The sequence below is a fragment of the Serratia plymuthica genome, from assembly GCF_018336935.1.
GTDB classification, from domain to species: domain Bacteria; phylum Pseudomonadota; class Gammaproteobacteria; order Enterobacterales; family Enterobacteriaceae; genus Serratia; species Serratia plymuthica_B.
This window is the reverse complement of sequence record NZ_CP068771.1, coordinates 2,590,142-2,647,019: the sequence shown is the minus strand read 5'-3', so window position 1 is coordinate 2,647,019 and position 56,878 is coordinate 2,590,142. Positions and strand designations below refer to the sequence as shown.

The 56,878-nt window shown below is 56.2% G+C and carries 53 protein-coding genes (1 of these 53 only partly in view); 29 read left to right on the top strand and 24 right to left on the bottom strand.

Features of this window, described 5'->3' with window-relative positions; translation table 11 throughout:
* Window positions 1-1,023 carry the 3' end of a type I DNA topoisomerase gene (topA, locus tag JK621_RS12225; RefSeq protein ID WP_212560034.1) on the top strand. The gene continues 1,575 nt to the left of window position 1, outside the view, so only the last 1,023 of its 2,598 coding nucleotides appear in the window; its start codon lies beyond the left edge, outside the window; its stop codon occupies window positions 1,021-1,023.
* Between the two features lie 347 nt (window positions 1,024-1,370).
* On the top strand, window positions 1,371-2,345 hold the full coding sequence (gene cysB / locus JK621_RS12220; protein WP_004945202.1) for an HTH-type transcriptional regulator CysB: 975 nt from the start codon (window positions 1,371-1,373) through the stop codon (window positions 2,343-2,345).
* 124 nt (window positions 2,346-2,469) lie between these two features.
* Here the strand turns inward: cysB and JK621_RS12215 are convergent, their stop codons facing one another.
* Window positions 2,470-3,081, bottom strand: a complete 612-nt coding sequence (locus JK621_RS12215; protein WP_212560033.1) for a hypothetical protein — start codon at window positions 3,079-3,081, stop codon at window positions 2,470-2,472.
* A 370-nt stretch (window positions 3,082-3,451) separates the two neighbouring features.
* On the opposite strand from JK621_RS12215, the gene acnA reads away from it, so the two are divergent.
* Window positions 3,452-6,124 carry an aconitate hydratase AcnA gene (gene acnA / locus JK621_RS12210; RefSeq protein WP_212560032.1) on the top strand — a complete coding sequence of 891 codons (2,673 nt, stop codon included), beginning with the start codon at window positions 3,452-3,454 and terminating at the stop codon, window positions 6,122-6,124.
* 56 nt (window positions 6,125-6,180) lie between these two features.
* Here the strand turns inward: acnA and ribA are convergent, their stop codons facing one another.
* Window positions 6,181-6,774, bottom strand: coding sequence for a GTP cyclohydrolase II (gene ribA / locus JK621_RS12205; protein WP_006321116.1), 594 nt, complete (start codon window positions 6,772-6,774; stop codon window positions 6,181-6,183).
* A 277-nt stretch (window positions 6,775-7,051) separates the two neighbouring features.
* Here ribA and pgpB point away from each other — a divergent pair, with 277 nt between their 5' ends.
* The 3 genes from pgpB (at window position 7,052) to lapB (ending at window position 9,644) form a co-directional block, all read left to right on the top strand.
* Complete coding sequence (gene pgpB, locus JK621_RS12200; RefSeq protein ID WP_212560031.1) at window positions 7,052-7,822, top strand: phosphatidylglycerophosphatase B; 771 nt, start codon at window positions 7,052-7,054, stop codon at window positions 7,820-7,822.
* A 343-nt stretch (window positions 7,823-8,165) separates the two neighbouring features.
* A complete protein-coding gene (locus JK621_RS12195; RefSeq protein ID WP_126483052.1) occupies window positions 8,166-8,468 on the top strand; it encodes a LapA family protein in 303 nt (100 codons plus the stop codon).
* 6 nt (window positions 8,469-8,474) lie between these two features.
* Window positions 8,475-9,644 (top strand): lipopolysaccharide assembly protein LapB, encoded by a 1,170-nt coding sequence (lapB, locus tag JK621_RS12190; RefSeq protein WP_126483050.1) that lies wholly within the window; start codon window positions 8,475-8,477, stop codon window positions 9,642-9,644.
* Window positions 9,645-9,688: 44 nt separating this feature from the next.
* Here lapB and JK621_RS12185 read toward each other — a convergent pair whose 3' ends face one another.
* Together JK621_RS12185 and bhsA are read right to left on the bottom strand one after the other, a co-directional pair.
* A complete protein-coding gene (locus tag JK621_RS12185; protein WP_212560030.1) occupies window positions 9,689-9,985 on the bottom strand; it encodes an Arc family DNA-binding protein in 297 nt (98 codons plus the stop codon).
* A 167-nt stretch (window positions 9,986-10,152) separates the two neighbouring features.
* The gene (gene bhsA / locus JK621_RS12180; protein ID WP_212560029.1) at window positions 10,153-10,413 is read right to left on the bottom strand and encodes a multiple stress resistance protein BhsA; all 261 of its coding nucleotides are present in this window, start codon (window positions 10,411-10,413) and stop codon (window positions 10,153-10,155) included.
* 328 nt (window positions 10,414-10,741) lie between these two features.
* Here bhsA and pyrF point away from each other — a divergent pair, with 328 nt between their 5' ends.
* Together pyrF and yciH are read left to right on the top strand one after the other, a co-directional pair.
* Window positions 10,742-11,470, top strand: coding sequence for an orotidine-5'-phosphate decarboxylase (gene pyrF / locus JK621_RS12175; RefSeq protein WP_212560028.1), 729 nt, complete (start codon window positions 10,742-10,744; stop codon window positions 11,468-11,470).
* An 11-nt stretch (window positions 11,471-11,481) separates the two neighbouring features.
* Window positions 11,482-11,808, top strand: a complete 327-nt coding sequence (gene yciH / locus JK621_RS12170) for a stress response translation initiation inhibitor YciH (protein ID WP_006317152.1) — start codon at window positions 11,482-11,484, stop codon at window positions 11,806-11,808.
* 202 nt (window positions 11,809-12,010) lie between these two features.
* Here yciH and osmB read toward each other — a convergent pair whose 3' ends face one another.
* Complete coding sequence (osmB, locus tag JK621_RS12165; protein WP_004945176.1) at window positions 12,011-12,229, bottom strand: osmotically-inducible lipoprotein OsmB; 219 nt, start codon at window positions 12,227-12,229, stop codon at window positions 12,011-12,013.
* A gap of 371 nt (window positions 12,230-12,600) precedes the next feature.
* On the opposite strand from osmB, the gene araD reads away from it, so the two are divergent.
* Window positions 12,601-13,296 carry an L-ribulose-5-phosphate 4-epimerase gene (gene araD, locus JK621_RS12160; protein WP_212560027.1) on the top strand — a complete coding sequence of 232 codons (696 nt, stop codon included), beginning with the start codon at window positions 12,601-12,603 and terminating at the stop codon, window positions 13,294-13,296.
* Between the two features lie 49 nt (window positions 13,297-13,345).
* Here the strand turns inward: araD and JK621_RS12155 are convergent, their stop codons facing one another.
* A complete protein-coding gene (locus tag JK621_RS12155) occupies window positions 13,346-14,092 on the bottom strand; it encodes a DNA-binding transcriptional regulator YciT (RefSeq protein WP_212560026.1) in 747 nt (248 codons plus the stop codon).
* A gap of 343 nt (window positions 14,093-14,435) precedes the next feature.
* Here JK621_RS12155 and fsa point away from each other — a divergent pair, with 343 nt between their 5' ends.
* The gene (fsa, locus tag JK621_RS12150) at window positions 14,436-15,101 is read left to right on the top strand and encodes a fructose-6-phosphate aldolase (protein WP_212560025.1); all 666 of its coding nucleotides are present in this window, start codon (window positions 14,436-14,438) and stop codon (window positions 15,099-15,101) included.
* A 174-nt stretch (window positions 15,102-15,275) separates the two neighbouring features.
* Here the strand turns inward: fsa and JK621_RS12145 are convergent, their stop codons facing one another.
* Entirely contained in the window at window positions 15,276-17,342 is a 2,067-nt protein-coding gene (locus JK621_RS12145) for a carbon starvation CstA family protein (RefSeq protein WP_212560024.1), read from the bottom strand.
* A 391-nt stretch (window positions 17,343-17,733) separates the two neighbouring features.
* On the opposite strand from JK621_RS12145, the gene JK621_RS12140 reads away from it, so the two are divergent.
* Both JK621_RS12140 and JK621_RS12135 read left to right on the top strand, forming a co-directional pair.
* A complete protein-coding gene (locus JK621_RS12140) occupies window positions 17,734-18,894 on the top strand; it encodes a M20 aminoacylase family protein (protein WP_432761927.1) in 1,161 nt (386 codons plus the stop codon).
* A 28-nt stretch (window positions 18,895-18,922) separates the two neighbouring features.
* On the top strand, window positions 18,923-20,233 hold the full coding sequence (locus JK621_RS12135; RefSeq protein WP_212560023.1) for an MFS transporter: 1,311 nt from the start codon (window positions 18,923-18,925) through the stop codon (window positions 20,231-20,233).
* A 69-nt stretch (window positions 20,234-20,302) separates the two neighbouring features.
* Here JK621_RS12135 and JK621_RS12130 read toward each other — a convergent pair whose 3' ends face one another.
* A complete protein-coding gene (locus tag JK621_RS12130; protein ID WP_212560022.1) occupies window positions 20,303-22,237 on the bottom strand; it encodes an exoribonuclease II in 1,935 nt (644 codons plus the stop codon).
* Between the two features lie 185 nt (window positions 22,238-22,422).
* Complete coding sequence (gene gloA / locus JK621_RS12125) at window positions 22,423-22,950, bottom strand: lactoylglutathione lyase (RefSeq protein ID WP_212560021.1); 528 nt, start codon at window positions 22,948-22,950, stop codon at window positions 22,423-22,425.
* A gap of 100 nt (window positions 22,951-23,050) precedes the next feature.
* Between gloA and JK621_RS12120 the strand changes: the two genes are divergently transcribed.
* Window positions 23,051-23,905, top strand: a complete 855-nt coding sequence (locus JK621_RS12120) for a LysR family transcriptional regulator (protein WP_212560020.1) — start codon at window positions 23,051-23,053, stop codon at window positions 23,903-23,905.
* A 15-nt stretch (window positions 23,906-23,920) separates the two neighbouring features.
* Here JK621_RS12120 and JK621_RS12115 read toward each other — a convergent pair whose 3' ends face one another.
* Window positions 23,921-26,227 carry an FdhF/YdeP family oxidoreductase gene (locus JK621_RS12115; protein WP_212560019.1) on the bottom strand — a complete coding sequence of 769 codons (2,307 nt, stop codon included), beginning with the start codon at window positions 26,225-26,227 and terminating at the stop codon, window positions 23,921-23,923.
* Window positions 26,228-26,503: 276 nt separating this feature from the next.
* Here JK621_RS12115 and dacD point away from each other — a divergent pair, with 276 nt between their 5' ends.
* Window positions 26,504-27,673, top strand: coding sequence for a serine-type D-Ala-D-Ala carboxypeptidase DacD (dacD, locus tag JK621_RS12110; protein ID WP_212560018.1), 1,170 nt, complete (start codon window positions 26,504-26,506; stop codon window positions 27,671-27,673).
* A 72-nt stretch (window positions 27,674-27,745) separates the two neighbouring features.
* Window positions 27,746-28,645 (top strand): LysR family transcriptional regulator, encoded by a 900-nt coding sequence (locus JK621_RS12105; protein WP_212560017.1) that lies wholly within the window; start codon window positions 27,746-27,748, stop codon window positions 28,643-28,645.
* Here the strand turns inward: JK621_RS12105 and JK621_RS12100 are convergent, their stop codons facing one another.
* The 6 genes from JK621_RS12100 to sapA form a co-directional block, all read right to left on the bottom strand.
* On the bottom strand, window positions 28,646-29,836 hold the full coding sequence (locus JK621_RS12100; RefSeq protein ID WP_212560016.1) for a CMD domain-containing protein: 1,191 nt from the start codon (window positions 29,834-29,836) through the stop codon (window positions 28,646-28,648). It lies immediately after the preceding gene.
* A 403-nt stretch (window positions 29,837-30,239) separates the two neighbouring features.
* Entirely contained in the window at window positions 30,240-31,052 is an 813-nt protein-coding gene (gene sapF / locus JK621_RS12095; protein ID WP_212560015.1) for a putrescine export ABC transporter ATP-binding protein SapF, read from the bottom strand.
* 1 nt (window position 31,053) lies between these two features.
* On the bottom strand, window positions 31,054-32,046 hold the full coding sequence (gene sapD, locus JK621_RS12090; protein WP_212560014.1) for a putrescine export ABC transporter ATP-binding protein SapD: 993 nt from the start codon (window positions 32,044-32,046) through the stop codon (window positions 31,054-31,056).
* Window positions 32,046-32,936 (bottom strand): putrescine export ABC transporter permease SapC, encoded by an 891-nt coding sequence (gene sapC, locus JK621_RS12085; RefSeq protein ID WP_212560013.1) that lies wholly within the window; start codon window positions 32,934-32,936, stop codon window positions 32,046-32,048. The genes sapD and sapC overlap by 1 nt, the downstream gene beginning before the upstream one ends.
* Window positions 32,923-33,888, bottom strand: a complete 966-nt coding sequence (sapB, locus tag JK621_RS12080) for a putrescine export ABC transporter permease SapB (RefSeq protein ID WP_212560012.1) — start codon at window positions 33,886-33,888, stop codon at window positions 32,923-32,925. Before sapB ends, sapC begins: the two co-directional genes overlap by 14 nt.
* Window positions 33,885-35,537, bottom strand: a complete 1,653-nt coding sequence (gene sapA / locus JK621_RS12075) for an ABC transporter substrate-binding protein SapA (RefSeq protein ID WP_212560011.1) — start codon at window positions 35,535-35,537, stop codon at window positions 33,885-33,887. Before sapA ends, sapB begins: the two co-directional genes overlap by 4 nt.
* A gap of 206 nt (window positions 35,538-35,743) precedes the next feature.
* Between sapA and folE2 the strand changes: the two genes are divergently transcribed.
* From folE2 to zigA, 3 genes are read left to right on the top strand one after another with little or no spacing between them, the layout of a single operon-like run.
* Window positions 35,744-36,673, top strand: coding sequence for a GTP cyclohydrolase FolE2 (gene folE2, locus JK621_RS12070; RefSeq protein ID WP_212560010.1), 930 nt, complete (start codon window positions 35,744-35,746; stop codon window positions 36,671-36,673).
* A complete protein-coding gene (locus tag JK621_RS12065) occupies window positions 36,663-37,223 on the top strand; it encodes a carbonate dehydratase (RefSeq protein WP_212560009.1) in 561 nt (186 codons plus the stop codon). The genes folE2 and JK621_RS12065 overlap by 11 nt, the downstream gene beginning before the upstream one ends.
* 12 nt (window positions 37,224-37,235) lie before the next feature.
* Window positions 37,236-38,423 carry a zinc metallochaperone GTPase ZigA gene (zigA, locus tag JK621_RS12060; protein ID WP_212560008.1) on the top strand — a complete coding sequence of 396 codons (1,188 nt, stop codon included), beginning with the start codon at window positions 37,236-37,238 and terminating at the stop codon, window positions 38,421-38,423.
* Window positions 38,424-38,470: 47 nt separating this feature from the next.
* On the opposite strand, the gene JK621_RS12055 is transcribed toward zigA, so the two are convergent.
* Together JK621_RS12055 and pspF are read right to left on the bottom strand one after the other, a co-directional pair.
* Complete coding sequence (locus tag JK621_RS12055; RefSeq protein ID WP_212560007.1) at window positions 38,471-38,617, bottom strand: hypothetical protein; 147 nt, start codon at window positions 38,615-38,617, stop codon at window positions 38,471-38,473.
* Window positions 38,617-39,624, bottom strand: coding sequence for a phage shock protein operon transcriptional activator (gene pspF / locus JK621_RS12050; RefSeq protein WP_212560006.1), 1,008 nt, complete (start codon window positions 39,622-39,624; stop codon window positions 38,617-38,619). Before pspF ends, JK621_RS12055 begins: the two co-directional genes overlap by 1 nt.
* Before the next feature lie 184 nt (window positions 39,625-39,808).
* Here pspF and pspA point away from each other — a divergent pair, with 184 nt between their 5' ends.
* The 4 genes from pspA to pspD all read left to right on the top strand — a co-directional run bounded on the left by pspA (window position 39,809) and on the right by pspD (window position 41,479).
* Window positions 39,809-40,474, top strand: a complete 666-nt coding sequence (gene pspA / locus JK621_RS12045; protein ID WP_212560005.1) for a phage shock protein PspA — start codon at window positions 39,809-39,811, stop codon at window positions 40,472-40,474.
* Between the two features lie 59 nt (window positions 40,475-40,533).
* Window positions 40,534-40,761, top strand: a complete 228-nt coding sequence (pspB, locus tag JK621_RS12040; RefSeq protein ID WP_006319541.1) for an envelope stress response membrane protein PspB — start codon at window positions 40,534-40,536, stop codon at window positions 40,759-40,761.
* A complete protein-coding gene (gene pspC / locus JK621_RS12035; protein WP_212560004.1) occupies window positions 40,761-41,120 on the top strand; it encodes an envelope stress response membrane protein PspC in 360 nt (119 codons plus the stop codon). Before pspB ends, pspC begins: the two co-directional genes overlap by 1 nt.
* Before the next feature lie 95 nt (window positions 41,121-41,215).
* Complete coding sequence (gene pspD / locus JK621_RS12030) at window positions 41,216-41,479, top strand: phage shock protein PspD (RefSeq protein WP_212560003.1); 264 nt, start codon at window positions 41,216-41,218, stop codon at window positions 41,477-41,479.
* 13 nt (window positions 41,480-41,492) lie between these two features.
* Here the strand turns inward: pspD and JK621_RS12025 are convergent, their stop codons facing one another.
* A complete protein-coding gene (locus tag JK621_RS12025; RefSeq protein ID WP_212560002.1) occupies window positions 41,493-43,337 on the bottom strand; it encodes a hypothetical protein in 1,845 nt (614 codons plus the stop codon).
* 316 nt (window positions 43,338-43,653) lie between these two features.
* Here JK621_RS12025 and JK621_RS12020 point away from each other — a divergent pair, with 316 nt between their 5' ends.
* The 3 genes from JK621_RS12020 to tyrR all read left to right on the top strand — a co-directional run bounded on the left by JK621_RS12020 (window position 43,654) and on the right by tyrR (window position 48,009).
* Window positions 43,654-45,051 (top strand): YcjX family protein, encoded by a 1,398-nt coding sequence (locus tag JK621_RS12020; protein WP_212560001.1) that lies wholly within the window; start codon window positions 43,654-43,656, stop codon window positions 45,049-45,051.
* Window positions 45,048-46,109: a YcjF family protein gene (locus JK621_RS12015; RefSeq protein WP_212560000.1), complete on the top strand. Its 1,062-nt coding sequence runs from the start codon at window positions 45,048-45,050 to the stop codon at window positions 46,107-46,109. Before JK621_RS12020 ends, JK621_RS12015 begins: the two co-directional genes overlap by 4 nt.
* 328 nt (window positions 46,110-46,437) lie before the next feature.
* Entirely contained in the window at window positions 46,438-48,009 is a 1,572-nt protein-coding gene (tyrR, locus tag JK621_RS12010) for a transcriptional regulator TyrR (protein WP_212559999.1), read from the top strand.
* Between the two features lie 63 nt (window positions 48,010-48,072).
* Here the strand turns inward: tyrR and tpx are convergent, their stop codons facing one another.
* Complete coding sequence (gene tpx / locus JK621_RS12005) at window positions 48,073-48,576, bottom strand: thiol peroxidase (RefSeq protein ID WP_006319550.1); 504 nt, start codon at window positions 48,574-48,576, stop codon at window positions 48,073-48,075.
* Window positions 48,577-48,799: 223 nt separating this feature from the next.
* Here tpx and ycjG point away from each other — a divergent pair, with 223 nt between their 5' ends.
* Window positions 48,800-49,780 (top strand): L-Ala-D/L-Glu epimerase, encoded by a 981-nt coding sequence (gene ycjG, locus JK621_RS12000; protein ID WP_212559998.1) that lies wholly within the window; start codon window positions 48,800-48,802, stop codon window positions 49,778-49,780.
* Here ycjG and mpaA read toward each other — a convergent pair.
* Window positions 49,777-50,484: a murein tripeptide amidase MpaA gene (gene mpaA, locus JK621_RS11995; RefSeq protein WP_212559997.1), complete on the bottom strand. Its 708-nt coding sequence runs from the start codon at window positions 50,482-50,484 to the stop codon at window positions 49,777-49,779. The genes ycjG and mpaA overlap by 4 nt on opposite strands.
* 207 nt (window positions 50,485-50,691) lie before the next feature.
* Here mpaA and JK621_RS11990 point away from each other — a divergent pair, with 207 nt between their 5' ends.
* Together JK621_RS11990 and JK621_RS11985 are read left to right on the top strand one after the other, a co-directional pair.
* The gene (locus JK621_RS11990) at window positions 50,692-51,042 is read left to right on the top strand and encodes a hypothetical protein (RefSeq protein WP_212559996.1); all 351 of its coding nucleotides are present in this window, start codon (window positions 50,692-50,694) and stop codon (window positions 51,040-51,042) included.
* A 158-nt stretch (window positions 51,043-51,200) separates the two neighbouring features.
* Entirely contained in the window at window positions 51,201-52,835 is a 1,635-nt protein-coding gene (locus JK621_RS11985) for a peptide ABC transporter substrate-binding protein (protein WP_212559995.1), read from the top strand.
* A gap of 79 nt (window positions 52,836-52,914) precedes the next feature.
* On the opposite strand, the gene JK621_RS11980 is transcribed toward JK621_RS11985, so the two are convergent.
* The gene (locus JK621_RS11980) at window positions 52,915-53,976 is read right to left on the bottom strand and encodes a hypothetical protein (RefSeq protein ID WP_212559994.1); all 1,062 of its coding nucleotides are present in this window, start codon (window positions 53,974-53,976) and stop codon (window positions 52,915-52,917) included.
* 144 nt (window positions 53,977-54,120) lie between these two features.
* Here JK621_RS11980 and zntB point away from each other — a divergent pair, with 144 nt between their 5' ends.
* Window positions 54,121-55,104 carry a zinc transporter ZntB gene (gene zntB / locus JK621_RS11975; RefSeq protein WP_212559993.1) on the top strand — a complete coding sequence of 328 codons (984 nt, stop codon included), beginning with the start codon at window positions 54,121-54,123 and terminating at the stop codon, window positions 55,102-55,104.
* A 219-nt stretch (window positions 55,105-55,323) separates the two neighbouring features.
* On the opposite strand, the gene JK621_RS11970 is transcribed toward zntB, so the two are convergent.
* Entirely contained in the window at window positions 55,324-55,722 is a 399-nt protein-coding gene (locus JK621_RS11970) for a VOC family protein (protein WP_212559992.1), read from the bottom strand.
* A 142-nt stretch (window positions 55,723-55,864) separates the two neighbouring features.
* The gene (ttcA, locus tag JK621_RS11965; RefSeq protein WP_212559991.1) at window positions 55,865-56,803 is read right to left on the bottom strand and encodes a tRNA 2-thiocytidine(32) synthetase TtcA; all 939 of its coding nucleotides are present in this window, start codon (window positions 56,801-56,803) and stop codon (window positions 55,865-55,867) included.
* Between the last annotated feature and the right edge of the window lie 75 nt (window positions 56,804-56,878).

Genomic DNA, 56,878 nt, shown 5'->3' with positions numbered 1-56,878 from the left:
GTTACTGACCGTCTGGAAGAAAACTTCCGTGAGCTGATGAACTATGACTTTACCGCTCGCATGGAAGACGGCCTTGACCAGGTAGCCAATAACCACGCCGAGTGGAAAGCGGTGCTGGATGAGTTTTTTGCCGAGTTCAGCGAACAGCTGGAAACGGCGGAGAAAGATCCTGAAGACGGCGGTATGCGCCCGAATCAGATGGTCATGACCAGCATTGATTGCCCGACCTGCGGCCGTAAAATGGGTATCCGAACCGCCAGTACCGGCGTGTTCCTCGGTTGTTCCGGCTATGCGCTGCCGCCGAAGGAGCGCTGCAAAACCACCATTAACCTGGTGCCGGAAACGGAAGTGTTGAACATCCTCGAAGGGGATGATGCAGAAACCAACGCGTTGCGTGCTCGTCATCGTTGCCAGAAATGCGGCACGGCGATGGACAGCTACCTGATCGATAACCAGCGCAAGCTGCACGTCTGCGGTAACAACCCGGCGTGTGACGGCTATGAAATCGAAGAGGGCGAATTCCGTCTGAAAGGGTATGACGGCCCGGTGGTTGAGTGCGACAAATGTGGTTCCGAAATGCACCTGAAAATGGGGCGCTTCGGTAAGTACATGGGTTGTACCAACGAGACGTGCAAAAACACCCGTAAGATCCTGCGTAACGGCGATGTTGCGCCGCCGAAGGAAGATCCGGTTCCGTTGCCGGAATTGCCATGCGAAAAGTCAGACGCTTACTTTGTGCTGCGCGACGGTGCTGCCGGCGTGTTCCTGGCGGCCAATACCTTCCCTAAATCGCGCGAAACTCGTGCGCCGCTGGTAGAAGAGCTGGCCCGCTTCAAGGATCGTCTGCCGGAAAAACTGCGTTACCTGGCGGATGCGCCGGTCGCGGATGGCGAAGGCAACAAAACGATGGTGCGCTTCAGCCGTAAAACCAAACAGCAGTATGTCTCTTCGGAGAAAGACGGTAAGGCCACAGGTTGGTCCGCTTTCTACGTTGACGGCAAATGGGTTGAAGGCAAAAAGTAAATCTGCAGCCTGAATGCAATAATAAAAACCAGCCCTTGTGGCTGGTTTTTTGTTGCCTAAAACGGGCGCGGGACTCTTTTCCCTGCCCCGGAGCCAGGGTTTCACATTGATAGCAATGCAAAATAATCGTTATCATGATGTGACGTGGATCTATACTTGAAGCGGCTACGTGATATAGTGGTTATATAAAAAGTTTTTTTATGATTAAAGCTTATTAATAACGGCGTTTTCTTCAGCATCTGGGTGAGACACTGTGTTTAGGCTTGTCAGTTTTCAGCATACCGGGGCGACACCGATATACCTGGCTGCGGGTAAGCCGCAGTGTTTAACCTAGGATGGTATAAGATATGAAATTGCAGCAGCTTCGTTACATTGTGGAAGTGGTTAACCACAACCTGAATGTTTCCTCGACGGCGGAAGGGCTTTACACTTCACAACCCGGTATCAGCAAGCAAGTGCGCATGCTGGAGGATGAGTTGGGTATCCAGATTTTCGCTCGCAGCGGAAAGCACCTTACTCAGGTTACCCCAGCAGGCCAGGAAATCATCCGCATCGCGCGTGAAGTTCTGTCTAAAGTGGACGCGATCAAAGCCGTTGCCGGCGAGCACACCTATCCAGATAAAGGTTCGCTGTACGTCGCTACTACTCATACTCAGGCGCGTTACGCGCTGCCCAATGTCATCAAAGGCTTTATCGAGCGCTACCCGCGCGTTTCGTTGCACATGCACCAGGGGTCGCCGACGCAAATTGCAGAAGCGGTATCCAAAGGCAATGCAGACTTTGCCATTGCCACCGAAGCGCTGCATCTTTACGACGATTTGATTATGTTGCCTTGTTACCATTGGAACCGTGCGGTGGTAGTGAAGCCCGATCACCCATTAGCCGGTAAAAGCCATATCACTATTGAAGAATTGGCGGCTTACCCGATTGTCACCTATACCTTCGGTTTTACCGGGCGTTCTGAGCTGGATACGGCGTTTAACCGTGCCGGCCTGACGCCACGCATCGTATTTACCGCAACGGATGCCGATGTGATTAAAACCTACGTGCGCCTGGGATTAGGGGTCGGGGTTATCGCCAGTATGGCGGTGGATCCGGTGCAGGATCCGGATCTGGTGACCGTGGATGCGCGCGATATCTTCACCTACAGCACCACCAAAATCGGCTTCCGCCGCAGCACTTTCCTGCGCAGTTACATGTACGATTTCATTCAGCGCTTTGCACCGCACCTGACTCGCGACGTGGTCGACAACGCCGTAGCACTGCGATCCAACGAAGAAATCGAAGCGATGTTCAAAGACATCAAGCTGCCGATTAAGTAAACCGTTAGACGGGGAATGGATCCCGAGATGAGTTTGGCGCAGAAGGAGGGGATTATCCCTCCTTTTCCCTATTTGAAGAACGGCCTTCCCCGTAGTTGAAAGCATTTCCCCACCCATTATCTCTTTAGGGTTCAGTTGCGGTGACTGCCAACTTGCGTTGCACTGAGAGCAGCGTGCGTCGCCTTATCCAGCCGCTGGCAGGCCGAATGGCTGCCCAGTAGCAGGCTAAGCGGGCTTTAACCTGTGGTGTTGGGCACCAGATGAAGGTTTCCGTACAAAGCGTTGCCAAGCCGGCCGCATCCTGGGTGACGATAAAGCGCAGTACCAGTTTGGCTGCAGCGGGATCGGCGAATTGGTGAAAAGCTGCCGCGTTTTCCAGTCTGTGGACACCCAGCATGGGTTTCCAAAATTGCCCGGCCAACCCAAGAGAAACCTCGTTGCTGTCCTGATGGAGCTGGGTAAAACTCTCGAAACCAAAGGCCTCGGGCGGCGACGTACGTTTTGTTTCGGCACCCCATTGGAGCAATTTTTTTGGCAGTTGGCGCAGCATCAGCAGCCGACGGATAATCGGATCTTCCTCCATATTCAACGTAAGCACCGCCTGAATAATCGCCTCAGGGCGCGCATTAATGGGTTCTGACTGATGCCTTTCATAAAAGCTGAAAGCGGGAAGATAAGGGGTGGCGCCTTCCCAGCGCCGACACTCCCGTTCACTAACGAATCCCAAAAACGCCACTGTCCGCTCCTTATATTTAGTGTATTACGATGCCATCGTCGGCAGGACAAGCGCTATGCCGAATCCGTACAGGATAACCTTTTTTGCCTGCGGGATACCGTTATCGCAACCGATATTTTGCGGTAGCGCATTGATAGTCGTCGGGATCTTATTTATTTTCGCCGTGCCGCCCGTACGCAGTATGTATACAGTTACGGCCCTTCAGTACATGATTTAGCCGCAGGCGTGAGCGCTTTCCGCCGTTGATTACTTCTGCCTATCGTTCTGATCAAAACGTGTTGTTATCAAAACGTTAATTGTTCTATGTGGTATCTTTAAACAAGACCTCAGTGATTACCCTGTTTTAGTCATAATAAGAAATGGAGGAGCTATGTCGTCCGATCTTAGAGAAACGAGTCTGGATAAGCTGGTTGCGCTGAATAGCGAGTACTACTATTACAGCCTGCCGCTGGCGGCGAAACAGTTGGGTGATATCGACCGGCTGCCAAAATCAATGAAAGTGCTGTTGGAAAACCTGCTGCGCCATGTGGATGGCGACACCGTGCAGGTTGATGACCTGAAGGCCATCGTCGATTGGTTGCAAACCGGCCATGCCGATCGCGAAATTGCCTATCGCCCGGCGCGCGTGTTGATGCAGGACTTTACCGGCGTGCCTGCGGTGGTGGATCTGGCCGCCATGCGTGAAGCGGTGCAGCGGTTGGGGGGCAATGTTGACCAGGTTAACCCGCTGTCGCCGGTTGATCTGGTGATTGACCACTCGGTCACCGTAGATGAATTCGGTGACGACGATGCGTTTGAAGAAAACGTGCGTATCGAAATGGAGCGCAATCACGAACGCTACACTTTCCTGCGTTGGGGGCAGAAAGCCTTCAACCGCTTCCGCGTAGTGCCGCCCGGCACCGGCATCTGTCACCAGGTTAACCTGGAATATCTCGGCCAGACGGTGTGGCATACCGACGAAAGCGGCAGGCACGTTGCCTACCCGGACACCCTGGTCGGCACCGACTCTCACACTACCATGATTAACGGCCTGGGCATTCTCGGTTGGGGCGTTGGCGGTATCGAAGCCGAAGCGGCGATGCTTGGTCAGCCGGTCTCCATGCTGATCCCAGACGTGGTGGGGTTCAAGCTGACGGGCAAACTCAGCGAAGGCATCACCGCCACTGACCTGGTGTTGACGGTGACCCAAATGCTGCGCAAGCACGGCGTGGTCGGTAAATTCGTTGAATTCTACGGCGACGGGCTGGCCAGTTTGCCGTTGGCCGATCGGGCGACCATCGCCAACATGTCGCCGGAGTTTGGCGCCACCTGCGGTTTCTTCCCGGTAGATGAAGTTACACTCGGCTACATGAAACTGAGCGGCCGTAGCGATGAGCAAATTGCGCTGGTGGAAGCCTATGCCAAAGCGCAGGGCATGTGGCGCCATCCTGGCGATGAACCGGTGTTTACCAGCACGCTGGCGCTGGATATGTCGAGGGTAGTGGCCAGCCTCGCCGGGCCGAAACGCCCGCAGGATCGCGTGGCGCTGCCGGACGTGCCGAGGGCGTTTAATGCCGCGACCGAGTTGGACATCGGCAGCCAAAAGAGCAAATCGGAATTCAAATCCTTTACCCTCAGTGGCCAGGAACACGAACTGCACAATGGCGCGGTGGTGATTGCGGCGATCACCTCATGCACCAACACCTCTAACCCCAGCGTGATGATGGCCGCCGGCCTGTTGGCGAAGAATGCGGTGAACAAAGGGCTGCGGACCAAGCCGTGGGTGAAGACCTCTCTGGCGCCTGGCTCCAAGGTGGTCACCGACTATTTCGACAGCGCCAAGCTGACGCCGTACCTTGAAGAGCTGGGTTTTAATCTGGTGGGCTATGGGTGTACCACCTGTATCGGCAACTCCGGGCCATTGCCTGAGGCCATCGAGCAAGCGATCAAAGAAGGCGATCTGACCGTCGGTGCGGTGTTGTCGGGCAACCGCAACTTTGAAGGGCGCATCCACCCGCTGGTGAAAACCAACTGGCTGGCCTCGCCGCCGCTGGTGGTGGCCTATGCACTGGCAGGCAGCATGAAGATCGATCTGACCAAAGAGCCGCTGGGTGACGGGCGTGACGGCAAGCCGGTTTATCTGAAGGATATCTGGCCAAGTAGCCAGGACATCGCCCTGGCGGTGGAGCAGGTTCGTACCGAAATGTTCCACAAGGAATATGGCGCGGTGTTCGACGGTGACGCCAATTGGCAATCGATCCAGGTAACCGGATCGGCCACTTATCAGTGGCAGGCTGATTCCACCTATATCCGCCACCCGCCGTTCTTCAGCACCATGCAGGTGAAACCGGACCCGGTACAGGATATCAAGAATGCGCGAATTCTTGCCATTCTGGCGGATTCCGTGACCACCGACCATATCTCCCCGGCGGGGAATATCAAGCGCGATAGCCCAGCGGGGCGCTACCTGAGCGATCGCGGTGTCGCGGCCCAGGATTTCAACTCATACGGCTCGCGCCGCGGTAACCATGAAGTGATGATGCGCGGCACCTTTGCCAATATCCGCATTCGCAACGAAATGGTGCCGGGGGTCGAAGGGGGCTACACCCGCCATATTCCTTCGCAAAATCAGCTGTCGATCTACGATGCCGCAATGCAGTATCAGCAGGAGCAGGTGCCACTGGCGGTCATTGCCGGGAAAGAGTACGGCTCCGGCTCCAGCCGCGATTGGGCAGCGAAGGGGCCACGCCTGTTGGGGGTTAGGGTGGTGATTGCCGAGTCCTTTGAACGTATCCATCGCTCCAACCTGATCGGTATGGGCATTCTGCCACTGGAGTTCCCGGCTGGCGTCGACCGCAAAACGCTGGGGCTGAGCGGGGATGAGCAGATCAGCGTCGGTGGTTTGCAAACGCTGAAACCGGGGCAGACGGTGCCGGTGCATATCACCTATGCGGACGGTCGTCAGGAAGTGGTTAATACCCGCTGCCGTATCGATACCGGCAATGAGCTGACCTACTACGAGAACGACGGTATCCTGCACTATGTGATCAGGAAAATGTTGTAAGCATGCGGTAATAAAAAGGGCGCCATGGATGGCGCCCAGATTTTTTCGAGAGGAAATTACTTCTGGTCCAGCAAATGGCCCATTTTGGCGGCCTTGGTCGCCAGGTAACGTTCATTTTTTGGATTGCGGCCGACGATCAACGGTACGCGCTCGGTGATGTTGATTCCCGCCTCAGTCAAGATCTCAACCTTTTTCGGGTTGTTGGTCAACAAACGCACCGCGTCCACACCCAGCAATTTGAACATGTCCGCACACAGAGTGAAATCGCGTTCATCAGCGGCAAAGCCGAGTTGATGGTTAGCCTCCACGGTATCGGCACCCTTGTCTTGCAAGGCATAAGCGCGGATCTTGTTCAGCAAACCGATATTGCGACCTTCCTGGCGGTGGTAGAGCAGGATGCCGCGGCCTTCTTCTGCAATATGTTCCAGCGCGGCTTCAAGCTGAAAACCGCAGTCGCAGCGCAGGCTGAACAACGCATCGCCGGTCAGACATTCAGAATGTACGCGTGAGAGTACCGGCGTCGCGCCGGCAATATCACCGAAGACCAGCGCCAGATGATCGTGCCCGGTGGCCAGTTCTTCGAATCCTACCATCAGGAAATCGCCCCAAGGTGTTGGCAGTTTTGCCTCTGCCACCCGTTTAAGCTGCATGTTGCTCTCCACAAACACATCCGATTCAATCGTTGTTGCGCATCCTACGTCCGACTCGGTGACCTGACCAGTATAAAATGTGCAACGGCGATCTCTATTTCGTTAATTATCGGCTATTTTGCCATAACTTCTTGCTCTGCGGTGCTCAGCAAACCAGCATCCGGCGTTTTCAGGCCATTATTATTGCGACAGGTTTTTTATCTGTTTAATTTTTCGAGTGTTATCGATATTGCAAGATTGTTACACTGACCCTTGGCTTAAACAAAGGAAACGTGGAATGTTTGAGATAGCAAAACGCACGGCAGCGGGGGCGATCGTGCTGTTGCTGATGCCGCTGGCAGTGTGGTTATCCGGCTGGCAATGGCAGCCGGGCGGTAACGAACCCTTGCTGAAAGGCCTTTATTGGGTGACCGAAACCGTGACCTCGCCGTGGGGGATTATCACCAGCGCCATTCTCTCCGCCTGGTTTCTGTGGTGTCTGCGATTTCGGCTCAAAGCGGCCATCGGCCTGGTCATTTTGCTCTCTGCCGCGGTATTGATCGGCCAGGGGGTAAAATCACTGATTAAGGATCGGGTACAGGAGCCGCGGCCGTTTGTCGTCTGGCTGGAACAAAACCATGGCGTGGACGAAAAATACTTTTACTCGTTGCCTCGCAAAGAGCGCAGCGCGCTGGTAGCGGAACAGTTGCAGGATCAGCCGCTGGTGCCCGTCTGGCTGAGTAAGCATTGGCAGTTTGAAACCGGCTTCGCCTTTCCTTCAGGGCATACCCTGTTCGCCGCCTCCTGGGCATTGCTGGGGGTGGGGCTGTTGTGGCCGCGTCGCCATTACAAAACCGTCGCATTGCTGATGCTGTGGGCGAGCGGCGTGATGGGCAGCCGTTTGCTGCTGGGCATGCACTGGCCGCGCGATCTGGCGATGGCGACATTGATCAGTTGGCTGCTGGTGACGATTGCCTGCTGGCTGGCGCAACGCTGGTTTGGTCCGCTGGCGTTGCCTCCTCAGGAGCAGCAGGAAGTGGTAGAAAGAACCTCCGGAAGGAAACATTAGGTGACATGGTCACTTATCGCGGCGCCGGGCAGGCGCCGTATTAATCTCTTACATTCGTCAATCATTGCAATTGCCAGGGTTGCCCCCATATCTTTATAAATTCATTATTTTGAGAAGCTTTCTCATTAATTTCCCTGGGCGTGCCATTTACTGCCGAATATGCCGGCAGATATCTGGTTTTATCGTGCGGCAGGGTTTCCCTGGCACGATGGGAAATGCTAACTTAATGGGAGGGACGCCACGTATTGGCATATACCTTTCGTCTTTCGAGTCGCTGCCAGGCGGCAACTTGAAATACATCGGGTATAATTCATCCGATTAACTCGGCATCGCGGGAAAGAATGTGAAATATTTGCTGATTTTTTTGTTGGTTCTGGTGGTTTTCGTGATTTCTGTCACGTTGGGCGCGCATAACGATCAGGTCGTGAGTTTTAATTACCTGGTTGCACAGGGTGATTATCGTATATCGACCCTGTTGGCTGCGTTGTTTGGCGCCGGTTTTGTTCTCGGTTGGGTCATTTGTGGCCTGTTCTATCTGCGCACCCGCATTGCGTTGGGGCGAGCCGAACGCAAAATCAAGAGGCTGGAACTGCAGCTTGAACAGCCTGTTGAGCCGGCAACTCAGCCCGTTGTCAGCAAGGAATAACCTTTTATGTTAGAGCTGCTGTTTCTGTTGCTGCCCGTGGCTGCCGCGTACGGTTGGTACATGGGGCGCAGAAGTGCTCAACAGGATAAACAACAGGAAGCCAACCGTCTGTCGCGTGAATATGTGGCCGGGGTGAACTTCCTGCTTTCCAATCAGCAGGATAAAGCGGTCGATCTGTTCCTCGATATGTTGAAAGAGGATAGCACCACCGTTGAAGCCCACCTGACGCTGGGTAACCTGTTCCGCTCGCGCGGCGAGGTCGACCGCGCAATACGCATCCATCAGGCGCTGATGGAAAGCGCCTCCCTGACCTTCGAACAACGCCTGCTGGCAGTGCAACAGCTCGGGCGCGACTATATGGCCGCGGGCATGTACGATCGCGCGGAAGACATGTTTGGCCAATTGGTCGGCGAAGAGGATTTCCGCATCTCGGCGTTGCAGCAATTGCTGGTGATCCACCAGGCAACCAGCGACTGGCTGAAAGCGATCGACGTGGCGGAAAAACTGGTCAAGCTGGGTAAAGACAAACAACGTATCGAGATCGCGCATTTCTACTGTGAGCTGGCGCTACAGGCTATGGGCAGCGACGATCTTGATAAGGCGATGAGCCTGCTGAAACGTGCGGCCTCGGCGGATAAACAGTGCGCCCGTGTGTCGATTATGCTCGGTCGCATTTATATGGCCCAGGCTGAATACGCCAAAGCGGTCGAGTCCCTGCAGCGGGTGCTGAACCAGGATAAAGAGCTGGTTAGCGAAACCTTGCCTATGCTGCATGAATGTTATCAACATTTGGAAAATCAGCAGGACTGGGCGGAGTTCCTCAAGCGTTGCGTAGAGGAAAATACGGGCGCCACCGCCGAGCTGATGTTGGCGGAGATCATTGAACAGCACGAAGGGCGCGACGTCGTTCAGGTGTATATCAACCGTCAATTACAGCGTCATCCGACCATGCGCGTGTTTTACCGTCTGATGGATTACCACCTGGCGGACGCCGAAGATGGGCGTGCCAAAGAGAGCCTGCTGCTGCTGCGCGACATGGTGGGTGAGCAAATCCGTACCAAACCGCGCTATCGTTGCCACAAATGCGGTTTTACCGCGCATTCACTGTATTGGCATTGCCCGTCATGTCGGGCCTGGGCATCGGTTAAGCCGATTCGCGGGCTGGATGGGCAATAAAAAACGGGGCGATAATATCGCCCCGTTTTTCGTAGTATAGGGTATTACTTTTTCTTGCCGGCTTTCACGCCGCCTTTCAGCAACTGACGCAGCTTTTTCAATTCTTTCTGGTTCAGAGGCTGTTCGATTTCTTCTTCAATCCCCTGATTATCGATTTCGCCGTGGTGCAGCTCATCCGATTTTTTAGCGGTTTTTTCCGCTTTAACCGGCGCTTCGAAGCTGCTTTCAAGGCGCTGACACACCTCAGCACTCAGAGAGAGTTGGTTCTCAGCGGCAATAGTACGAATTTTCTCTTTGAGTTCCAGAGGGATTTTGATGGTTAGTGTAGATATCTCGCTCATTTTGAAGCCTTTCTGCGGGAAGATACCTTCAAGCTAAGCCAGTAATGAGTAAGAGTCTAGGGTGTAATAAAAATTTAATATTTATGTAACATTGGGCGCGGGAATTATGAACGTAATGGCGGGGAAATAGGCAGAGCCCGGCGTGCCGGGCCCTATAGCGAAGAGACTTATTTGTAGATGATGGCAGTACCGCTCAGCAGGTTGTTACCACCGGCGGAGATAATGCGGTAGCTGCTGGCGCCCTGAGCTTCTGCTTTGGCTGCCAGTTTGGCTTCCAGGCCGCTCAGGGTCGTTGCGTGGCCTGCGGAGACGACACCGGCAGGCGCCAGGTCATTGGCCTGTTGCAAATTGACAGGTTCAGCGGCGAAGGTTGCGAAAGAGGTCAGGGCGATGGCGGTAGCGGCTGCAAAATATTTGATGGTTTTCATGGGTGACTCCGGTCAGTTTGTTTAGGTTGGAAGCAGTTCGCTTCCGATGTGTTGAATAATAAAGTATCCGTACGGATTTAAAATCTGATAATGCTGAGCATCTTGTTCAAAATATCTGATTGATAATTTACGCATCTTTACGGCGCTTTACGCAGCCTGCGCTATTGGTTTTGGGGGCTTATTGACGCTTGATGACGAACGATGGATTAACATTACTTAACGGCAGAGGGCGCTGTGGCTGGGATTTCTGCCGGCCGGCATGTAGAATGCGGCGGTCAGTTTGGTGGGTTATTACCTGGTCATGTCCATTTTAAAGAAGGTAGAAGAAATGAAGTCTGAAAAAAACATTAATAACAATGACTTAAAATCATCTCCGATCATCGTTGCGCTGGATTATGCCGATAAAGGCGCCGCGTTGGCGTTTGCCGATCGCATTAATCCGCAGGACTGTCGATTAAAAGTGGGCAAAGAAATGTTCACCCTGTTTGGGCCGCAGCTGGTGCGCGATTTGCACGAGCGCGGCTTCGACGTATTCCTGGATTTAAAATTCCACGATATCCCCAATACCACGGCCCATGCGGTAGCGGCAGCGGCCGAACTGGGCGTATGGATGGTCAACGTCCACGCCAGCGGCGGCGCACGCATGATGACTGCGGCTAAAGAGGCGCTGCTGCCCTATGGCGCAGAGGCGCCGTTATTGATCGCCGTAACCGTGCTCACCAGCATGGAAGCGGAGGATCTGCAGGCTATCGGCATCAACATTTCTCCGGCCGAGCAGGCTGAGCGGCTGGCGCGTTTGGCCCGTGATTGCGGGCTGGACGGTGTTGTCTGTTCGGCGCATGAGGCCGAACGGCTGAAAGCAGCCTGCGGGCGTCAGTTCCAGCTGGTCACGCCGGGCATTCGTCCAGAGGGCAGCGCAGCCGGCGATCAACGCCGCATCATGACGCCGGTGCAGGCGCAGGCCGCCGGGGTCGATTATATGGTGATTGGGCGCCCGATCACCCAATCCGCCGATCCTGCCGCCACGCTGAGCGCTATTCGCGCCTCGCTGGCTTAAGGGGGCTTGAAATGAATGACGACAATAGCCGGTTGGTTTACTCCACCGACAGCGGGCGCATCAAGCAAGAAGAGGTCAAACCGCAGCGAGCCAAGGGAGACGGCATCGTGCGCATTCAGCGCCAGACCAGTGGGCGCAAGGGGAAGGGCGTTTGCCTGATCACCGGAATTGATTTGGACGATGCGGCGCTTGAAAAGCTGGCGGCAGAGCTGAAGAAGAAATGCGGGTGCGGTGGCTCGGTCAAAGATGCGGTGATCGAGATCCAGGGCGATAAACGTGATCTCCTCAAGCAGTTGCTGGAAGCCAAGGGGATGAAGGTCAAGCTGGCGGGCGGTTAACGGCTGCAGGCGGAGTGCCATGCCGCAGTGCAATGTTGCGGCATGGCTTAGGTCGTGCTGTCGGGCCGGAGCCCATCGATGGCGAAAATGCCATGGATTAAAGGTAATACAGACCTGAAATAATCTTTATTATGCTTAATACGTCAAAGCGAAAACGCTTTTGCCAGCCTGTCGGCAGAGGTATCTACAGCGGCCGTGCTGGTTATTTGCCAACCTGATGCCCAATGATGCCCCCAACGGCGGCCCCACCAAGCGTACCCAATGCGCTACCATCGGTCAGTACTGCACCGCCTACGGCCCCTGCGCCGGCACCAATTGCGGTGTTGCGGTCACGTTTGGACATGTTGGAACAAGCACTGAGTGAAAACGCCAGAGTCAGTGCCAGAGCAGCGGTGGCGAAACGTTTATTGATAATCATCATAATGACTTCTCCTTAGCATTGGCTATATGGAAGTGCCCTTTAAGTATAGGCGTGAACCATAAATTCGGCCTGCTATCGGCTCCCATACAGTATCGATATAAAAAATGGCATTATTTGTTAAAGGCAGAACATTAAAAAATTGAAAGCGGTTTTTCTGCCCAAATTCACTATAAGCGACTGTTGAGCAATAAACAGGTAAATAGTCCTAAATTCCTGATGCCTCTCTTTCTTTCCGATAAGCGAATCACCGTTTAACCCCGCAGAACTCCGCATCCAGCAGAAGCCTACGCGGTCTTTAGCGATTTATGCCATACCGCCCCGTCGCCGGCCTACCGACAATATTCGCAGACAGGCTTAACCGGGAAAGACAAATGCTCGACGATCTTAAACAGCAGGTATTGGCAGCAAATCTGGCATTGCCGCGCCACCATCTGGTGACCTTCACCTGGGGCAACGTCAGCGCCCTCGATCGCCAGGCAGGGCTGATGGTGATCAAACCTTCCGGGGTGGAGTATGAGGTAATGACCTGTGACGATATGGTGGTAGTGGAACTGGAAAGCGGCAATGTGGTGGAGGGCAATAAAAAACCCTCTTCAGACAGTGATACTCACCGGGCATTGTATCTCGAGTTCGATGCGGTCGGCGGTATTGTGCACACCCATTCGCGGCACGCCACCATCTGGGCGCAGGCCGGCCAGGATATCCCCGCCTGGGGCACCACTCATGCCGATTATTTCTACGGTGACATTCCCTGTACTCGAACCATGCGGGATGAGGAAATTGCCGGGCGTTATGAATGGGAGACCGGCAGGGTGATTGTCGAAACCTTCCACGAAAGGCGATTGGATCCGGCCAGCATGCCGGCGGTGCTGGTGCATTCTCACGGCCCGTTTACCTGGGGTAAAGACGCGGATAACGCGGTGCACAATGCCGTCGTGCTGGAGGAAATTGCCTATATGGGGATTTTTTCACGCCAACTGACGCCTGGGCTTGAGAACATGCAGCAAACGTTGCTGGATAAACACTACCTGCGCAAGCACGGCAAAAACGCCTATTACGGGCAGTGAACATCAGGTGGGCAGCCGCAGGGTGCCCGCCTGTCGTTCCAAAAGTCGTTTAATCGCCGACCCTATCCAGCCGTATTCCCTGGCGTTCCAACTGGTGCTGATACTCCGGTTCCAGGCGCGAATCGGTGATCACCCGATCAATCTTTCCTTGCTGTGCCAACGGATTGGGTTGGATCTGACCAAACTTGGACGAATCTGTCAGCACGATATTTTCCATACCCTTCGCCAGCACGGCGTTGACCACGTCGGCGCGCATCATATCGCGGCCGGTAAAGCCGGTTTCCGCATGGTAACCGTCAATGCCGATGAACGCCTTGCTGAAATGAACCTGCTGGATGCACATGCGCGTCAGCGGCCCGACCAGGGTCTCACTCTTTTTCTGATACATGCCACCCAGCACTATCACCTCACAATCGCTCTCTTTCAGCAGAGTGGCGATATAGTGGCTGACGGTAATCAGCGTGATGCTTTTGCGTTCGGCGATATAGCGCGCCAACAGCGCGTTGGTACTGCCATTTTCTATAAAGATGGTTTCGCCGTCGTTAACCTGCGAAGCGGCAAACCGCGCCAGCTTCTGCTTGAGAACAAAATTGGACATCATGCGCGCATCGACGTCGTCGCTTTCCAGCGCCAATGCGGAACCGTGCACCCGTTTCAGATAGCTGCGCTTTTCCAGCAGATTCAAGTCCTGACGGATAGTCACCTCTGAAACCCCGGTGGCGCGCGACAGATCGCTGACGCTGATCCTTCGACGTTCGTTCACCAACTGCAAAATTGTTTGTTGTCTTGAATTCATATCGACCTGATGTGCGGCTACCAATGTGTGGCCGCTAATATTTGTTGTTTAAATAGTATGTTCTGTTCGCGCCATAATACCATCCTGCGCGTCAGAAGATGATGAGGTAAAGAACGCGGATTATCCAGCGTCGCGAGCAACTCTGCCGCGAATGCCCGGGCCGGAAGGGGTGAAGAGCGCGGCGGAACGAAGCCCGCGGGCCACCTGCCATTCAGTGACTCTACTTTTGCCCTTGGCGTTGTTTTGAATGGAAATTGATTTGATAGCGATCAAAAATCATGAGTTCTTTTGCTCTACTATGATGAAAGGTTGAATTCGCCTACAGAAGATTCAGGAGTCCGTAATGGAGCTTTATCTCGATACCGCCGATGTGAATGCTGTAAAACGCCTGGCACGCATTCTGCCGTTGCACGGCGTCACCACCAATCCGAGCATTGTTGCCAAAGAGGGGAAGCCCATTTGGGAGGTCTTGCCGGCGCTGCGTGATGCACTGGGCGGAACCGGCAAGCTGTTTGCCCAGGTGATGGCCAACGACGCAGAGCGCATGGTGGCGGAGGCGGCGCTGCTTCATCAGCGAGTGCCTGGTTTGGTCGTCAAGATCCCGGCGACCGCCGAGGGGCTGGCGGCGATTAAAAAGCTGAAATCGATGTCTATCCCCACATTGGGTACGGCGGTTTATGGCGCCGGACAGGGGCTATTGGCGGCGCTGGCCGGCGCGGAGTACGTCGCCCCCTATGTTAACCGGCTGGACGCACAGGGCGGTGACGGCATCGAAACGGTGCGCGAACTGCAGCAATTGTTGACGCTGCACGTGCCGGGCACCCGGGTGCTGGCCGCCAGCTTCAAGACGCCACGGCAGGCGCTGGAGTGCCTGTTGGCGGGCTGCCAGGCGATTACCTTGCCGGTCGATGTGGCCGAGCAGTTCCTTGTCGCTCCGGCGGTGCAGGCGGCGGTCGAGAAGTTCGAACAGGATTGGCAGGGTGCATTTGGCACCAACCTGCTTAACTGATCCCGTTTACCAGGATGAGAGGCGGCCTTGAGCCGTCTCGATTCTGGTGCCGATCATAACTGTGGTCTGGTCGAAACGAGCCAAGGCGAGAGCCGCCATGCGAGAACAAATGGCGGTGGTGAAATAAGCAAAAAAAAGGGCGCCGCAGCGCCCTTGCGAGAGTTCACTCAATGTTTAGATCTTGCCGGTCTCCTCGCGAAGGGTGACTGGCGATTCATTCGCCGTAGGTTGGTTGGCGTTCAACGCACGGCGGATCACAAAGAATGCAGAAACCAGCATGGTCACCGCCACCAGCATAAAGAAAGCGCAGAGCGCGGCGTTAATCTGATTGCTGAACACTATGGTTTCCATATCTTTCAGCGTCTTGGCCGGGGCAATCAGAGTGCCTTGTTCAATACCGGTGGAGAATTTCTTCGCCTGCGCCAGGAAGCCGATGCTGGGTTTCTCGTGGAAGATTTTTTGCCAGCCGGCGGTCATCGAGGTAATGAACAACCAGACGGTTGGCAGAATGGTCACCCAGGCGTAGCGCTGTTTTTTCATTTTAAACAGCACAACGGTACCGAGGATCAATGCCATTGAAGCCAGCATCTGGTTGCCGATACCAAACAGCGGCCACAGGGTGTTGATGCCGCCAAGCGGATCGACCACGCCCTGATAAACGAAGAACCCCCAACCGGCGACGGCCACCGTCGTCCCTGCCAGATTACCGAACCATGAACGGTTGTTGGCCAGCCGGGGGATCGCCACGCCAACCAGATCCTGCACCATAAAGCGGCAGGCGCGGGTGCCGGCATCGACGGCGGTCAGAATGAACAGCGCCTCGAACAGAATGGCGAAGTGATACCAGAACGCCATCATCGCGCGGCTGTTAAACACTTCGGTGATGATGTGCGCCATCCCCACGGCAAAGGTCGGTGCGCCACCGGCGCGCGACAGGATCGAATGCTCGCCCACGTCTTTGGCGATCATCGTCAGGGTTTCCGGCGTGATGATAAAGCCCCAGCTGTTGATGACCTGCGAGGCATTTTCCACCGTGGTGCCAATCAGCGCCGCCGGAGAGTTCATGGCGAAATAAACGCCGGGGTCGATCACCGAAGCGCAAATCAGCGCCATGATGGCCACGAAGGATTCCATCAGCATGGCGCCATAACCGATAAAACGAATATGGCTTTCGCGCTCCACCAGTTTCGGCGTAGTGCCGCTGGATACCAGCGCATGGAAGCCGGAAATCGAACCGCAGGCGATGGTGATAAACAGGAACGGGAACAGTGAACCGGCGAATACCGGGCCGCTGCCGTCGATAAAGCGCGATACCGCAGGCATCTTCATTTCCGGCATGGCAAAGACGATGCCTATCGCCAGCCCGATAATGACGCCAATCTTCATAAAGGTGGAAAGGTAGTCACGTGGCGCCAACAATAGCCATACCGGCAGCACCGAAGCGACGAAACCGTAGATCACCAGCACCCAGGTCAGGGTAGTGCCATGCAGCGTAAAGAAGGGCCCCCAGTAGGGGTGTTGCGCCACGTTGCCGCCATAAATGATCGCCAGCAGCATCAGTACGAAGCCGACCACCGAGATTTCGGCGATTTTCCCCGGCCGAATAAAGCGCATGTATATCCCCATAAACAGCGCGATAGGAATGGTGGCGGCGATGGTGAACAGGCCCCATGGGCTGTCGGCCAGCGCTTTTACCACCACCAGCGCCAGGGCGGACAGAATGATGATCATCACGCCCAGAGCGCCAAGCATGGTGATCACCCCGGCGAAGGCGCCGAGTTCCTGTTTGGCCATTTCACCCAGCGAGCGGCCGTCGCGGCGGGTAGAAATGAACAGGATCAGGAAGTCCTGCACCGCCCCGGCCAGCATGACGCCGACCAGGATCCAGATGGTGCCCGGCAAAAAGCCCATCTGCGCGGCCAGAATCGGCCCGACCAGCGGCCCGGCACCGGCGATGGCGGCAAAGTGGTGACCGAACAGCACCCACTTGTTGGTGGGGACATAGTCCAGGCCGTCGTTGCGACGCTCCGCCGGTGTCATGCGGCGATCGTCAAGCTCAAACACTTTCTTGGCGATAAACAGGCTATAGAAACGGTAAGCGATGCTGTAACAGGCCACGGCAGCCACCACCAGCCAGACCGCGTTAACATGCTCCCCGCGGCTGAGCGCCAGCATGGCGAAGGCAAATGCGCCGACTAACGCCACCACCAGCCAGATGATCCCGGACTTGACGTTTTTCATGATCAACAACTCCTTGGTGTGCAGAGATAAAAACCGACGTTGTTATAAAGTGGGATAACGTCTTAAAAATAGGAGGTTTGGCGCTGAACAGAAGCAGGTTGGATGAGAAATGTGAACCAAGTGGGGTTTTATTGTAAAAACAAAGTGATGAGCATCGGTGGTGCAGGATGCCGGGGAAACCGTCTGATGCAGTTTTTCATTCTGTAGTTTTAATTTTCCCGCAGCGAATAATCGTCGTTTTATTGTCTAAAACCTCGGCCAGCGGATTATTAATTGCCATGTCGTCAACCGCACAAAAAAATAATTAATACCGTGATATATCTTTCCTTTCAAAAGAGCATTCAATTATTCACGTCGTAAATAATAAAGTAAAAAAAGGAGTTTAATTATTATGGATAAAATTATCGGCGGTTATTTATCTCAATTGACGGCAATTCGGCACGATATTCATCAACACCCGGAGCTGGGTTTTGAAGAGTTTCGCACCAGCGATCTGGTGGCGGACTATTTGAACGCATGGGGTTATGAGGTGCATCGTGGGTTGGCGGGCACCGGGGTGGTGGGCACCCTGCGACAGGGGCGCGGCGAAAAACGCCTCGGGCTGCGTGCCGACATGGACGCCTTGCCGATTACGGAGAACAACGGTAAACCCTGGAGCAGCAGCGTAGCGAATCGCATGCATGCCTGCGGTCATGACGGCCACACGACCATGCTGCTCGGCGCTGCCCGCTACCTGGCGCAGACGCGCAATTTCAACGGTACGCTGCATCTGATATTTCAACCGGCGGAGGAGTTGCTCAACGGCGGCGCCCGCATGCTGGAACAGGGGTTGTTTGAGTTGTTCCCCTGTGACGCCATCTTCGCCATGCATAACATGCCGGGCATGCCGGTCGGCGAGTTTTTCTTCCAGCATGGGCCTTTTATGGCCTCGATGGATCAGTTCAATATCAGCGTGCAGGGGCGCGGCGGTCACGGTGCTATCCCGCATCTGGCGGTCGATCCGGTGCTGGTGGCTTCGCATATCACCGTGGCGCTGCAAAGCATCGTCTCGCGCAATATAAACCCGCTGGAGGCCGCGGTGATCACCGTCGGTAGCATCAAAGCCGGTGAAGCGGCCAACGTGATCCCTGAGAGTGCAGAGATGAAACTCAGCGTACGCTCGCTGGATCCTCAGGTGCGCGCCACATTGCTGGCGCGTATTCCGGCACTGGTGCAGGCGCAGGCGGAAAGCTTTGGTGCCTGCGCCCGGGTGGAACACGTCAACGGCACGCCGGTGCTGATGAATGACGAAGCGATGACGCGCTTCGCCCACAGGGTAGCGGAGCAGCAGTTTGGCGCCGCGCGCGCTCATTACGGCACCCAACCGCTGATGGGGAGTGAAGACTTTGCTTTTATGCTCGATGCGCATCCACAAGGCTGTTATTTGATTATCGGCAACGGTATGGGTGAGGGCAGCTGCATGGTGCATAACCCCGGATACGATTTTAACGACGATTGCCTGGCTGCCGGCAGCCATTATTGGGGAGCGTTGGCTGAAGCCTATCTCAAATAAATCAGCTTGATGATTTCAGGGAAAGACCATGAGTGAAAATACGCATTCCAACGATCAGGAAATAGTATCGGTGCGGAAGGTGGGCGGCAAGCGGGTTATTTTCGCCGCCTCCTTCGGCAATGCGCTGGAGTTTTTTGATTTCGGTATTTACAACTTCTTTGTTATTTATATCAGCGTGCTGTTTTTCCCGCCTTCGAGCGATCCGAATCTGGCGCTGTTGCTGGCGTTCGCCACCTTTGGCGTCAGTTTTATTATGCGGCCGCTGGGCGGTGTTCTGATCGGCGCCTATGCCGATCGCTGCGGGCGAAAAGCGGCGATGGTTCTGACGATTTCGCTGATGACTCTGGGGACGGCGATGATCGGTTTTGCACCGACCTACGCTACCGCCGGCTATTGGGGAACGATAACGCTGGTGGCCGCGCGGTTGATTCAGGGCGTGGCGGCGGGTGGAGAGGTCGGGGCGTCGATGTCGCTGCTGGTGGAATCTGCACCGCCCAACCGGCGCGGATTTTATTCCAGCTGGACACTGGCAACGCAGGGGATTGCCAGCGTCGTTGGCGGCGTGACGGCGCTGGGATTGAGCGCCGCACTGCCGGTGATGTCGGGCGATCCCGAGGCCATGGCCAACTGGGGTTGGCGCATCCCGTTCTTTATCGGCGTGGCGTTGGCGCCAATCGGCTGCTGGCTGCGGCTCAGTCTGGAGAACGATCGGCCGCATGTGGCGAAAGAACCGAAGGCGCCACCGCACTTGCGTCAACATTCACGGGCGGTTGTACTCGGCGTGATGTTGACTATCGGCGCGACCGTGGCTACCTACATCTCAATGTATTATCTCGGCACCTATGCGGTGAAGTACCTCGGCATGACGCAATCCTACGGCTATGCCGCCATGTTGTTGGCGGGCGCGGTGACCTTCGGCGGCAGTTTGCTGGTGGGCCACTGGTGCGATCGCTACGCCAGACTGCCGCTGATTCTCTGGGCACGCATCGCCATCTTGCTGCTGTCGTTGCCGGTTTTCTGGCTGTTAAATGAGGTGCCGCATCCGGCGGTGTTGCTGAGCGTAGTGGCGCTGATGGTCAGCCTGACCACTCTGAGCTCGGTACCGACCTTGCTGATAATTTCCGAACTCTTCCCCCAGCGCATCCGCGCATTGGGATTTGCGCTGGTGTATAGCCTGGGCGTAGCGATCTTCGGCGGATTTGCCCAGTACATCGCCTCGCAGTCGATCGCCCTGAGCGGTTCGCTGCTGGCGCCTGCCGGCTATCTGATGCTGGCTACCGTGATTTCGTTGCTGGTACTGCCGCTGCTGCGGGAAACCGGTGGCGACAGGCTGCAATAACCTGAAGAGGAGGCAAAAAAACGCCGGCGATTTTCATCGCCGGCGTCGACTGTCGGGCAAAAAGAAACGTCAGGCCGCAGGGCGGGCGATTACGCTGCGGGTTTCCATGCGCACTTCGGCGATGTTGACCTCCAGGGTATCGCTCTGGCGATAGACGACTTCGCCTTTCACCTGGACCGTGCCGGTATCCTGGCTGCAGACCATTTCATCACGCACCGCGTGAATAAACGGCGCAGGGATAAAGGCGACGGCGCCGTTGTCCAGCAGGCGCACGCGCAAGCCGCCGCGGGTCACGTCGATGATTTCCGCATTGAAACGCTCATCGGTGCCGGCCTTGTCTTTCAGGTAACGCGCATACAGCCAGTCACCGACGTCACGCTCCGCCATGCGGTTAAGACGACGGCGTTCCGCCAATTGGACCGTCACGTCGTCCTGCGGTTTTTCGGCAGACTGTTCGGCGATGATGGCTTTCAGTAAACGGTGGTTGACCATATCGCCGTATTTACGGATCGGCGAGGTCCAGGTCGCGTAGGCTTCCAGCCCCAGTCCGAAATGCGGGCCCGGAGTGGTGCTGATCTCGGCATAGGTCTGGAAACGACGGATACGGCTGTCGAGGAACTGGGTCGGCTGAGAGTCGAGATGACGGCGCAGTTCGCAGAACCCTTCGAGCGTCAGCAGTTTCTCGGCATCGGCTTCCACGCCGTTGGCTTGCAGCACGGTAACCGCCTGCTCAACCAACGCCGGATCGAAACCGGTATGCACGTTGTAAATCCCGAAGCCCAGACGATCGCGCAGCATGATGGCGGCGCATACGTTGGAGGCAATCATGCACTCTTCAACGATGCGGTTGGCGCTGCGGCGTTGCTCAGTGATGATTTCCAGCACTTCGCCTTTTTCGCCGAGGACGAAGCGGTAATCAGGACGATCCTTGAACACCAGCGCATGCTGGTGGCGCCAGGCGTTACGGGCATCACAGACGCGTTTCAACAGGGTGATTTGCTGTGCAATCTCGTCGCTTGGCGGCTGCCAGCCGGCAATGCCTTCCAGCCAGTCGGACACTTCGTCATAAACCAGTTTGGCTTTTGACTCGATCTCGGCGGCGAAGAAACGAATGTCGTCAGCCAAGGCGCCATCGGCGCCGATGGTGACGCGGCAAGCCAGTACCGGGCGGCGTTCGTTCGGGCGCAGAGAACACAGGTTATCGGAGAGGTCGCGCGGCAACATCGGAATGTTGAAACCCGGCAGGTAGTTGGTGAAGGCACGCTTGCGGGCGATATCATCCAGCGGGCTGCCTTGCGCTACGTAAGCGGTAGGATCGGCGATGGCGATGGTCAGTTGCAGTGAGCCGTCGTCGTTGTCCTGAACGAACAACGCATCGTCCATATCCTCGGTGCTGGCGCTGTCAATGGTGACAAAATTCAGCGCGGTCAGATCTTCACGCTGCAGCGCGGCGTCCGGCTCGCTGATGGCAACCATCTCCGGCGCTTCTTTTTCCAGGTTATGGCGAGCCAAAGTGACCCACCAAGGGGCCAGGTGGTCTTCGCCGTCGGCGATGAAGTGGGTCAGATCGGCGTTGAAACCGCGATCGCCTTTCAACGGGTGGCGGCGCATTTCTGCTACCGCCCAGTCGCCGGCCTGGAAGTTATGGGTCAGTTCACGCACCGGGCGACACTGAATCGCGTCCTTCAGCAACGGATGGTCGGGCACAATGGACAGGCGGTCATCACGCTTCTGCACGCGGCCGACAAAGCGCGACAGGAACGGCTCGACCAGGGTTTCCGGTTCGGCGATTTCACGCTCTTTCTCGGTGTGCAGGGTGGCGATCACGCGATCCCCATGCATGACTTTCTTCATGTACGGCGGTGGGATGAAATAGCTCTTTTGACCGTCGACCTCAAGAAAGCCAAAGCCTTTCTCAGTCCCTTTTACTACGCCTTCAACGCGTGGGGTCTGAGAGTGAAGTTGCTGTTTAAGCTGCGCCAGCAGCGGGTTATCTTGAAACATATCGTCCAGTGAATGGGTTGTGAGTGGCAAGATTTGCGGCAGACAGTTTTACGCGAATCACCCGCTGCGGGCAAGCCTAACGTCACGGTTTTCCTGCGTTGGCGCGCGATTTTGCCCAATAGCGGCCAATCAGGGGACGTACAGTAAAACCCCGGCGCAGAGGACCGGGGTGAAGGGGGGGCGAATCAGTCCAGCAGCGGCGTTGGCTGCAGGATCTCAATCCAGTAATCATCCGGATCGCGAATGAATGCCACATAGTTCATTCGTCCCTCATGCAGGCGCTTCTGGAAGGCCACGCCAAGGCACTCAAAACGCTCGCAGGCGGCACGCACGTCCGGCACCGTCACACACAGATGGCCAAAGCCGCGCGGCTCGCTATTGCCATTGTGATAGCGGAAATCGGCCTGCTGCTCGGTGCCGTGGTTGTAGGTCAGTTCCAGAATGCCCGGTTGGCTCAGGGCCCAGCGCTTGCGTTCTTCGTCATCCTGCGGGATCTGCGCGCGCGGGCTGCGTGTCAGGTAGCAGATGGTAAAGGCCGCTTCCCGGAACTCTTCCAGGTAAACCGGGGTAAAGCCCAGTACGCGGGTATAGAAATCCAGCGCTTTGGTCAGGTCTTTCACGCGGATCATGGTGTGGTTGAACACGTAGCCGTCGGTGACCGTATCCGGTTGAGCGGCAACGCCCGGCAGCGTCAGTAGGTCGTTCAGTGGCATTAGGGTTTCTCCTCAGGTTGTCGACAGGACTGTAGGGCAAATCGATGCTAATCTAAAGTGATTGTTTTTAACTAAAACCATTACTAAAAGTAAACATGCAATGAAACTGAGTCAGCTCAAATTTTTCTGCGCCCTGGTTGAGCATAAGACCATTGCCGCCGCCGCGCGGGAGCTGCACTGCGTGCCCTCCAACGTTACCCTGCGCATCCGGGAACTGGAAGCTACGCTGGGCGGAGATCTGTTTTTTCGCGACAAGAACCGGCTGTACGTAAACCCGCGAGGCAGGCTGTTTTACCAGCAGGCGCGCGATATCGTGGCGCAAGCCGAACGCAGCCGGCAACTGTTCGTCGGCGAACTGCCGCAGGGGTTGCTGAATATTGGCGCGCTGGATTTCTCGTTGGTCAGCCATTTGCCGGCGCGTATCGCTCAACTGCGCCGCCTGCAACCGCAGTTGCAGATCAACGTGCTGAGCCGCGATTCGCTGGTATTGGAGCGAATGCTGATTGACAGCGAGCTCGATCTGGCTATCACCGACGGGCCGATTGAGCATCCCCTGTTAGCCAGCCAAAAGGCATTCGACGAGCGGCTGGTGCTGCTGATGCCGGCCGCGCTGGCGCAGCCTGATGCCGCCACGCTGGCCGAACTGGAGTTTTATACCTTCAGCCGCGAGTGTTCGTTTCGCCTCAAGGTCGATCACTGGCTGGCTTCGCGTAACCTGAAACCGCGCATGACGTTGGAAATGGAGTCTTATACCGCGATGGCGGCCTGCGTCATGGCCGGCTGTGGGGTAGCCTGCATCCCCGGCTCACTGCTGCCACTGATCCTGCCTGCTCCGGAATTGAAGGTGATGGAAATGGGGGAGGAAGGGGTGAGCGATTTATACTTCGTCTGGCGCCGTCATCAGCTTTCGGCCGAATTGCAGACTACCCTGGAAATATTGGCGCGCCCGGCATAAACCGGGCGCATCAGGTCAGGCGATACGCAGCGTTGGTTGCGCAGTGCAGCGGCGGATCTCCACCGGGATGGATTTGGAGGTCGGCGTGCCGGTACCGTCGCCAAAACTGGCCAGTGGCACCAGCGGGTTGGTTTCCGGATAGTAGGCCGCCAGGTTGCCGCGCGGAATATCGTAGCTCACCAGTTTGAAACCGCTCACCTTGCGAATGACGCCGTCATTCCACAGGGTTTCGATCTCCACCAATTCACCGTCCTGCATCTCCAATGCCGCCAGATCTTCAGGGTGGATGAACAGCACTTCACGCTGGCCATACACGCCGCGATAGCGATCGTCCAATCCGTAGATGGTGGTGTTGTACTGATCGTGGGAACGCAGGGTTTGCAGCGTAAAGGGCGCTTTTTTGCCGTCGAACTCCGGGAGCACACTCTTTGGCAGCGAGGCTGCGCTGAATTCCGCTTTACCGCTAGGCGTGGCGAAACGCAATTCGGCGGCGGCATTGCCCAAATAGAAACCGCCGGGTTGATCGCAGCGACGGTTGAAATCCTCGAAACCGGGAACGGTGGCGGCGATATGGTCGCGGATCAGCGAATAGTCATCCGCCAGCGCCAGCCAGTCCAACGGCTTGTTGCCCAACACCGCATCGGCGATGCCGCAAACAATGGCGGTTTCCGACCTTTGGGTATCCGCCAGCGGTTTACCGACACCTTCAGAGGCGTGCACCATACTGAATGAATCCTCCACCGTGATGTACTGCGGGCCACTGGCCTGCAGATCCTGCTCGGTACGCCCCAGCGTAGGCAGGATCAGCGCGTCTTTACCGGTGATCAGATGGCTGCGGTTGAGCTTGGTGCTGATATGCACCGTCAGATCGCAGCAGCGCAGGGCGCGGGCGGTGCGTTCGGTATCCGGTGCGGCCGCCGCCAGGTTGCCGCCCAGCGCCAGCAGCACCTTCACTTCACCGCGCAGCATCGCTTCGATGGCCTCTACCGTGTTATGGCCCGGCTCGCGCCGTGGGGAGAAGTTGAAATGTTTTTCCAGGCTATCGAGCAGCGCCTTGGGTGATTTCTCGTCAATGCCCATGGTGCGGTTGCCCTGAACGTTGCTGTGGCCGCGAACCGGGCACAGGCCGGCGCCCGGTTTACCCAACTGACCGAACAGCAGTTGCAGGTTGGTTATCTCGCGCACCGTCGGCACCGAATGCTTATGCTGCGTGATGCCCATCGCCCAGGTGCAAATCACCCGTTCGGCACCCTGATAAATCGCCGCCGCCTGCCGCAACTGCGCTTCGCTGAGGCCAGATTGTTGAATGATGTGATCCCAGGAGGTGGCATCCACCTGCGCCAGGTAGCTTTCCACGCCGACGCTGTGCTGCTCAATGAACGCCAAATCGAACAGGCCTGGCTCACCGGCCGCCAAACGCCGGCGATGGTTTTCCAGCAGCGCTTTCACCATGCCGCGCACTGCCGCCATATCCCCGCCGAGGTTGGGCTGAAAATAAGCTGAACTTATTGGCGAAGATACGGGGGTCAACATCTGAAGAGGGTTTTGCGGATCGGCGAAGCGCTCCAGACCGCGTTCGCGCAGGGTGTTAAAACTGACGATGCGCGCCCCACGAGCGGCGGCGTTTTTCAGGCTGTGCAGCATGCGTGGATGGTTGGTGCCGGGATTTTGGCCGAACACAAAGATGGCGTCGGCCTTTTCGAAGTCATCCATGCGAATGGTGCCTTTGCCCACGCCGATACTTTGTTTCAACCCGACGCCGCTGGCCTCATGGCACATGTTCGAGCAGTCGGGGAAATTGCTGGTGCCGAGCATGCGGCCGAACAGCTGATACAGATAAGAGGCTTCGTTGCTGGCGCGGCCGGAGGTATAGAGTTCGATCTGGTTCGGGTTATCCATCTGTTTGATGTGCCGGGCGATCAGTGCCAGCGCATCCGGCCAACCGATCGGCTGATAATGGTCAGTTTCGGCGTTATAGCGCATCGGATGGGTAATGCGGCCCTGATACTCGAGGAAATAGTCGCTTTGCTGTTGCAGGGCAGTGACGCTGTGGGTGGCGAAAAATGCCGGTTCAACCGCATTGCGCGTGGCTTCCCAACTGACTGCCTTGGCACCGTTTTCGCAGAAACTGAAGGTACTGTGATTGTCGTCGCCCCAGGCACAGCCCGGGCAGTCAAAGCCGCGGGCCTTATTCACGCGCATCAGATTGCGCAGGTTTTTCAGCGTCTGTTTGCTGTCGAGCACGTAGCGGGTGGTGGCTTCGAGTGAACCCCAGCCGCCTGCCGGGCCGGTATACGGCTTTATTGACGGTTTGAATTTCATGATTGTCTTCGCATGTTTTGTAGCTAAAAAGTAAAGGATTTTTTAATCGTTCTGGGTATTTATGTCGCAAGTTTAGGTGGGTACGGCATGAGCGTCTAATAGAATTGGGTAATCGCGGCATAGAGCGGACTTATCGCTCGCTGGCCCAGACCTCGGCCGGACATACAAATGGTTTCACTATGTTATCCCCTGCAAAAGACTAACGATTCCGCTTCGCATCGCTTTAGGGCAGTCTATCTCGCGGATTATATTAGAATTTTATTTAAGGATGGGTGAGTGAAGCGTTCAGTATTGTCTGTGATAACCGGAATTCTGCTGCCGTTGGCGGTACAGGCGGCGGATGCGCCACTCAGTTTTCCTCTCAATACGCCGCCGGCGATAGATGCGGCTTCTTACGTATTGATGGATTACACCACCGGTCAGGTACTGGCGGAGAACAATGCGGACGAGCGGCGCAATCCGGCCAGCCTGACCAAACTGATGACCGGATTGGTGATTGATCATGCGCTCGATCAGCACAAAATTGGCCTGGACGACGTGGTGACCGTGGGCAAAGACGCCTGGGCGCAGGGCAATCCGGTGTTCAAAGGGTCCTCGCTGATGTTCCTGAAACCTGGTGACAGGGTCACGGTGCGCGATCTCAGTCGCGGCATTATTATCGACTCCGGCAACGATGCCTGCGTGGCGATGGCGGACTACGTGGCGGGCAGCCAGGCCGCATTCGTCAAACTGATGAATGAAAAAGCCACTCAGCTTGGCCTGCAAAATACCCATTTTGAAACCGTCCACGGGCTGGACGCGCCAGGCCAGTTCACGACGGCCGGCGATCTGGCGGTGATTTCACGCGCCATCATCATGAGCGAACCGGCGGAATATCATATGTACAGCGAAAAATCGCTGTCCTGGAACGGGATCACCCAACAGAACCGCAATGGGCTGCTGTGGGATAAAAACCTGCGGGTGGACGGCCTGAAAACGGGCCATACCGCATCGGCCGGCTTTAACATTATCGCCTCCGCAACCGAAGGCGATCGGCGTTTGATTGCCGTCGTAATGGGCGGTAAAAGCGCAAAAGGGCGAGAAGATCAGGCCCGTAAGCTGCTGACCTGGGGTCTGCGAGATTTCGCCACCGTGCATCTGTTTAGCGCCGGGCAACCGCTGGGGCAGGAAAAAGTGTGGTATGGCGATCGCCATCTGGTGCCGGTAGGCAGTGAGCAGGATCAATACATTAGCCTGCCAAAGCGCGAGGCGGACAAGTTGAAAGCCCAGTATGTGATAAAACCTTCGCGTCTTGACGCCCCGTTGGCGCAGGGACAATCGATTGGGGAGATTCGCATCAGCGATAACGGCAAACTATTGAAAACGCTGCCGCTGGTGGCGCTGCAACCGATAAACAACGGCGGTATGCTCTCGCGCCTGATGGATTACGTGAAGCTGAAACTCTGATCCACCGGGCACCGCGCTCAAAAGCCCCCACGATGATATACTAAGGGGAGTCATTATTTTCCGAGCCGCTTTATGGATATCAAACAACTGATTTACCTGTGTAATCTGGAAAGAGAGCGCCATTTTGGCCGGGCGGCGGAAGCCAGCTTCGTTAGCCAGCCGACGTTATCCATGCGGTTGAAAAATCTGGAAAAAGAATTGGGCGTTTCGTTGATCAACCGCGGTAATAACTTTGAGGGTTTTACTGCGGAAGGTGAGCGCGTATTGGCGTGGGCGCGCGAGATTGTGTCGGTTTATCAGGGGTTGAAACTGGAGGTGGAATCGCTCAAGCACGGCTTTAACGGTACTCTGCGTATCGGTGCCGTGCCGCAGTGCAGCATTTCGCTGGCGCAGATGCTGAAGGCGGTCAGCGAACGTTTTCCCCAGTTGGACTACCGGGTTGCGGTGCTGAGCGCCGATCAGTTGCTGGAAGCCTTGACGGCGCATACCGTGGATATCGGTATCGGTTTCTTTGAGTTGGCGACGTTAAAAGAGCTGCACTTCCAGTCGCAACCTTTGGCGGACTCGGGTATCGAACTGGTATTCCATCCGCAGCACTTCCCGCAATTGGTGGGGGACAAACCGCTGACGCTGGCGGAGGTGACCGCGTTGCCGCTGTGCCTGGCGGAACCCACACGTTATTTTCGTCGTTACCTCGATCAACACTTCCGCGAAGCCGGGTTGACGTTGCATGCGCGCATGGAAACCACGTCGATATTCCAACTGCTGGAAGGCATTTTTGTTGGCCTGGGCTGCGGTTTGTTTCCGCAAGGTAACCTGCTGCCGGCTATGACGCCGGACCTGCAGCGGCGGCCAATCGCCATTCCCGCCATGTCACGACATGCGGCAGTGGTGATTGCCGAGCCGGGGCGGGCAACGCCGCTGGCTCAGCACTTTTTTGACGCTGCCGGCAATTGGCTGCTGCAGCAGTAATTATGCCGTTTGGCTCTCGTCGATCGCCTGCGTATCGCCGAGGGTCTGCCGTAAACGGTTCTCCCAGGCATAGAGCGCGGCGGTGAGGATCACGTCCAGTGCCTGGGCCTGATTCAGGCCGCTGTTAAACAGCGGCTGCACGCTGCGCGGAGTGAATTTTTCCGGCGCGCGGGTCAGGTCTGCGGCAACGCGGATCACCGCCTGGGTCACAGGATTATCGCTGCTTTCCAGCCCACGGTTAATGTCGGTGAAGATGGCGCCTGCCAATGCGCCGTCCTGAATATCCTGCGCCACGGTCGATGCGCAGTAGCGGCTGCCGTTAATGCGCGCAACCGCCAGCGTCGCCAGCGCTTTCAGCCGCGCCGAGAGCCCGTAACCGTCCGCGTTGATGCTGTTAAAGACGCCGTTGCGTTCGCGCAGCGCGGGGGCATCGTGGGCCAGCAGCAGAAAATAAGGCTCGCTGCGGGCGTCCGGGTGACTTTGGTCGAGCACGTCGAGTTGTTCAGCCCGGGCGTCTTCCAGCGTTATCTGCGGTAACCGGGATTGCCATGCCAGCTCCTCTTCGGTGAACTCCACCCCTTCGGCATCCTCTATGTTCGGGAAACCCGGCACCACTCCCGTTGGCCGCCCGGCCAGCGCAGCCACGCCGGCGACGACGCGCGCCTGGTAACTGACAAAACCGATAATCTGCGAAAAGGTGACGATATCTGCCGGGCTTAAACCGACATCGGTGAGCTGTTGCAGCGCTTTGCTGCAAATCAGGGTCGGTTGGCTGGCCAGTTGGCGGGCGTATTGGGTGATCTGGGCAAGACGGATGTTGCTTTCGCGTGAGGCGTCGGGGCTGTGCAGCGGGGCGAGGCGGGCAGCGTAATGGCTACAAAGAGATTGTACGCCGGTCACCTGAGCCACGGTCAGCGCGGTGCTGAGGCGATCGTAAGGTGACAATGTCACTAGTCTTGTCAGTTCTACCTGATCCGGGAACAGCACATGATAACTGGCATGCGAGGCGTTAAACACCCCGGCGCGGGCGGACAGTGCGGTGTTCAGCGCTTCGTCGGCAAATGCGCCCAACCCCAGCAGAAATCTGTCGCGGAGGGTGGCCGCCTGCGGCTCAAGCGGCTGGTCTCCGCGAACGCTGCTTTGGGTTTCGTGATACCACTGGGCATTATGTTGTCGACGTAGTAGTTCCATAGGGCGGTAATCCTTAATCATGAGCAACAGCCACCGGTGCGACAGGCAGCGGCGGCGATACAAAAGAGGCACGGAATTGCAGGATCAGCGGCGATCATCGCAACACAGTGCGTGACCATAAACAGAGAAACCTGCGGCTAAAGCGAGCATAAACTGCGCGAGTCGGCGATTGCGTAGGTTGTTCATCAGTGCGATATCCTGTCGTTTAATAAGCTCAACGTAGGGGATATCCTCACCGATTAGATTGGCGAGATAAAATAATGTTAAGTGCTAATCAATAACTGAATGGAATAAAATATAATTATATATAACAAAATTGTAATTTGTATTTGAGGATATTGGATAAGCGCAGTGGGCTGTTCGGCAATAAAAAACCCGCTCGAAAGCGGGTTTCCTGCAAGCGTCAGAATCGGCCGCCGTCGCGCCGCCAGGCATCTGCGGTGAGCGCTTCGCCGAAGTGGCTGGCGATCAGCCGTTTGGTCAGATCGTGCAATGGCGCAGCCAGCACTTCGGCGGTGCTGCCACGCTCAACGATTTCCCCTTCGTGCATCACCATGACCTGATCGCTGATGTGTTTCATCATGCCCAGATGCTGAGTCACATAGATGTACGAAATGCCGTGTTTCTCCTGCAGTTCCAGCATCAGGTTGATGATCTGCGAACGCATCGACATATCCAGCGAAGCCAGCGCCTCATCGGCGACGATGACCTTGGGCTGCAGGATCAGCGCACGGGCCAGCGCCACCCGTTGTTTCTGGCCGGAGGCCAGCATATGCGGATAATAATACGCGTGGTCCGGCAGCATCCCCACCTGGCGCAGCGTCTGATAGATGCGCTGTTCGCGCTGCGGGCCTTCCAGATCGGTATTCAGCCGCAATGGAGCGTCAAGCAGTTGGCCGATGCGTTGGCGCGGATTAAGCGACGTGCTCGGATCCTGAAATATCATGCGGATGCGTTGGCTGCGGTAGCGATAATCGCCGTAGCCGAGCCGGTGATCGTCGATCAGCAGTTCGCCGGACGAAGGCTCAACCATGCCGGACAACATCTTGGCCAGCGTCGATTTGCCGGAACCGTTTTCACCGATGATCGCCAGCGTCTGGCGCTCACGAAGGGTAAAGCTGACCGATTTCACTGCCTCGACGTGCTGGCGACGAAACAGCCCGGTACGGTAACGGTAGGTTTTGGTCAGGTTGCGCACTTCCAACAGCGTTTCCATGTTATTGCTCCTCCATGTTCAACGGGAAGTGGCAGGCGAATAAGTGGTTTTTCACCGGGCGCAGGCGCGGCGTCTCGATGCACTTTTTCTGCGCGTAGGGGCAGCGCGGCCCCAGACGGCAACCGATCGGCAGATGTTCCAGTGACGGAATGGCGCCCGGCAACGTATTGAGCCGGCTTTTATGCGGCAACGAGCGGCCAAAATCCGGCATCGAGCGGATCAGCGCCTGAGTGTACGGATGATGGGGTGCCGCCAGCAGATCTTCACACTGCGCGCTTTCTACCGTTTGGCCGCAATACAGCACGTTCACCCGGTCGGCCCATTTGCTCATCATCTGCAGATCGTGGCTGATCAGCAAAATGGTGGTGTTGTTGTTTTGGTTCAGCCGGGCCAGCAGGCGAAAAATTTGCGCCTGGGTGGTGGGCTCCATGGCGTTGGTCGGCTCGTCGGCAATCAGCAGGCGCGGCTGGTTGGCCAGGGCGATGGCGATCATCACTTTCTGGCATTCGCCTTCGGTCAGTTCGTAAGGGAAGCTGCCCATGATGTCGACATGATCTTTGATGCCGACGCGGTGCAGCAGCTCAATGGCGCGACGTTTGCGCCAGTTGAAACGCTGCCACCAGTGGCCTTTGTAGGTCCAGCCAGGGATTGCCTGCGCCAGTTGGCGGCCGATGCTTTCCGAAGGATCCAGGCACGACTGCGGCTCCTGGAAAATCATCGAGACGTTATGCCCGACCAGCTTGCGTCGCTCGCGCGGCGTCAACTGCAACAGATCGATATCGTTAAAGCGGAAACGGTCGGCGGTGACGCGCCAGTTGTCTTTGGTTACGCCGCAAATCGCTTTGGCGATCAGGCTTTTGCCCGAGCCGGATTCACCCACCAGACCCCGTACTTCACCTTCGGTCAGCGTCATGCTGACGCGATCGACCGCCTTGACCGGCCCGTCGGCGGTCATAAATTCAATCGTCAGGTTGCGGATATCAAGTAACGGCATTATTCCACTCCTGCGTTGATTGCGCGGCGCATGCCGTCGCCCAACAGGTTAACCAGCAGCACGCTGAACAGGATCGCCGCACCGGGCAACATTACCGTCCAGGGCGCGACGTACACCAACTCCAGCGAATCGCCGAGCATGGCGCCCCATTCAGGCGAAGGTAATTGCGCGCCGAGATCGAGGAAGCCGAGTGCGGCGATGTCCAGGATCGCCATCGACAGCGCGCGAGTAAATTCGGTCACCAGCACCGCAGCGATATTCGGCATCACCGCGTACCACAATATTTGCGGCGTAGAGGCACCGTCAAGGCGCACCGCCACCACGTATTCCTTTTCCAGCTCATCGTGCACCGCGCTGTAAATGGTGCGCACCATGCGCGGCAACAGCGCCAGCCAGACTGCCAGCATTGCGTGCTCGAGCTTTGGCCCAAGGAACGCCACCACCACAATCGCCAGCAGCAGCGAAGGAATGGAGAGCAGGGTGTCGAGAATGTGGTTCAGTACCGCCGAGCGCAGGCCGTGGGTAACGCCGGCAAACACGCCGAGGATCACCCCGAAAAAGGCGGCGGCAACGGTCACCAACAGCGCCGAGCCATAGGTGGCGGCGGTACCGGTCAGCAGGCGGCTAAGAATATCGCGGCCGAGATCGTCAGTGCCGAGAAAGAAGGAAACGTTGCCGTAGCGCGACCAGGAAGGCGGCAGCAACTGATAACCCAGGAACTGTTGATCGAGCGCATAAGGCGCCAGCAGGCTGCCGAATACGCACAGCAGCAGCAGCGCGATCACGCCGTAAAAGCCGATCATGGCCAGGGCATCGCCGTAAAAAATCCGCCAGGTGTAAAGCAGCGGGCTGGGCATTTTCTTTTCGCGGTATACGTTATCTAAGGGCATACCATTCCTTATGTTTCAATGGGTTGGTTGCTGCACCCAAAATGTCGGCCAGCACGTTAATGGTGATCACCAGCGTGCCGACCACCATGATGCCGGCGGAGATCGCCGCATAATCCTGCTGGCGGATGGCGTTAATCATCCAGCGGCCGAGGCCCGGCCAATTGAAGACCACTTCGGTGATCATCGCCAGCGTCAGCATGGTGGAGAATTGCAGCCCCAGCTTGGGCACGATAGGCGGTAACGCATTATGCAGCACGTGGCGACGGATAATGGTAAAGCGGGACAAACCCCGGGTTGCGGCGGCTTTGATGTAGTTTTGGCTGAGCACGTCGTCGGTGCTGATCCGCATCAGGCGCACCACTTCGGTGGTGGGCGCTACCGCCAGCGCGGTAATAGGCAAAATCATATGGCGCAACGCGCTGCCGATCATCTCGGAACGGTACGGCGAATCCGACAGCCAGGCATCAATCAGCGCAAAACCGGTGATGGGCTTGACCTGATACAGCAGATCGAAACGGCCGGAAACCGGCAACCAGCCAAGGTGCAGCGAGAAAAACAGCATCAGCAGCAACGCCAACCAGAAAACCGGCATCGAGAATCCGAGCAGAGCAAAAGTGCTGATGGCGGTGTCCTGCCATTTGCCGCGCATTACACCGGCGATAATCCCCAACGGAATGCCGATAAACAACGCCAGAGTGAAAGCAAGGATGCACAGTTCCATGGTGGCGGGGAACACTTCGCGCAGTTGCTCGCTGATCGCCTGGCCGTTAATGCTGGAAACGCCAAAATCCCAGTGCAGCAGGCTGACAAAGTAAAAGTGGTAGGCATCGAGCAGGGCGGCGCCGTTCAGCGGCGCGCGCGGCGTGAAATAGCTCAGGCTAAAGCTGACCAGCGTCAGGAGGAACAGCGTGATCAGCAGCAACAAGATGCGGCGCAAGGTAAAGATAATCACTTTTTCGGCCCCTCCGCGGATTCACGGTACACCCCGGCAAATGACGCATTGCCGAACGGGCTCAATACCAGTCCTTTGATGTCGTAGCGGTAAGCCTGCAGGCGCAATGAGGACGCCAGCGGCAACACCGGCAGTTGCTGCTCAAGAATTTTCTGCGCCTTCTGGTAGTTTTCGATGCGTTGCGCCAACTGTTGTGACAGCAGGGCATTTTGCAGCACCTCGTCAAACTCCGGTTCACACCAGTGAGCATAGTTGGTTTGCGAGCGGATTGCCGCGCAGCTCAACAGCGGCCGGAAGAAACTGTCCGGGTCGTTGCTGTCGGTGGCCCAGCCGGTGAGGGTCAGATCGTGATTCATCTCCATCAGTCGCGCTTCCTGGAAGCGGCCTTCGACCGGCACGATAGTGACGTTAATGCCAACCTGGCCCAAATCGGCCTGGATCAGTTCGGCGGTCTTCAGTGGGCTGGGGTTATAGGACTGTGAGGCGGTAGGTACCCACAGCTTCAGATTCAACGATTCAATACCCGCTTGCTTGAGCATTGCGCGCGATTTTGCCGGGTCAAATTCGGTGACGTGGGCTTCATTGTCGTAGGCCCAGGAGGCGCGCGGCAGAATGGAGGCCGCGGTCTCCGCGGTGCCGTAATAAATCGACTGCATCAGGCGCTGGTTGTTGATTGCCAGCGAGATGGCCTGACGCACTTTCAAATTGTTCAGCGGCGGTTTGCGGGTGTTAAAGGCCAGATAGGCGATGTTCATGCCCGGCCGCAGCGTAAGGCGCAGGCGCGGGTCGTCGCGCAGAATCGAGAGCTGGCTGGCTGCGGGATAGGCGAGCACGTCGCACTCGCCGGTCAACAATTTCGACAACCGGCCGGTGCCGCCGGCGCCCAGATCGATAACCACCTGTTGCATGCGCGGCCGGCCTTTCCAGTAGACGTCATTGCGCGCCAGACGGATATATTGCCCCGAACGATATTCATTCAACAGGAAAGGGCCGGTGCCGACCGGCTCACGATCGATCATTTCCTGATGGCCTTCGCGCGTCAGGCCTTGCGCATATTCTGCCGACATCACCGGGGCGTAGTGGGTCGCGATATGCCATAAAAACGAGGCGTCCGGTGCCTGCAGACGGATCTCGACGGTATAGTCGTCGAGCTTCTTCACGCTTTGCACCGAGTCGCCAAACTGCAGACTGTCGAAGTAAGGGTACTCGCCGCCGTTGACGTCATGATACGGATGCTTCTGATTAAACATGCGTTCAAAGCTGAACACCACGTCGTCGGCGTTCAATTTGCGCGTCGGCGTAAACCAGGCGGTGGTCTGGAACGGCACGTCCTTGCGCAGGTGGAAGCGGTAGGTTGCGCCGTTGTCCAGCACTTCCCAGCTTTGCGCCAGTTCGGGGATCAGCCGGTAGGTATAAGGGTCGACATCCAGCAGGCGATCGTATAGCTGTGCGGCCAGGGTATCGACAGTCAGCCCGCTGCTGGCCATCTGCGGATTAAAGGTGTTCAGTATGCCGCTGACGCAATAGACAAAGCCGCTCTGGCGGATGTCCGGCAACGGCGTCGCCGCGATGGGCGCGGGCGGTGTTGAGGCCAGGGCGGAACTCGCCAGGCAGCTCAATGACAGAATCCAAAGGGGTAAACCACGCATAGAGGCTTCATGGGTTAATAAGCAATAGCGTTAGTGTATCGCACTCTGGCGAACTGCCCAATCCATTGAGCAAAATGGCTGAGTTTTCTGCGACTTGATTGAACAGTTTGTCGTCACAGGAAAAAAATAACGCAAATGTTATGTTATAACATAACTTTTTTGTGTTACCGTCCCCCGGCACGATATCAATAACCGCAAGGGGACGTATGAACAAGATTGCACCTCCACCACCCCAGCCGTTGCCGGATGCTCAGGCATGGCAGGGTGAGATGAGTGACGTCGGGCTCGACTGGGTCGGGATGCAAGAGATAGCGCTGCCGCTGGAATTGGCGGGTAAGCCGTTGATGACGAAGGTCAACGTTGGCATCAATCTTCTCGCCAACCGTCAAGGTTCGCGGGGAATACACATGTCGCGGCTGTATCTGGCGCTGGATGAGTTGACGCAGGGCGAACTGACGCCGCAGCGCATCGGGCAGACGCTAAATGCCATTTTGGCTTCTCAACCAGAACACAGCGATCGTGCCGGCTTGAGCATCAGCGGTGAGCTGCTGCTGTCGCGGCCAGCCTTGTTGTCGCCACACCGCGGCTGGAAAGCCTACCCGTTGCGTATAGACGCTACCTTGACCCAGGCTCTGGCGCTGTCGCTGACTGTCGGCGTGCCTTATTCCTCCACCTGTCCCAGCTCGGCGGCGCTCAGCCGTCAACTGGCGCAACAGCAGTTTCAGTTTGATTTTGAACAGGAGTTGGACAGGGTCGATCGGCAGCAGGTGATCGATTGGCTGGGCGAGCAGGGAATGCCCGCGACCCCGCACAGCCAGCGCAGTTGGGCCTGGGTGACGCTGACGCTCAGCGGCACTGAACCGGCGTTACCGGCAGTCAATTTAATCGATCGCATTGAGCATGCGTTGGGCACGCCATCGCAAACGTTGGTAAAGCGTCAGGATGAGCAGGCTTTCGCCCTGGCTAACGGTCAGAACCTGATGTTTTGCGAGGACGCCGCGCGTCGTCTGTACCGGATGCTGCGCAGCCAATGCGGCCAGCGAGGGTTCTCGCTGCGGGTGGAGCATCAGGAAAGCCTGCATGCCCACAATGCGGTGGCCGAACTGAGCTGGCGGGAGGAAGAAGATGCTGCGTAAAAACCCCAGTGGCCACCTGCCGCAGGTATCGCCAAAGGCCTATATCGATCCTACCGCCATTATCTGCGGCCGGGTGATTGTCGACGATTTTGTCTACGTCGGTCCCTACGCGGTGATCCGTGCCGATGAACTGAATGCGGTCGGCGACATGGAACCGATCGTTATCGGCTCTCACTCGAATATTCAGGACGGCGTAGTGATCCACTCGAAAAGCGGAGCGGCGGTGACCATCGGCAGTTACAGCTCCATCGCTCATCGCGCGATTGTTCACGGCCCGTGCCGCATCGATGATCGGGTGTTTATCGGTTTCAACAGCGTGCTGTTCAATTGCCATATCCGTTCCGGTTGTGTGGTGCGCTACAACGCGGTGGTGGATGGTGTCACGCTGCCGGAGAACCTGTATATCCCATCGACCGAGCGCGTCGGCGCCGACAGCGATCTGTCGTTGTATCGCCAGGTCGATCGCCGCGCGCTGCAATTTTCTGAAGAGGTGGCCGCGACCAACGTCGAACTGGTTCGCGGTTACCAGGCATTACGTAATGAGTTTTAAGTGAGGAAGCTGATGAATCCGTTACCCGTTACCGTACTTTCCGGTTTTCTCGGCGCCGGTAAAACCACGGTGCTGAACCATATTCTGAATAACCGCCAGGGCATGCGCGTGGCGGTTATTGTCAACGACATGAGCGAGGTGAACATCGATGCCGCGCTGATCGAAAATCAGGTCCAGCTCGATCGCCGGCAGGAAAAACTGGTGGAAATGAGCAATGGCTGCATCTGCTGCACGCTGCGCGAAGATCTGTTGATCTCGGTGCGTGAACTGGCGCAGGCCGGTCGTTTCGATTATCTGCTGATTGAATCCAGTGGTATTTCAGAGCCGTTGCCGGTGGCGGAAACCTTCACCTTTGAAGATGAACAGGGGGAAAGCCTGTCGCAGTTCGCCCGGCTGGATACGCTGGTGACGGTAGTGGATGGCGTGAATTTTATCCAGCAATACCAGCAGGCTCAGACCTTGCAGGAGGCCGGGCAAAGCCTGGGTGAGGACGATCTGCGCAGCGTGGCAGACCTGTTGATCGAGCAAATCGAATTTTGCGATGTGATGCTGGTGAGTAAAACCGACTTGCTGACGCCAGAACAGCAGGGGGAAATCATGGCGCTGCTCGCCAGCCTTAACCCGGATGCCAATATTGTCCCCATCTCCCCCGGTAAATTACCGCTGGAAGCGGTATTGAACACCGGCAGTTTCAGCTTCGAAAAGGCCCAACAGGCGCCGGGCTGGTTGAAGGAGTTGCGGGGTGAACATGTTCCGGAGACGGAAAACTACGGCATCAGCAGCTTTGTCTATCAGGCGCGGCGGCCGTTTGCGCCGGATAAGTTTTATCGGATGATCAACGGCGATTGGGGGGGCGGCAAGCTGTTGCGTTCAAAGGGGTTCTTCTGGCTGGCTACGCGTCCGAGACAAGCTGGACAGTGGAGCCAGGCCGGTGGCATCGCGCATTATGGGCTGGCGGGCACCTTCTGGCGCGCGCTGGCGCAGGAGAACTGGCCACAAGATGAAGAAACCCGGGCGCAGATCCGGGCGAAATGGGTGGAGCCGTTTGGCGATATGCGCCAGGAGCTGGTGTTTATCGGCCAGAATTTGCCGCAGGCGGAAATCACCCGTTTGCTGGATGCCTGCCTGCTGAACGATGACCAAATGGCGGCGGGGGTGGACTATTGGCTGGATATGGCCGATCCCTTCCCGGAATGGTAAGTGCGCAACATGAGTGGGGTAATGAGAAAAATTATCAACAATGCGCTTTACAGATGATACTGATAACCATTATCATCATCTGGCAGTTCACGGAAAGCCACCTTTAGTGGTTTTGCCGTGAAAGGCACGACATTGCTCACATTGCTTCCAGTGTTTTTTAAGCCAGCTCGGGTGCTGGCTTTTTTTTTGCCCATTAATCTTCTTCCGCATCCCCATTGTGCAAGAGTGCATGTTTTTTCAGCATCCCCCGCAGCTGATGATAGGTTAGCCCCAACAGGCCCGCCGCCTTGCGTTGGTTGAATTTCCCTTGTTGCAGCGCCGCTTCGATCAACGACTTTTCCTGTGCCAACTGCCAGGTTTTTAAATCCAGCGGCAGCGCCGGTCGGTCATTGCGCGTTTCGCGCTCCGGCAGCGGGAGGGGGCTTTCCCGTTGGGCAAAGGGATTGATAATGATGTCATCCAGCGCGCTGGCGCTGGTGCCGTGCCGGTACACGGAACGTTCCACCACGTTTTTCAGTTCCCGCACGTTGCCCGGCCAGCTATAGGCGAGCAGCGTATCCCTGGCGCGTTCGGTAAAGCCGGGGAACAGCTGCAGCGACAGTTCGCGGCACATCTGAATCGCAAAATGTTCCGCCAGCAGCATGATGTCTTGCTGCCGCTGGCGCAGCGGCGGCAGTTGAACGACGTCGAACGCCAGCCGGTCCAGCAGGTCGGCGCGGAATTTTCCCGCCGCCGCCAGCGCAGGCAAGTCATCGTTGGTGGCGCACACCAATCGTACATCCACCTGCAGCGGCTGGCTGCCGCCTACGCGTTCCAGGTGGCCGTATTCAATCACCCGCAGCAGTTTTTCCTGCACCAGCATGGGGGCGGTAGCCAGTTCGTCGAGAAACAGCGTGCCACCGTCGGCGCGTTCAAAGCGGCCCAGGTGGCGTTTCTGCGCGCCGGTAAAAGCCCCCGCTTCATGGCCGAACAGCTCGGAATCCAGTAAGTTTTCATTCAAAGCCGCGCAGTTAAGCGAGATAAACGGCCCTTGCCATCGGTTGGAAAGGTAGTGCAGACGGTGGGCGATAAGCTCCTTGCCGGTGCCGCGTTCGCCGATCACCAACACCGGCTTGTTCAACTTTGCCAGTTGCGAGACTTGCTCCAATACTTCGACAAAGGCGTTCGCTTCGCCCAGCAGGTTTTCTAACTGTTCGCTCATGATGAAATTCGCCAATGTTTGGTGAAAATAATCACTCTACAGCATGCTGGTGGAGAGTCAAAAATAAATAATCGTTATTATTCAATAAAATAAAAGTTGGCACGGGTTTTGATTAAGTCTTTGGGCAAGATGTATTACTTAACGCGGCGCTTCAGACGCCATCAGAACCAAGAGGAAGTGAATTATGGGTATTTTTTCTCGTTTTGCCGACATCGTGAACGCCAACATCAATACGTTGCTGGATAAGGCGGAAGATCCGCAAAAACTGGTGCGCCTGATGATCCAGGAGATGGAGGACACGCTGGTTGAAGTGCGCTCCACCTCGGCGCGTGCGCTGGCGGAGAAAAAGCAACTGCTGCGCCGCATTGAGCAGGGTGAAAATCAGCTCAACGATTGGCAGGACAAGGCCGAACTGGCATTGCGCAAAGATAAAGAAGACCTGGCTCGTGCGGCGCTGATCGAAAAACAGAAGGTGGCAGACCTGATCTCTACGCTGACCCACGAAGTGTCTTCCGTGGAAGAGACATTGTCCCGGATGAAAAGCGAAATCGGCGAGCTGGAAAACAAGCTGACCGAAACCCGTGCGCGCCAGCAGGCGTTAACGCTGCGCCATCAGGCGGCATCTTCTTCCCGCGACGTGCGCCGCCAGCTCGACAGCGGCAAACTGGACGAGGCGATGGCGCGTTTCGAACAGTTTGAGCGCCGTATCGATCATATGGAAGCCGAAGCGGAAAGCGTCATCATCGGTAAAAAGAAGTCTCTGGACCAGGAATTTGCCGAACTGAAAGCCGACGATGCCATCAGCGAACAGCTGGCGGCGCTGAAAGCCAAAATGAACCGCACTGAGTAAGGCGACAGCGGCCACGGCGATGTGGCCGCCTATTAAAGACGCAATAAGAAGGAAAAGAAATGAGTGCTCTACTACTTGCCATTCCGTTGACAATCTTTGTGTTGTTTGTCGCACCGATTTGGCTTTGGCTGCATTACAGCAATCGGCAACAAAACGGCATTCAACTGAGCCATCAGGAAATGCAGCGTTTGGCGCAGTTGGCCGACGATGCCAAGCGCATGCGTGAACGCATTCAGGCGCTGGAAGAAATCCTCGATGCAGAACACCCGAACTGGAGACAGTCTTGATGAGCAATACTCTGGGCAGTAAAAAGCTTTACCGCGTACCTGAGGAAGGCATGGTGAAGGGCGTTTGCGCCGGGCTGGCCCATTATTTCGATGTGCCGGTGCGCCTGATCCGCGTAATAGTGGTGCTGTCGATGATTTTCGGCCTGTTTTTCTTCACGCTGGTGGCCTATTTCGCGCTGGTTTTCGTGCTGGATGAAGCGCCGTCCAGCCGTTTCGCGGCAGAGAACGACAAGACGCCGCGCCAGTTGCTCGATCAACTGGAGTACGAGTTGGGCAGTGGCGAACAGCAACTGCGTCAGGTTGAGCGTTATGTCACGTCGGACACTTTCGGCGTACAGAGCCGTTTCCGCAAGTTATAACCCTGCCTCGCGTGCAATGGCCTGCGCGTGGCGCAGGTCAGGCATTGTGCCTGTAACATTCTTTTTAAAGCAAAGCCTGCCGGAGGGCATTGAGAATGAATAAAACCTATGCCGCCAACGCCGTTAAATCCGCTGGAATCAAACAAGGTGCAGGTACGGTGTTGAAGACGTTGTCTAAAGTGATCATCATGGCGTTACTGAATTATGGCCCCGCCGGCGCGGCCGGCTGGTTGTTGCGGGCCGTTGGCCGCAAACCGATTCGCTTTGTGCTGGCGCTGGTGCTGGAACCCCTGTTCCGCAAAGGCCTGAACAAGGTATTTGGGCGTTACGCGGCGGGTGGAAAAATGCCACCCAGATAGGGTGGCATAAACGTTACTTGATGGCGGTCACTTTCGTCCCCGGCGTTGCCAGATAGACCCAGTCTGCGCCGTCGCTGATAATGGCCTGAGCCGAGGGAGAGGCTGCCGTATTGGTACAGAAAATAACGGTGCCTTTGCAGGAGGTCGCCGCAGGAAGCTGAGAAAACGTCATTGACGATAAATTGGTACCAAAGCGACTGATACGGCTATTGGGCCGCCAGCCGGCAGCGGTTTTCACCCAACTGTAAATCGCGCCTTCCTGGTCCCCGGTTACCGCTGTATTGAACCATTCGGAACCGACAGGGCGCATGACACTCCCTAGCTCTTTGGGAACATCGGCGACACGCGCCACGCTGTAGCTGCTTTTGCCGGGTTGATATGAACTGCCATAGTTAGTACTGATCGTTGTCGCGCCTTCGACATCGACATCGATGACCGAACCTGCGCCGGACAGTGAGGCATAGCGAAAGTCACCCAGGCAGCGGCCGCCAAAGAAGCGCAGATTACTGGTGTCACAGCTTACGCTGCCGTACTGACAGTCGACCAGATCGATTCGGGTATTTGCGCCATCTCCGGTAAGGGCAACGTTGCTGGAGAAATGGGTGTCAGAAATCGTACCCGGATAAGAAGGGTGGCTCCACGTCAGATTCGCCAACCAACAGTTGCTGATCATGGCCTTTACGCTGGAGGAAAAGTTCATGTCTTGTAACCAGCATCCACTCATGAAAACATTGAACCGTTTCCCGGATGCAGCATGCGTAATATTTCCCGCACGGTTAATATTGGTTGCATACAAAACACCATACCCCGTACTGTAAACCAAATCATTTACTTCCGATGCCTGAATTTCATTAAGATAAACTTCCCCAGAGTTCATGTGCAATAATCGGCTGGCATTGGTGTTTTCTCCAATTAATGTTTTCAATGGGCCGCTACGATGTTCCATATGCAATTTCGTGAACCACAATCCAATGCCGCCATGAATGTAAATGGTCGGGCTGATCAGGTTGGCTTCCCATTGGCAATCTTCAAAACGCAACATGTTACAATCATCATTCTGGATGGTTGAAGTTAAATGAACGGGGGCCAGTAGCATTTTATCGTAATCTGTAATATCGGTGTAACTGTTATAATCACCTGAGGTTCTGCCGCAACCTTGGACTTCAAGAAATTTAAAGTAACTGTCCTGAACTTTATCAAGATAGAGACCTGCACCTTTGCAATAGAGGATGCTTACATTCTGTACTTGCACGTAACCCGCGTATTTTATGCTTAATCCACTAATGATTTTATAATTGCCGCGTATTTGAAAATTTCTAAAGTTGATCCCACTATAAGTCATTTCCCCTGTGTTGGCGGAAACGGTAATGACTCCGCTAACGTCTGAAATATCAGTCAGATCTGGCCCGATATAGGTTAATACTGCCCGCCCGTTAAAACTGTTTTCGCCGTAGAGCGCGATCCCTTTGTTAGCTGGGAAAACGACCGGTTTTGCGATATTCCAGTAACCGCTGGGGATTTTTACTGAGCGATCACCTTGTATCAGTGAAATATTTTGAATAAATGAGCTGTTATCACTTAGGGTAGGATCACAACCGCCATCATATAAAGAAAGTTGCGTTAAATCATTTCGTCGCCACACTGCCGTTGATTGATTAACTACCACAGTGGAGTATCCGCCGTCATCGATTGCATCGGCAATATTAAGATAGCCTGTAAATACGCCACCACCTTTGCCTTTTCCTGCATAGTACTCTGCTAAAAAAATACGTTGCCCATCATATTCTGGCAAAGTGTTTCTTAATGCATTCATAGTGTTTGCTGCGACCATGTTTTGCTCTAAATTAATTGCGCTCATAGAGTTCTCCGGGTAGTATTAAATGTTAGGGAAAGCATCTTCGACGCCAAGTTTTGTCGGATTGAAGGTGCAATGTTGAGGTTATTCTCAGCAAGATAATGCTATCCTGGTTTTTTACGAGGTGCGATATTAGGTCGTTCGGCTATATACCACACAATGAATAACATGCATGGCAAGCGGTACTGGCGCGAAAGACCTTATCCATGACATAAAATAGTCTGTCTTATGACTATAATAATGCTCATAGGCTGCCGAGATTAACGAATTTCATATAACTCTATGTTTTATAGAATAAAAGGAAGTCACTCTACGCAAAATGAAACGACTGCAAAATGAGTTAACCTCGCTGGTCAACCGCGGGATGGATCGCCATTTGCGTCTGGCGGTGACCGGCCTTAGCCGCAGCGGCAAAACCGCCTTTATCACCGCCTTCGTCAACCAACTGCTGCACGTTCACAGCGGTGCGCGCATGCCGCTGTTTTCGCCGGTGCGCGAAGAGCGACTTCTGGGCGTGAAACGCATTCCGCAGCGCGATCTGGGCATTCAGCGTTTTACCTATGATGAAGGGCTGGCACAGCTTTATGGCACTCCGCCAAGTTGGCCGACCCCGACGCGCGGCGTCAGCGAAATTCGCCTGGCGCTGCGTTACCGTTCCAACGACTCGCTGTTGCGGCATTTTAAAGATACCTCGACGCTGTATCTGGAGATCGTCGATTATCCCGGCGAGTGGTTGCTGGACTTGCCCATGCTGGAACAGGACTATCTGGCCTGGTCGCGCCAGATGGGCGGTCTGTTGCAGGGCGATCGCGCCGAGTGGGCCAAACCCTGGCTAGAACTGTGCAAAGGTTGCGATCCGCTCGCGCCGGCCGACGAGAACAAGTTGGCGGCCATTGCTCAGGCCTACACCGACTATCTGCTGCGTTGCAAAAGCGAAGGCTTGCACTTTATCCAGCCGGGCCGCTTCGTGCTGCCGGGCGATCTGGCCGGCGCGCCGGCGTTGCAGTTTTTCCCGTGGCCCAATGTCGACAGCCTCGGCGAATCTAAACTGGCACAGGCTGACAAGCACACCAACATCGGCATGCTGCGGGCGCGTTTCAATTACTACTGCCAATCCATCGTCAAAAACTTCTATAAAGAACATTTCGTCCGTTTCGATCGGCAGATTGTACTGGTCGACTGTCTGCAACCGCTCAACAGCGGCCCGCAGGCGTTCAACGATATGCGCCTGGCGCTGACCCAATTGATGCAAAGTTTCCACTACGGCAAGCGCACGCTGTTCCGTCGCTTGTTCTCGCCGACCATCGACAAGCTGATGTTTGCCGCCACCAAGGCGGATCACATTACCGCCGATCAACATGCCAATCTGGTGTCGTTGTTGCAGCAGTTGGTGCAGGAAGCATGGCAGAACGCGGCCTTTGAGGGCATCAGCATGGATTGCGTGGGGTTGGCCTCCGTACAGGCGACCGAAAGCGGCATCGTCGATCACCAGGGGCAGCGGATCCCGGCCTTGAAGGGCAATCGCCTCGCCGACGGCGCGCCACTGACGGTGTTCCCCGGTGAAGTACCGGCGCGTTTGCCGGGGCCGGCTTTCTGGCAAAACCAGGGTTTCCACTTTGATGAGTTTCGTCCACGCGCCATGAGCGTAGACAGCCCGTTGCCGCACATCCGCCTGGACGCGGTGATGGAGTTTTTACTGGGAGATAAATTGCGATGAGCGAACCGATAAAGCCACGTATCGATTTTGAAGAGCCGTTGCAGCCGCCGCAAGAGCCCATATTGCGCGCCAACGTCGCCTTTGATGAACAGCAGGCGGAGCGTTTTTTCCCGGCCGCGCCTGAGTTGGAGCAGGAAGAGGAAGAAGGGCGCGCCGAAGGTATTGTCAATGCCGCCTTGAAACCCAAACGCAGCCTGTGGCGCAAAATGGTTACCGCCGGGTTGGCGTTGTTCGGCGTCAGCGTGGTGGCGCAGGGCGTGCAGTGGGTGCATACCGCCTGGGTGCAGCAGGATTGGATTGCCATGGGCGGCGGCGTGGCAGGCGGCTTGATCGTGTTTGCCGGGGTGGGGTCGGTCGTGACCGAATGGCGCCGGTTGTATCGTCTGCGCCAGCGTGCGGAAGAGCGCGACGTGGCGCGAGAGCTGTTGCACAGCCACGGGTTGGGCAAGGGCCGTGAATTCTGCGAGAAGCTGGCGCGGCAGGCCGGTCTCGATCAGGGCCATCCGGCGTTGCAACGTTGGCAGGCTTCGCTGCATGAAACTCAAAACGACCGTGAAGTGGTCGCGCTTTATGCCAAGCTGGTGCAGCCCGTCCTGGATAATCAGGCGCGTCGTGAAATCAGCCGTTCGGCGGCGGAATCCACATTAATGATCGCCGTCAGCCCGCTGGCGCTGGTGGATATGGCGTTTATCGCCTGGCGTAACATTCGGCTGATCAACCGCATTGCGGCGTTGTACGGCATCGAGTTGGGCTATTTCAGCCGTCTGCGGCTGTTCCGCCTGGTGCTGCTGAATATCGCCTTTGCCGGCGCGTCCGAACTGGTACGCGAAGTGGGGATGGACTGGATGTCACAGGATCTGGCCGCACGGCTGTCCGCCCGCGCAGCCCAAGGCATTGGCGCCGGTTTGCTGACGGCCAGGCTGGGCATCAAGGCTATGGAGCTGTGCCGCCCGCTTCCGTGGCTGGAAGGTGAGAAGCCCAAACTCGGGGATTTCCGCAGCCAGTTGGTCGGTCAACTGAAAGACGCCATGAAAAAAAACGATAACAAAGCTAAATAACTCGCCTGCTGCGCCCACTCGGGCGCAGTTGTTTGTTTCTGCATCAATAGCCGCCGCGCAGCTCAATACGTAACCCCTGGTTGACGAAAGACGATCTCCCTGCAATCACATTATATTTATCTAAAAATTTATTGCCGGTTATGATAACTCTCTGCAAATGAACTAAAATGACGCCGATGGTGTTATTTACTTGCGTTTAAAATCATCAACAGCGGCGATAAATCAGAGTTCTGTCAACTTTTGCTGACAGATTGCTTCTACCGCCCGGGGTGAGAGAGTATCATCATCGACAGTCATCCCCGCACCTGCAGAGATAAGGCCAATACTGATGCGTTTGGAAGTATTTTGCGAAGACCGGCTCGGTCTGACTCGAGAATTACTCGATCTTTTGGTATCGCGCAGCATCGATTTACGGGGTATCGAAATCGATCCCATCGGCCGCATTTACCTCAATTTTTCCCAGCTGGATTTTGACACCTTCCGCGCGCTGATGGCGGAGATCCGCCGCATTGCCGGCGTGACTGACGTGCGTACCGTTAACTTCATGCCGTCCGAGCGCGAACACCGTGCGTTGCGGGCGCTGCTGGAGTCGATGCCGGAGCCGGTATTTTCGATTGATATGCGGGGCAAGGTCGAGTTGGCCAACCCGGCGGCACAGGTGCTGTTCAGCTTCAGCGAAGATAAAATCCGCAATCAAACGGCTGCGGCTCTGATTGGCGGCTATAACTTCAGCCGCTGGCTGGAGAGCGAACAAACGGCGCCGCACTCAGAACGGGTCGTGATCCGCAGCCAGGATTTCCTGATGGATATCACCCCCATCTACCTGGAAGACGAAAACCAGCAGAACGCCACCGTTGGCGCGGTGGTGATGCTCAAGTCGACCGCCCGCATGGGGCGCCAGCTACAGAACCTGTCGGTGAACGACGATACCGAATTCGATCATATCGTGGCCGTCAGCCCGAAAATGCGCCAGGTGCTGGAGCAGGCGCGTAAACTGGCGATGCTGGATGCGCCGTTGCTGCTGGTCGGCGACACCGGCACCGGCAAAGACATTCTGGCTCGCGCCTGCCACCTGCGCAGCCCGCGCGGCAAACAGCCGTTCCTGGCGCTCAATTGCGCCGCACTGCCGGATGACGTGGTGGAAAGCGAGCTGTTCGGCCATGCGCCCGGCGCTTACCCCAATGCGCTGGAAGGCAAGAAGGGCTTCTTCGAGCAGGCGCACGGCGGCTCGGTGCTGCTGGATGAGATCGGTGAAATGTCGCCGCGCATGCAAACCAAACTGCTGCGTTTCATTAACGACGGCACTTTCCGCCGCGTTGGGGAAGAACACGAAGTACACGTGGATGTGCGGGTCATCTGCGCCACCCAGAAAAACCTGACTGAGCTGGTGCAGCGCGGTGAATTCCGCGAGGATCTCTATTATCGCCTTAACGTGCTGACCATCACTATTCCGCCGCTGCGCGAGCGTCCGCAGGACATCATGCCGTTGACCGAGCTGTTTGTGGCGCGCTTTGCCGACGAACAGGGTGTGGCGCGACCGAAATTGGCGAACGATCTGGGCAGTTTCCTCAGCAAGTACGGCTGGCCGGGCAACGTGCGGCAGTTGAAAAACGCCATTTACCGCGCGCTGACGCAAACGGAAGGCTTTGAGCTGCGCCCGCAGGATATCGTACTGCCGGAATTTGAGGTCGAGATGTCGCTGGGCGACGAAGTGCTGGACGGCTCGCTGGACGATATCAGCAAGCGCTTCGAGCGTTCGGTGCTGACGCGGTTATACCGCACTTACCCGAGCACGCGAAAACTGGCGAAACGCCTGGGGGTTTCGCATACCGCGATTGCCAACAAGCTGCGCGAGTATGGCCTCAGCAGCCGCAAGGCGACAGGGGAAAGCGAAGAATAAAAAACGGGCGCCGCGGCGCCCGTTTCGTTTATCAGAAGCCCGCGAAAGCCGGCCCTGATTACATCACTTCAGTGCAGCCAGCGCAGCATCGTAATCCGGCTCGTTGGTGATCTCATTCACCAGCTCGCTGTACAGCACATTGTCCTGGCCATCCAGCACCACGACCGCACGCGCAGTCAGACCCGCCAACGGGCCTTCAGCGATTTCGACGCCGTAAGCCTGTTTGAATTCTGCGCCACGCAGGGTGGACAGCGTCACTACGTTGCTCAGGCCTTCCGCGCCGCAGAAGCGTGACTGGGCGAACGGCAGATCGGAGGAGATGCACAGCACCACGGTATTATCCAGACCGCTGGCCAGTTGGTTGAATTTACGTACCGAGGCAGCGCAAACGCCGGTATCAATACTTGGGAAAATGTTCAGGACTTTGCGTTTACCCGCGAAGCTGCTTAGCGCTACGTCTGACAGGTCTTTGGCAACCAGCGAGAACGCTTTGGCTTGTTCGCCCGATTGTGGCAGATGGCCTGCAACGCTGACCGGGTTGCCTTGGAAATGTACTGTCTGAGTCATTGGCTTGGTTCCTTTTACAGGTGTTTATACAAAGGGGATGAACCTAATAAAATAGCCGCAATGGCTGGATTTACCATTAGGTTCACGCCCTGGCGTCAGTTTAAGTCAACAATTGTGGGTTGGATATATAAAGTTTGCTAAATAGTTGTATATATTAGGTTGTGTCCAAAAACTGTCCGCCCGTTAGCCCGTTTTTATACGCCATTTTCGCTCAGGAGCCGTTATGAGAAGCATGCGTTTTTACCCAGAAGCCTGGCCATTGCATACCGCCTTTGTCATTGCCCGCGGCAGCCGCACCGAAGCGAAAGTGGTGGTGGTCGAGATTGAACTGCAGGGCGTGCGCGGCATCGGCGAATGCACGCCCTATGCGCGCTATGGCGAAAGCGAAGCCTCGGTGCTGGCGCAACTGGCAGAGGTGGCACCGGCTATCGAACGGGGAGTGACGCGCGAGCAGTTGCAGCAGTTGATGCCGGCGGGTGCGGCGCGTAATGCGGTGGATTCGGCGCTATGGGATCTGGAGTGCCGTCTCAGCGGCCAGAACCGCTGGCAGCGCAGCGGTGTCACGGCGCCGGAACGCATCCTGATGGCGCAAACCGTCAGCATCGGCTCGCCGGAGGCAATGGCGTTCGCCGCGCGCGAACTCGACCAGCAGGGCGCTCGGCTGTTGAAAATCAAGCTGGATAATCACCTGATCAGCGAACGGCTGGTGGCCATCCGCGCAGCGGTGCCGGAAGCGACGCTGATCGTCGATGCCAACGAGTCCTGGCAGGCGGAAGGCCTGGTTGCGCGTTGCCAACTGTTGGCGGATCTGGGTGTGGCAATGTTGGAGCAGCCGCTGCCGGCAGCCGATGACGGCGCGCTGGAGAACTTTATCCATCCGCTGCCGATTTGTGCCGATGAGAGTTGCCACACCAGCCGCGATCTGCCGGCGCTTATCGGCCGCTATCAGATGGTCAATATCAAGTTGGATAAAACCGGCGGCCTGACGGAAGCGCTGGTTTTGGCCAGGCAGGCTCGGGAGCAGGGGTTCGCCATTATGCTCGGCTGCATGTTATGTACTTCACGGGCGATCAACGCGGCGTTACCGCTGGCCCCAGGGGCGCGCTTCGTGGATTTGGATGGCCCGACCTGGCTGGCAAAGGACGTCGACGCGGGGCTGGATTTCGACTATGGGGCGATCAATCTCGCCCCACGGCAGCATTAATCCTGGTAGGTCAGCAACTCTACCATCGCCTCGAGGTAACTCTCGCTGGCGGCATCGGCGGAAATGGGCGGGAACTCGGCGGTGATGCAGGGCAGCGACAAATCGGCGCACCAGCTGCCGAACGAACCCGGCGTTTCGTAACCCACGCTGGTGACCAGAGGCAAGGCAAACTTATGCGAAAGCCAGACACCGAGCTTGGAGCTGGCGGGATCTTCAATGCAGGCCAAGGGTTCATGAAACGACACCACCCAGCGCGGTTTCAGCCGATGAATCAGGTGACACAGCGCCTGGGTTTCCGGTTCCGAGCCGGGGCGGCCGCCGGTTGACAGCTTGACATCCCGCGCTTCTGCCGCGCTGTTCCAACGATAAACCGTATCGCCGGAGCGCCAGTTGGCGGCGGGGAAGTTACGGTTCAGGTCAACGCCGTTGGCATTGGCGCGCAACCCCAGTTGGCACCCGTCGGGATTGACCGCCAACACTACGTGATGGCGCAGCCGGTTTGGCGCAATGCTGCGTAGCGCACAAGAAAGGGTGACGATAGCGGCCCCCTCGTCACCGTGGGTGCCGGCGATGATCAGCCCGGTTTCCGGCCCGCTGATGGCCGCGGGGAAATAGAGCAGCGGCGCCCCTAACAGCGAACTGCCGTAATTCTCTCCTGCAACGGCCAATTGGCCACGTTCACTGCGCGGTCGATGCTGGATCATGGTGTTGTCCCTGGGTTAAATGTCGAGAGTCATTATCATTTTATTCAGTGTATTACGCTTTGGCTCATCTTTCCCAGAGCAATTGTTTCACCTTTGCCTGATATGTGAGCTGTGCGTTAGCGCAGGTAACAATAAAACCGCGCCGGCCATTTCGCTGTTGTTATACTATCGGCAAAGCTAACCCAATAACCAAGCAGGGGATTTAACATGCCAGTAGCCAGAATAGTTGCCAGCTATAGCGAAAATGAAAAGGATACCATCACGCTGCTGTGCGGCGTGGATGAGGAAAACCAGATCCGTCAGGGTGAATGGTTCGGCGTGGTGAAGAACGATGACGGGCGTGGCGATGAGTCCAATTATCCCTTTACCCTGCACGTCGACTACCAGAAAAACACCTTCTATCTCGACTATGGTTATGACGATGCCGAGTCGCGCCAGATGCAGAAGACCGATATTTACGCTAAGCCGCTCGCCGAACAAAGCTTCTTCACCATTTTCGACGAGGAAGAAGGGGAAGAGTTCAGCTACCGCATCAACAGCATCCACCTTTACGACTAATCACGCCTGAGACAAAAATGCCCGTGCCGACGCTGTCGCACGGGCATTTTTTATTGCCTGGACCTCAGTTTTTGCATCTTGCCCGCTCTGGGCTATAGGTGAGAAGGATCTTGTGCTATATGATAAAAAATTCAGATGGTTAACGGGGATGAATCAGAATGACGAGAAGAAAAATTCAGCAAGGTTTTCGTTTTGCGTTATGTGCAGTGGCTATTGGCGCAGGATTAAGCAGCGCGATGGCGGCGCAGGTTCCCCCAGGCACCACTCTGGCGGAAAAGCAGGAAATTGTTCGCCATATTAAAGATGAGCCGGCCTCACTGGATCCGATCAAGGCCGTGGGCTTGCCGGAGGCGCAACTGGCACGCGACCTGTTCGAAGGGCTGGTGAATCAGGACGCCAACGGCAAGGTGATCCCCGGCGTCGCTACCCGTTGGCAGACGACTGATAATCAAACCTATATCTTCACGCTGCGCAAAGATGCGCGCTGGTCAAACGGTGACCCTGTAACGGCGAAGGATTTCGTTTATAGCTGGCAACGCTTGGTAGAACCGAAGAACCTGTCACCCTTTGCCTGGTTCGCCCAACTGGCCGGCATTCAGAACGCCGACGAAATCATCGCCGGCAAGTTGCCTGCCGATAAGCTGGGCGTAACGGCGTTGGACGATTACACCTTTAAAGTGCAGTTGAACAAGCCGGTACCGTATTTTGTCAGCCTGACCGCCAACTTCAGCCTGTTCCCGGTGAACCGGTCGGTGGTGGAGAAATTCGGCAATGACTGGACCAAAGTCGGCAACCTGGTGGGTAACGGCGCGTTTAAACTGCAGGAGCGGGTGGTCAATGAGAAACTGGTGCTGACGCCAAACGAACACTATTGGGATCACGCGCATACCGTGCTGACCAAAGTGACCTTCGTGCCGATCAACCAGGAGTCCAACGCCACCAAACGTTATCTGGCCGGCGACATTGATATCACCGAGTCTTTCCCGAAAAATATGTACCAGAAGTTGCTGAAAGATATCCCGGATCAGGTTTATACCCCGGATCAGCTCGGCACTTATTATTACGCGTTCAATACCCAACGTGCGCCGACCAACGACGTGCGAGTGCGTAAAGCGCTGTCTTACGCGATCGACCGTAAAATTATCGCCGAAAAAGTGCTGGGCACCGGTGAAAAGCCGGCCTATCACTTCACGCCGGACGTTACCGCCGGGTTTAAACCGCAAGTGAGCCTGATGCAGCAGCAATCGCAGGCAGAACTGAATGCGCAGGCCAAGGCGTTGATGCAGGCCGCTGGCTACGGCCCGAATAATCCGTTGAAGCTGACATTGCTCTACAACACCTCTGAAAGCCACCAGAAAATCGCGATTGCCGTGGCGTCGATGTGGAAGAAAACGCTCGGTATTGACGTCAAGTTGCAAAACCAGGAATGGAAAACCTATATCGACAGCCGCAACACCGGTAATTTCGACGTCGTGCGCGCTTCCTGGGTGGGCGATTACAACGAGGCATCGACCTTCCTGTCGCTGCTGAGCTCTACCCACAGCGGCAACATCGCCAAATTCAAGAGCGCCAGGTATGACAATCTGCTGGCGCAGGCCAGCCGGGAAACCAGCGCAAAGGCTCTGACGGCGGATTACAATAAAGCGGAACAGATCATTGCGGAGCAGGCGCCGATCGCGCCAATTTACCAGTACACCAACGGTCGCCTGATCAAGCCGTGGGTAAAAGGCTACCCGATCACCAACCCGGAGGACGTGGCCTACAGCCAGACAATGTATATTTTGCAGCATTGATCTGCCGCGTTATTTGCTACGTATTTTTATCAGACCCCGCTAATGGCGGGGTTTTATTTTTGTGGCAGAACGATAGCGGTTATGGCACCGCAAACAGCGCCTTACGCGCGATGGCGGAAGGAAATACGCAAGACACATCATGCGCGCAGCCGGGGACGATCAGCAACTGGCGCTTGGCGTGCGGGGCGATAAAACGCCGATCGTAAGCCGCATAGGCGATGCCGCGTTGCAGGCGGTAGGGTCCCTGTGCCTGCGCAGCGCAGGATTTGTCGAGTATTTTGTAGAAGGCGCCGGGCACGTTGCCGGTATCTTTTTCGCCCTCAATATAAGTGATGTCCGCCGCGTCATAGCGCCGGCTTACCGTCTCGCGGCTTTGATCATGAAAAGCGGGGATATTTTCCAGACCGTATTTCCAGCGATTTAGGTTTGGGCATGAGTCGCCGGTCATTTCCGTCCAGGTAAAGTCGCAACCTTTTTCCTGACTGCAACTGCGCCAGTCGACAACCGGCCGTGGCCGGAGGCGATCAAAGTAAAGCCAACTGCCAGGGTCGGAAATGACGTAACGCATGCTCACGCCGGTGGGTGGTTTCGCAAACCCGACATAATGCTGCACGAACTGCGCGCCGGCGGAAAACCCGGCGACAGTCACCCACTGCAACTGCGGCCATTTGATTTTCAGTTCGGCGATCAATTGGTCAAGCGCGGCAAACGAACTGACCTTTGACTGTAAATCCAATCCACCCTCGATCCAGGAGCTGCAACTCCACAAGGCATCACCCGGCTGCGCCGCAGGAACGCCGGGCGAATGGCAGCGCCTGGCCTGCGCGGTGGGAACCGGATAGAGCGGCGCAACCAGTAACCTGTCGTCGGTTTTATCTGCCTGTTGGGCCGCTTTCAGGGCTGCCGCCAGCGTTTTTCCTGCGTCTCTGGGGTGGCCATGCAGCACGATTAACGCGGAATGTGGCGTGCGCGCGTGGGATTTTACGACGTAGTAAGGCAAATTACCCGCCGCGTCGTCGAGCTTGAGCCGATAGGCATCAGCGATACTCTCGAGCGAATTTTCTGCGGCAAGCAGCGGATGAAATGGCGCAGGAGCAAGCGTCAAAATAGAAGCAAACAGTAGCGTCGATGTGTATTTCATGGGTACCGGGCTGAACGTTGGTCGTTATTCATCCATGTTAGCGCATAAGGTGCGGGCCAGGGGTAACCATCGAGCGGCTTTATCTTTGAGTCACAAAACATTAACGCTAGACTCTGTGTAACTGAAAAGCGAAGGGGATAAGGAATGGATGTCATTGAGGGGCGCGAGTTACAGGTTCCTGATGCGGTGTATGCCTATCAGCTTGATGGCAAGGGCGGCGTAACATCGATTGACTACGACGATAAAATTACCTGCGATGAGCCTTGCTGGCTGCATCTGGATTATGCGCACCCGGCCAGCGCCGAATGGCTGAACACTACGCCATTGTTGCCGGATGCGGTAAGAGAAGCGTTATCAGGGGAAAGCTCACGCCCGCGGGTCAGCCGCCTGGGCGATGGCACCATGATCACGTTGCGCAGCATTAATTTCAACGCCAACTCACGGCCGGATCAGCTGGTGACCATTCGCGTTTATATGACCGATAAACTGATCGTCTCCACCCGGCACCGCAAGGTGTACTCCATCGATCAGGTGGTGAACGATCTGCAAAGCGGTACTGGGCCAACCAACAGCGGCAACTGGTTGGTGGAAGTTGCCGATGCCTTGAACGATCACACCAGCGATTTTATAGAGGATCTGCACGATAAGATCATCGATTTGGAAGATGCGCTGTTGGAGCAGCAAATCCCGGAGCGCGGACAATTGGCGCTGATCCGCAAACAACTGATTGTGTTGCGCCGTTACATGGCGCCGCAGCGCGACGTATTTTCCCGGCTGGCGAGCGAGCGGTTGCCCTGGATGAACGATGACGACCGACGGCGCATGCAAGATGTTGCCGACCGGCTGGGACGCGGTCTGGACGATCTGGATGGCAGCATTGCGCGTACCGCGATACTTTCCGATGAAATTACCACCGTGATGGCCGACGCCATGAACCGCCGAACTTACACCATGTCGCTACTGGCAATGGTATTTTTGCCCACCACGTTTTTGACCGGATTATTCGGCGTTAACCTGGGCGGCATTCCCGGCGGTGGCAACCCCTTTGGTTTTGCCACGTTTTGCCTGATGCTGACGGGCCTGGTGCTCGGCGTGGCCTGGTGGCTGAAACGCAGCCGTTGGCTGTAGCCAAAAAAGCGTGAAAACCCGGTTAACATTGAGCGATATCAACTTTTGCCTCGGGGAAATGGGGCATGATCTCTCTCGCAGGTGAATGCAACGTCAAGCGATGGGCGTTGCGCTCCATAATTGTCTTACTTTCTTATTATTTAGAATTACTGCATAGCACATTGATTCATACGATGCCGGTCTAACCACCGGCATTTTTTTGTCTGCAGTTTACCGTTTTCAGGCCGCGCTTTCGTCCCAGAAACTGGCCTCGATTTTATGCCCGTCCAGATCGCGGACAAAGCACCCATAGTAGGCTTCGCCATAGTGCGGTCGTGATCCCGGGGCTCCTTCATCTTTTGCGCCGGCCTGCAACGCCAGCCGGTAAAAATCATCGACCTGCTGTTTGCTGGTGGCGAAAAAGCCTACGTGCACGCCGTTACCGGCAGATGCGGGTTGGTTATCGATCGGCACCTGCAGCCAGAACTCCGGATAATCACGCCCATAGCCAATAGCGCCTGGGTGCTCCAGTACTCGCCGGCAACCTAATGCGGAGAGCGCGCTATCGTAAAATTCGGCGGCGGCATCGAAATGATTGGTGCCCAGGGAAACGTGGGATACGCAAGGGGTAATGTTCATCGGCAATCTCCTGGTGACTGTATAAATACACAGTATAGGGTAAAGACGGCACTGTCCGATAAATTATGCTGGAATTGTGAGCAGGATCGAAAACTGTCGGAGGGAAGAAACGCCGCCCGCAGATAACGGGCGGCGCCACTGTTTACTTGATTTCGAGAACGTTTAAACGTTCCAGCGCCGGTGCGGCTTCATCCGCATCTTCCGGCTGCCAGCCGACCGGTTGCATCGGAATATCTTCACGATCAAAGGCCAGATCGCCACCGTCGACCACTTCACTGCCGTGGTGAATATCTTTAAAATCAAACAGGTTGTAATCGCTCAGGTGTGACGGCACCACGTTTTGCATTGCGCTGAACATGGTTTCCAGACGGCCCGGATAGCGTTTATCCCAGTCGCGCAGCATGTCGCCAATCACCTGGCGTTGCAGGTTTGGCTGTGAACCGCACAGGTTACACGGAATAATGGGGAATTCTTTGGCCACCGAGAAACGCTCGATGTCTTTTTCGCGGCAATAGGCCAGCGGACGGATCACCACATGCTTGCCATCGTCGCTCATCAGCTTGGGTGGCATGCCTTTCAGCTTGCCGCCGTAGAACATATTGAGGAACAGCGTTTGCAGAATGTCGTCACGGTGGTGGCCAAGGGCTATCTTGGTCGCGCCCAGTTCGGTAGCGGTGCGGTAAAGAATGCCGCGGCGCAGGCGTGAACACAGTGAGCAGGTGGTTTTGCCTTCAGGGATCTTGTCTTTGACGATGCTGTAGGTGTTTTCTTCGACAATCTTGTATTCCACCCCCAGGCCTTCCAGATAAGCCGGCAGGATATGCTCGGGGAAGCCCGGTTGTTTCTGGTCGAGGTTGACCGCAACCAGCGAGAAGTTCACCGGCGCGCTTTGCTGCAGGTTACGCAGGATTTCCAGCATGGTGTAGCTGTCTTTGCCGCCGGACAGGCAGACCATGATGCGGTCGCCTTCTTCAATCATGTTGAAATCGGCGATCGCCTGGCCCACGTTGCGACGCAGGCGCTTTTGCAATTTGTTGAGGTTGTACTGCTCTTTTTGACTGACGGTTTGTTTTTCTGACATTTAAATCGTGCTCGTTTTCAATGGGGGGCACTATGGGGGCATGACATGTAGACCGCGAGTTTAGCATTCAACAGG

Bases quoted from the DNA above. Each gene is read 5' to 3' on its own strand.
- cysB (WP_004945202.1), top strand. From the start codon at position 1,371: ATGAAATTGCAGCAGCTTCGTTACATTGTGGAAGTGGTTAACCACAAC.
- acnA (WP_212560032.1), top strand. From the start codon at position 3,452: ATGTCGTCCGATCTTAGAGAAACGAGTCTGGATAAGCTGGTTGCGCTG.
- ribA (WP_006321116.1), bottom strand. From the start codon at position 6,774: ATGCAGCTTAAACGGGTGGCAGAGGCAAAACTGCCAACACCTTGGGGC.
- pgpB (WP_212560031.1), top strand. From the start codon at position 7,052: ATGTTTGAGATAGCAAAACGCACGGCAGCGGGGGCGATCGTGCTGTTG.
- lapB (WP_126483050.1), top strand. From the start codon at position 8,475: ATGTTAGAGCTGCTGTTTCTGTTGCTGCCCGTGGCTGCCGCGTACGGT.
- JK621_RS12185 (WP_212560030.1), bottom strand. From the start codon at position 9,985: ATGAGCGAGATATCTACACTAACCATCAAAATCCCTCTGGAACTCAAA.
- bhsA (WP_212560029.1), bottom strand. From the start codon at position 10,413: ATGAAAACCATCAAATATTTTGCAGCCGCTACCGCCATCGCCCTGACC.
- pyrF (WP_212560028.1), top strand. From the start codon at position 10,742: ATGAAGTCTGAAAAAAACATTAATAACAATGACTTAAAATCATCTCCG.
- yciH (WP_006317152.1), top strand. From the start codon at position 11,482: ATGAATGACGACAATAGCCGGTTGGTTTACTCCACCGACAGCGGGCGC.
- osmB (WP_004945176.1), bottom strand. From the start codon at position 12,229: ATGATGATTATCAATAAACGTTTCGCCACCGCTGCTCTGGCACTGACT.
- araD (WP_212560027.1), top strand. From the start codon at position 12,601: ATGCTCGACGATCTTAAACAGCAGGTATTGGCAGCAAATCTGGCATTG.
- JK621_RS12155 (WP_212560026.1), bottom strand. From the start codon at position 14,092: ATGAATTCAAGACAACAAACAATTTTGCAGTTGGTGAACGAACGTCGA.
- fsa (WP_212560025.1), top strand. From the start codon at position 14,436: ATGGAGCTTTATCTCGATACCGCCGATGTGAATGCTGTAAAACGCCTG.
- JK621_RS12145 (WP_212560024.1), bottom strand. From the start codon at position 17,342: ATGAAAAACGTCAAGTCCGGGATCATCTGGCTGGTGGTGGCGTTAGTC.
- JK621_RS12140 (WP_432761927.1), top strand. From the start codon at position 17,734: ATGGATAAAATTATCGGCGGTTATTTATCTCAATTGACGGCAATTCGG.
- JK621_RS12135 (WP_212560023.1), top strand. From the start codon at position 18,923: ATGAGTGAAAATACGCATTCCAACGATCAGGAAATAGTATCGGTGCGG.
- JK621_RS12130 (WP_212560022.1), bottom strand. From the start codon at position 22,237: ATGTTTCAAGATAACCCGCTGCTGGCGCAGCTTAAACAGCAACTTCAC.
- gloA (WP_212560021.1), bottom strand. From the start codon at position 22,950: ATGCCACTGAACGACCTACTGACGCTGCCGGGCGTTGCCGCTCAACCG.
- JK621_RS12120 (WP_212560020.1), top strand. From the start codon at position 23,051: ATGAAACTGAGTCAGCTCAAATTTTTCTGCGCCCTGGTTGAGCATAAG.
- JK621_RS12115 (WP_212560019.1), bottom strand. From the start codon at position 26,227: ATGAAATTCAAACCGTCAATAAAGCCGTATACCGGCCCGGCAGGCGGC.
- JK621_RS12105 (WP_212560017.1), top strand. From the start codon at position 27,746: ATGGATATCAAACAACTGATTTACCTGTGTAATCTGGAAAGAGAGCGC.
- JK621_RS12100 (WP_212560016.1), bottom strand. From the start codon at position 29,836: ATGGAACTACTACGTCGACAACATAATGCCCAGTGGTATCACGAAACC.
- sapF (WP_212560015.1), bottom strand. From the start codon at position 31,052: ATGGAAACGCTGTTGGAAGTGCGCAACCTGACCAAAACCTACCGTTAC.
- sapD (WP_212560014.1), bottom strand. From the start codon at position 32,046: ATGCCGTTACTTGATATCCGCAACCTGACGATTGAATTTATGACCGCC.
- sapC (WP_212560013.1), bottom strand. From the start codon at position 32,936: ATGCCCTTAGATAACGTATACCGCGAAAAGAAAATGCCCAGCCCGCTG.
- sapA (WP_212560011.1), bottom strand. From the start codon at position 35,537: ATGCGTGGTTTACCCCTTTGGATTCTGTCATTGAGCTGCCTGGCGAGT.
- folE2 (WP_212560010.1), top strand. From the start codon at position 35,744: ATGAACAAGATTGCACCTCCACCACCCCAGCCGTTGCCGGATGCTCAG.
- JK621_RS12065 (WP_212560009.1), top strand. From the start codon at position 36,663: ATGCTGCGTAAAAACCCCAGTGGCCACCTGCCGCAGGTATCGCCAAAG.
- zigA (WP_212560008.1), top strand. From the start codon at position 37,236: ATGAATCCGTTACCCGTTACCGTACTTTCCGGTTTTCTCGGCGCCGGT.
- JK621_RS12055 (WP_212560007.1), bottom strand. From the start codon at position 38,617: ATGGGCAAAAAAAAAGCCAGCACCCGAGCTGGCTTAAAAAACACTGGA.
- pspF (WP_212560006.1), bottom strand. From the start codon at position 39,624: ATGAGCGAACAGTTAGAAAACCTGCTGGGCGAAGCGAACGCCTTTGTC.
- pspA (WP_212560005.1), top strand. From the start codon at position 39,809: ATGGGTATTTTTTCTCGTTTTGCCGACATCGTGAACGCCAACATCAAT.
- pspB (WP_006319541.1), top strand. From the start codon at position 40,534: ATGAGTGCTCTACTACTTGCCATTCCGTTGACAATCTTTGTGTTGTTT.
- pspC (WP_212560004.1), top strand. From the start codon at position 40,761: ATGAGCAATACTCTGGGCAGTAAAAAGCTTTACCGCGTACCTGAGGAA.
- pspD (WP_212560003.1), top strand. From the start codon at position 41,216: ATGAATAAAACCTATGCCGCCAACGCCGTTAAATCCGCTGGAATCAAA.
- JK621_RS12025 (WP_212560002.1), bottom strand. From the start codon at position 43,337: ATGAGCGCAATTAATTTAGAGCAAAACATGGTCGCAGCAAACACTATG.
- JK621_RS12020 (WP_212560001.1), top strand. From the start codon at position 43,654: ATGAAACGACTGCAAAATGAGTTAACCTCGCTGGTCAACCGCGGGATG.
- JK621_RS12015 (WP_212560000.1), top strand. From the start codon at position 45,048: ATGAGCGAACCGATAAAGCCACGTATCGATTTTGAAGAGCCGTTGCAG.
- tyrR (WP_212559999.1), top strand. From the start codon at position 46,438: ATGCGTTTGGAAGTATTTTGCGAAGACCGGCTCGGTCTGACTCGAGAA.
- tpx (WP_006319550.1), bottom strand. From the start codon at position 48,576: ATGACTCAGACAGTACATTTCCAAGGCAACCCGGTCAGCGTTGCAGGC.
- ycjG (WP_212559998.1), top strand. From the start codon at position 48,800: ATGAGAAGCATGCGTTTTTACCCAGAAGCCTGGCCATTGCATACCGCC.
- mpaA (WP_212559997.1), bottom strand. From the start codon at position 50,484: ATGATCCAGCATCGACCGCGCAGTGAACGTGGCCAATTGGCCGTTGCA.
- JK621_RS11990 (WP_212559996.1), top strand. From the start codon at position 50,692: ATGCCAGTAGCCAGAATAGTTGCCAGCTATAGCGAAAATGAAAAGGAT.
- JK621_RS11985 (WP_212559995.1), top strand. From the start codon at position 51,201: ATGACGAGAAGAAAAATTCAGCAAGGTTTTCGTTTTGCGTTATGTGCA.
- JK621_RS11980 (WP_212559994.1), bottom strand. From the start codon at position 53,976: ATGAAATACACATCGACGCTACTGTTTGCTTCTATTTTGACGCTTGCT.
- zntB (WP_212559993.1), top strand. From the start codon at position 54,121: ATGGATGTCATTGAGGGGCGCGAGTTACAGGTTCCTGATGCGGTGTAT.
- JK621_RS11970 (WP_212559992.1), bottom strand. From the start codon at position 55,722: ATGAACATTACCCCTTGCGTATCCCACGTTTCCCTGGGCACCAATCAT.
- ttcA (WP_212559991.1), bottom strand. From the start codon at position 56,803: ATGTCAGAAAAACAAACCGTCAGTCAAAAAGAGCAGTACAACCTCAAC.